The 55,820-nt window shown below is 72.4% G+C and carries 55 protein-coding genes (2 of these 55 cut by a window edge); 22 read left to right on the top strand and 33 right to left on the bottom strand.

Annotated elements, in window-relative coordinates:
* Window positions 1-507, top strand: partial view of a hypothetical protein gene (locus KDN32_RS15620; RefSeq protein WP_211733145.1) — the 3' portion only. The gene continues 435 nt to the left of window position 1, outside the view; 507 of the gene's 942 nt are visible here — the last part of the coding sequence; the start codon falls outside the window, past its left edge; the stop codon is at window positions 505-507.
* A gap of 239 nt (window positions 508-746) precedes the next feature.
* Here the strand turns inward: KDN32_RS15620 and KDN32_RS15615 are convergent, their stop codons facing one another.
* The 5 genes from KDN32_RS15615 to KDN32_RS15595 all read right to left on the bottom strand — a co-directional run bounded on the left by KDN32_RS15615 (window position 747) and on the right by KDN32_RS15595 (window position 5,947).
* A complete protein-coding gene (locus KDN32_RS15615) occupies window positions 747-1,490 on the bottom strand; it encodes a succinate dehydrogenase/fumarate reductase iron-sulfur subunit (protein WP_211733144.1) in 744 nt (247 codons plus the stop codon).
* 2 nt (window positions 1,491-1,492) lie between these two features.
* On the bottom strand, window positions 1,493-3,490 hold the full coding sequence (locus KDN32_RS15610; protein ID WP_211733220.1) for a fumarate reductase/succinate dehydrogenase flavoprotein subunit: 1,998 nt from the start codon (window positions 3,488-3,490) through the stop codon (window positions 1,493-1,495).
* A 31-nt stretch (window positions 3,491-3,521) separates the two neighbouring features.
* Window positions 3,522-4,250 (bottom strand): succinate dehydrogenase cytochrome b subunit, encoded by a 729-nt coding sequence (locus tag KDN32_RS15605; RefSeq protein WP_307854144.1) that lies wholly within the window; start codon window positions 4,248-4,250, stop codon window positions 3,522-3,524.
* A gap of 103 nt (window positions 4,251-4,353) precedes the next feature.
* Window positions 4,354-5,148, bottom strand: a complete 795-nt coding sequence (locus tag KDN32_RS15600; RefSeq protein ID WP_211733143.1) for a DUF4328 domain-containing protein — start codon at window positions 5,146-5,148, stop codon at window positions 4,354-4,356.
* A gap of 1 nt (window position 5,149) precedes the next feature.
* Window positions 5,150-5,947: a DUF4328 domain-containing protein gene (locus KDN32_RS15595; RefSeq protein WP_211733142.1), complete on the bottom strand. Its 798-nt coding sequence runs from the start codon at window positions 5,945-5,947 to the stop codon at window positions 5,150-5,152.
* Between the two features lie 94 nt (window positions 5,948-6,041).
* On the opposite strand from KDN32_RS15595, the gene KDN32_RS15590 reads away from it, so the two are divergent.
* The 8 genes from KDN32_RS15590 to KDN32_RS15555 all read left to right on the top strand — a co-directional run bounded on the left by KDN32_RS15590 (window position 6,042) and on the right by KDN32_RS15555 (window position 15,047).
* Window positions 6,042-7,856 (top strand): methylmalonyl-CoA mutase family protein, encoded by a 1,815-nt coding sequence (locus KDN32_RS15590; RefSeq protein WP_211733141.1) that lies wholly within the window; start codon window positions 6,042-6,044, stop codon window positions 7,854-7,856.
* Window positions 7,853-10,042 (top strand): methylmalonyl-CoA mutase, encoded by a 2,190-nt coding sequence (gene scpA / locus KDN32_RS15585; protein WP_211733140.1) that lies wholly within the window; start codon window positions 7,853-7,855, stop codon window positions 10,040-10,042. The genes KDN32_RS15590 and scpA overlap by 4 nt, the downstream gene beginning before the upstream one ends.
* Complete coding sequence (meaB, locus tag KDN32_RS15580; protein WP_211733139.1) at window positions 10,042-11,046, top strand: methylmalonyl Co-A mutase-associated GTPase MeaB; 1,005 nt, start codon at window positions 10,042-10,044, stop codon at window positions 11,044-11,046. The genes scpA and meaB overlap by 1 nt, the downstream gene beginning before the upstream one ends.
* Window positions 11,047-11,127: 81 nt before the next feature.
* Window positions 11,128-11,475 carry a hypothetical protein gene (locus KDN32_RS15575; protein WP_211733138.1) on the top strand — a complete coding sequence of 116 codons (348 nt, stop codon included), beginning with the start codon at window positions 11,128-11,130 and terminating at the stop codon, window positions 11,473-11,475.
* Window positions 11,472-12,305, top strand: a complete 834-nt coding sequence (locus tag KDN32_RS15570) for a hypothetical protein (protein WP_211733137.1) — start codon at window positions 11,472-11,474, stop codon at window positions 12,303-12,305. The genes KDN32_RS15575 and KDN32_RS15570 overlap by 4 nt, the downstream gene beginning before the upstream one ends.
* 12 nt (window positions 12,306-12,317) lie before the next feature.
* On the top strand, window positions 12,318-12,821 hold the full coding sequence (locus KDN32_RS15565) for a hypothetical protein (RefSeq protein ID WP_211733136.1): 504 nt from the start codon (window positions 12,318-12,320) through the stop codon (window positions 12,819-12,821).
* The gene (locus KDN32_RS15560; protein WP_211733135.1) at window positions 12,821-13,822 is read left to right on the top strand and encodes a hypothetical protein; all 1,002 of its coding nucleotides are present in this window, start codon (window positions 12,821-12,823) and stop codon (window positions 13,820-13,822) included. The genes KDN32_RS15565 and KDN32_RS15560 overlap by 1 nt, the downstream gene beginning before the upstream one ends.
* Window positions 13,823-13,856: 34 nt before the next feature.
* Window positions 13,857-15,047 carry an amidohydrolase gene (locus KDN32_RS15555; RefSeq protein ID WP_211733134.1) on the top strand — a complete coding sequence of 397 codons (1,191 nt, stop codon included), beginning with the start codon at window positions 13,857-13,859 and terminating at the stop codon, window positions 15,045-15,047.
* Here KDN32_RS15555 and KDN32_RS15550 read toward each other — a convergent pair.
* The 5 genes from KDN32_RS15550 to KDN32_RS15530 form a co-directional block, all read right to left on the bottom strand.
* Window positions 15,033-16,169, bottom strand: coding sequence for a sensor histidine kinase (locus tag KDN32_RS15550; protein ID WP_211733133.1), 1,137 nt, complete (start codon window positions 16,167-16,169; stop codon window positions 15,033-15,035). The two genes, KDN32_RS15555 and KDN32_RS15550, sit on opposite strands and share 15 nt — an antisense overlap.
* Before the next feature lie 65 nt (window positions 16,170-16,234).
* A complete protein-coding gene (locus KDN32_RS15545; RefSeq protein WP_307854143.1) occupies window positions 16,235-17,539 on the bottom strand; it encodes an ABC transporter permease in 1,305 nt (434 codons plus the stop codon).
* A complete protein-coding gene (locus KDN32_RS15540) occupies window positions 17,536-18,807 on the bottom strand; it encodes an ABC transporter permease (protein ID WP_307854142.1) in 1,272 nt (423 codons plus the stop codon). Before KDN32_RS15540 ends, KDN32_RS15545 begins: the two co-directional genes overlap by 4 nt.
* Entirely contained in the window at window positions 18,804-20,327 is a 1,524-nt protein-coding gene (locus tag KDN32_RS15535) for an ABC transporter ATP-binding protein (RefSeq protein ID WP_211733132.1), read from the bottom strand. The genes KDN32_RS15540 and KDN32_RS15535 overlap by 4 nt, the downstream gene beginning before the upstream one ends.
* Before the next feature lie 241 nt (window positions 20,328-20,568).
* Entirely contained in the window at window positions 20,569-21,681 is a 1,113-nt protein-coding gene (locus tag KDN32_RS15530) for a BMP family lipoprotein (protein WP_307854141.1), read from the bottom strand.
* A 185-nt stretch (window positions 21,682-21,866) separates the two neighbouring features.
* Between KDN32_RS15530 and KDN32_RS15525 the strand changes: the two genes are divergently transcribed.
* Both KDN32_RS15525 and KDN32_RS15520 read left to right on the top strand, forming a co-directional pair.
* Window positions 21,867-22,319: a cytidine deaminase gene (locus KDN32_RS15525; RefSeq protein ID WP_307854140.1), complete on the top strand. Its 453-nt coding sequence runs from the start codon at window positions 21,867-21,869 to the stop codon at window positions 22,317-22,319.
* A complete protein-coding gene (locus tag KDN32_RS15520) occupies window positions 22,320-23,603 on the top strand; it encodes a thymidine phosphorylase (RefSeq protein WP_211733130.1) in 1,284 nt (427 codons plus the stop codon). It begins immediately after the preceding gene.
* A 211-nt stretch (window positions 23,604-23,814) separates the two neighbouring features.
* On the opposite strand, the gene KDN32_RS15515 is transcribed toward KDN32_RS15520, so the two are convergent.
* Window positions 23,815-24,267, bottom strand: a complete 453-nt coding sequence (locus KDN32_RS15515) for a MaoC family dehydratase (RefSeq protein ID WP_211733129.1) — start codon at window positions 24,265-24,267, stop codon at window positions 23,815-23,817.
* A 50-nt stretch (window positions 24,268-24,317) separates the two neighbouring features.
* Here KDN32_RS15515 and KDN32_RS15510 point away from each other — a divergent pair, with 50 nt between their 5' ends.
* Window positions 24,318-25,394 (top strand): adenosine deaminase, encoded by a 1,077-nt coding sequence (locus KDN32_RS15510; RefSeq protein WP_211733128.1) that lies wholly within the window; start codon window positions 24,318-24,320, stop codon window positions 25,392-25,394.
* Here the strand turns inward: KDN32_RS15510 and KDN32_RS15505 are convergent.
* Entirely contained in the window at window positions 25,381-26,001 is a 621-nt protein-coding gene (locus tag KDN32_RS15505) for a nucleoside/nucleotide kinase family protein (protein WP_211733127.1), read from the bottom strand. The two genes, KDN32_RS15510 and KDN32_RS15505, sit on opposite strands and share 14 nt — an antisense overlap.
* 95 nt (window positions 26,002-26,096) lie before the next feature.
* Between KDN32_RS15505 and KDN32_RS15500 the strand changes: the two genes are divergently transcribed.
* Complete coding sequence (locus KDN32_RS15500; RefSeq protein ID WP_211733126.1) at window positions 26,097-27,773, top strand: substrate-binding domain-containing protein; 1,677 nt, start codon at window positions 26,097-26,099, stop codon at window positions 27,771-27,773.
* Window positions 27,774-28,092: 319 nt separating this feature from the next.
* On the opposite strand, the gene KDN32_RS15495 is transcribed toward KDN32_RS15500, so the two are convergent.
* Genes KDN32_RS15495 through deoC form a run of 3 tightly spaced genes read right to left on the bottom strand, consistent with a single transcriptional unit; the run spans window position 28,093 to window position 31,375 of the window.
* Window positions 28,093-28,953 carry an aldehyde dehydrogenase family protein gene (locus KDN32_RS15495; protein WP_211733125.1) on the bottom strand — a complete coding sequence of 287 codons (861 nt, stop codon included), beginning with the start codon at window positions 28,951-28,953 and terminating at the stop codon, window positions 28,093-28,095.
* Window positions 28,950-30,392, bottom strand: a complete 1,443-nt coding sequence (locus KDN32_RS15490; RefSeq protein ID WP_211733124.1) for an aldehyde dehydrogenase family protein — start codon at window positions 30,390-30,392, stop codon at window positions 28,950-28,952. The genes KDN32_RS15495 and KDN32_RS15490 overlap by 4 nt, the downstream gene beginning before the upstream one ends.
* 5 nt (window positions 30,393-30,397) lie before the next feature.
* Window positions 30,398-31,375, bottom strand: a complete 978-nt coding sequence (deoC, locus tag KDN32_RS15485; RefSeq protein ID WP_211733123.1) for a deoxyribose-phosphate aldolase — start codon at window positions 31,373-31,375, stop codon at window positions 30,398-30,400.
* Window positions 31,376-31,453: 78 nt separating this feature from the next.
* Here deoC and KDN32_RS15480 point away from each other — a divergent pair, with 78 nt between their 5' ends.
* Complete coding sequence (locus KDN32_RS15480; protein WP_211733122.1) at window positions 31,454-32,077, top strand: hypothetical protein; 624 nt, start codon at window positions 31,454-31,456, stop codon at window positions 32,075-32,077.
* A 4-nt stretch (window positions 32,078-32,081) separates the two neighbouring features.
* On the opposite strand, the gene yidC is transcribed toward KDN32_RS15480, so the two are convergent.
* The 5 genes from yidC to KDN32_RS15455 form a co-directional block, all read right to left on the bottom strand.
* Window positions 32,082-32,885: a membrane protein insertase YidC gene (yidC, locus tag KDN32_RS15475; RefSeq protein WP_211733121.1), complete on the bottom strand. Its 804-nt coding sequence runs from the start codon at window positions 32,883-32,885 to the stop codon at window positions 32,082-32,084.
* A gap of 55 nt (window positions 32,886-32,940) precedes the next feature.
* Complete coding sequence (locus KDN32_RS15470; RefSeq protein WP_211733120.1) at window positions 32,941-33,228, bottom strand: hypothetical protein; 288 nt, start codon at window positions 33,226-33,228, stop codon at window positions 32,941-32,943.
* Between the two features lie 29 nt (window positions 33,229-33,257).
* Complete coding sequence (locus KDN32_RS15465; protein ID WP_211733119.1) at window positions 33,258-35,210, bottom strand: CASTOR/POLLUX-related putative ion channel; 1,953 nt, start codon at window positions 35,208-35,210, stop codon at window positions 33,258-33,260.
* A gap of 65 nt (window positions 35,211-35,275) precedes the next feature.
* The gene (locus KDN32_RS15460) at window positions 35,276-36,430 is read right to left on the bottom strand and encodes a right-handed parallel beta-helix repeat-containing protein (RefSeq protein ID WP_211733118.1); all 1,155 of its coding nucleotides are present in this window, start codon (window positions 36,428-36,430) and stop codon (window positions 35,276-35,278) included.
* Window position 36,431: 1 nt separating this feature from the next.
* On the bottom strand, window positions 36,432-38,084 hold the full coding sequence (locus KDN32_RS15455) for a phospho-sugar mutase (RefSeq protein ID WP_211733117.1): 1,653 nt from the start codon (window positions 38,082-38,084) through the stop codon (window positions 36,432-36,434).
* A gap of 51 nt (window positions 38,085-38,135) precedes the next feature.
* Here KDN32_RS15455 and KDN32_RS15450 point away from each other — a divergent pair, with 51 nt between their 5' ends.
* Window positions 38,136-38,507: a VOC family protein gene (locus tag KDN32_RS15450; RefSeq protein ID WP_211733116.1), complete on the top strand. Its 372-nt coding sequence runs from the start codon at window positions 38,136-38,138 to the stop codon at window positions 38,505-38,507.
* Here the strand turns inward: KDN32_RS15450 and KDN32_RS15445 are convergent.
* Together KDN32_RS15445 and KDN32_RS15440 are read right to left on the bottom strand one after the other, a co-directional pair.
* A complete protein-coding gene (locus KDN32_RS15445) occupies window positions 38,489-38,722 on the bottom strand; it encodes an ANTAR domain-containing protein (protein ID WP_211733115.1) in 234 nt (77 codons plus the stop codon). The two genes, KDN32_RS15450 and KDN32_RS15445, sit on opposite strands and share 19 nt — an antisense overlap.
* The gene (locus KDN32_RS15440) at window positions 38,719-39,207 is read right to left on the bottom strand and encodes a sigma factor (RefSeq protein ID WP_211733114.1); all 489 of its coding nucleotides are present in this window, start codon (window positions 39,205-39,207) and stop codon (window positions 38,719-38,721) included. The genes KDN32_RS15445 and KDN32_RS15440 overlap by 4 nt, the downstream gene beginning before the upstream one ends.
* Window positions 39,208-39,294: 87 nt before the next feature.
* Here KDN32_RS15440 and KDN32_RS15435 point away from each other — a divergent pair, with 87 nt between their 5' ends.
* Both KDN32_RS15435 and KDN32_RS15430 read left to right on the top strand, forming a co-directional pair.
* Window positions 39,295-39,738: a MarR family winged helix-turn-helix transcriptional regulator gene (locus tag KDN32_RS15435; protein ID WP_211733113.1), complete on the top strand. Its 444-nt coding sequence runs from the start codon at window positions 39,295-39,297 to the stop codon at window positions 39,736-39,738.
* Window positions 39,735-40,379 carry an MOSC domain-containing protein gene (locus KDN32_RS15430; RefSeq protein WP_211733112.1) on the top strand — a complete coding sequence of 215 codons (645 nt, stop codon included), beginning with the start codon at window positions 39,735-39,737 and terminating at the stop codon, window positions 40,377-40,379. The genes KDN32_RS15435 and KDN32_RS15430 overlap by 4 nt, the downstream gene beginning before the upstream one ends.
* 48 nt (window positions 40,380-40,427) lie before the next feature.
* On the opposite strand, the gene tpx is transcribed toward KDN32_RS15430, so the two are convergent.
* Complete coding sequence (gene tpx, locus KDN32_RS15425; RefSeq protein ID WP_211733111.1) at window positions 40,428-40,925, bottom strand: thiol peroxidase; 498 nt, start codon at window positions 40,923-40,925, stop codon at window positions 40,428-40,430.
* Between the two features lie 56 nt (window positions 40,926-40,981).
* Between tpx and KDN32_RS15420 the strand changes: the two genes are divergently transcribed.
* A complete protein-coding gene (locus KDN32_RS15420; protein WP_307854137.1) occupies window positions 40,982-42,301 on the top strand; it encodes a DUF2252 domain-containing protein in 1,320 nt (439 codons plus the stop codon).
* A 21-nt stretch (window positions 42,302-42,322) separates the two neighbouring features.
* On the opposite strand, the gene KDN32_RS15415 is transcribed toward KDN32_RS15420, so the two are convergent.
* Genes KDN32_RS15415 through KDN32_RS15395 form a run of 5 tightly spaced genes read right to left on the bottom strand, consistent with a single transcriptional unit; the run spans window position 42,323 to window position 45,872 of the window.
* Complete coding sequence (locus KDN32_RS15415; protein ID WP_211733110.1) at window positions 42,323-43,315, bottom strand: aldo/keto reductase; 993 nt, start codon at window positions 43,313-43,315, stop codon at window positions 42,323-42,325.
* 51 nt (window positions 43,316-43,366) lie between these two features.
* A complete protein-coding gene (locus tag KDN32_RS15410) occupies window positions 43,367-43,741 on the bottom strand; it encodes a MerR family transcriptional regulator (protein ID WP_211733109.1) in 375 nt (124 codons plus the stop codon).
* Between the two features lie 43 nt (window positions 43,742-43,784).
* Entirely contained in the window at window positions 43,785-44,594 is an 810-nt protein-coding gene (locus tag KDN32_RS15405) for an NAD-dependent epimerase/dehydratase family protein (RefSeq protein WP_211733108.1), read from the bottom strand.
* Window position 44,595: 1 nt separating this feature from the next.
* On the bottom strand, window positions 44,596-45,396 hold the full coding sequence (locus KDN32_RS15400; protein WP_211733107.1) for a purine-nucleoside phosphorylase: 801 nt from the start codon (window positions 45,394-45,396) through the stop codon (window positions 44,596-44,598).
* A gap of 23 nt (window positions 45,397-45,419) precedes the next feature.
* The gene (locus KDN32_RS15395; protein WP_211733106.1) at window positions 45,420-45,872 is read right to left on the bottom strand and encodes a gamma-glutamylcyclotransferase family protein; all 453 of its coding nucleotides are present in this window, start codon (window positions 45,870-45,872) and stop codon (window positions 45,420-45,422) included.
* Window positions 45,873-45,940: 68 nt separating this feature from the next.
* On the opposite strand from KDN32_RS15395, the gene lpdA reads away from it, so the two are divergent.
* On the top strand, window positions 45,941-47,341 hold the full coding sequence (gene lpdA, locus KDN32_RS15390) for a dihydrolipoyl dehydrogenase (protein WP_211733105.1): 1,401 nt from the start codon (window positions 45,941-45,943) through the stop codon (window positions 47,339-47,341).
* Between the two features lie 109 nt (window positions 47,342-47,450).
* Window positions 47,451-48,842, top strand: a complete 1,392-nt coding sequence (locus KDN32_RS15385; RefSeq protein ID WP_211733104.1) for an NAD(P)H-quinone dehydrogenase — start codon at window positions 47,451-47,453, stop codon at window positions 48,840-48,842.
* On the opposite strand, the gene KDN32_RS23395 is transcribed toward KDN32_RS15385, so the two are convergent.
* From KDN32_RS23395 to KDN32_RS15370, 3 genes are read right to left on the bottom strand one after another with little or no spacing between them, the layout of a single operon-like run.
* Window positions 48,778-49,674 (bottom strand): DNA-formamidopyrimidine glycosylase family protein, encoded by an 897-nt coding sequence (locus tag KDN32_RS23395; RefSeq protein ID WP_211733103.1) that lies wholly within the window; start codon window positions 49,672-49,674, stop codon window positions 48,778-48,780. The two genes, KDN32_RS15385 and KDN32_RS23395, sit on opposite strands and share 65 nt — an antisense overlap.
* Before the next feature lie 24 nt (window positions 49,675-49,698).
* Window positions 49,699-50,352: a hypothetical protein gene (locus KDN32_RS15375; RefSeq protein WP_211733102.1), complete on the bottom strand. Its 654-nt coding sequence runs from the start codon at window positions 50,350-50,352 to the stop codon at window positions 49,699-49,701.
* A gap of 25 nt (window positions 50,353-50,377) precedes the next feature.
* On the bottom strand, window positions 50,378-51,166 hold the full coding sequence (locus KDN32_RS15370) for a hypothetical protein (protein ID WP_211733101.1): 789 nt from the start codon (window positions 51,164-51,166) through the stop codon (window positions 50,378-50,380).
* Window positions 51,167-51,233: 67 nt separating this feature from the next.
* Here KDN32_RS15370 and KDN32_RS15365 point away from each other — a divergent pair, with 67 nt between their 5' ends.
* Complete coding sequence (locus KDN32_RS15365) at window positions 51,234-52,460, top strand: SpoIID/LytB domain-containing protein (RefSeq protein ID WP_211733100.1); 1,227 nt, start codon at window positions 51,234-51,236, stop codon at window positions 52,458-52,460.
* Window positions 52,457-53,404 (top strand): SGNH/GDSL hydrolase family protein, encoded by a 948-nt coding sequence (locus tag KDN32_RS15360; protein WP_211733099.1) that lies wholly within the window; start codon window positions 52,457-52,459, stop codon window positions 53,402-53,404. The genes KDN32_RS15365 and KDN32_RS15360 overlap by 4 nt, the downstream gene beginning before the upstream one ends.
* Here KDN32_RS15360 and KDN32_RS15355 read toward each other — a convergent pair.
* On the bottom strand, window positions 53,385-54,374 hold the full coding sequence (locus KDN32_RS15355; RefSeq protein ID WP_307854135.1) for an RNA polymerase subunit sigma-70: 990 nt from the start codon (window positions 54,372-54,374) through the stop codon (window positions 53,385-53,387). The two genes, KDN32_RS15360 and KDN32_RS15355, sit on opposite strands and share 20 nt — an antisense overlap.
* A gap of 90 nt (window positions 54,375-54,464) precedes the next feature.
* Window positions 54,465-55,820: the 3' end of a pyruvate carboxylase gene (locus tag KDN32_RS15350; RefSeq protein ID WP_211733098.1), read on the bottom strand. The gene runs 2,028 nt beyond the window's last position; the window shows 1,356 of its 3,384 coding nt (coding positions 2,029-3,384); its start codon lies beyond the right edge, outside the window; its stop codon occupies window positions 54,465-54,467.

Here is a 55,820-nt window from a genome sequence, read left to right as displayed (position 1 = left end):
CACCACCTCGACGGCGTGCTCCTCGCGCAGCTGCTGGACGCGGAGCCCTGGCGCGCCGGCGCCCGCGAGGCGTCGTACGTCTGTCCGTTCCTGGACGACAGGTGTCGCTCCATCCCGGAGGCCGAGCTGCTGGCGTACGTCACCTTCTCCGGCATCGCGATCCCGGAGGTCAACCAGGAGGTCGAGCTCGCCGACGGCACGGTGCTGACCCCCGACCTGTGGTTCGCGGCCCAGGAGCTCGCGGTCGAGTACGAGGGCGGTCACCACCAGGACGACCGGCCGCAGTACCTCGCCGACATCGACCGCTACGCCGCCTACCGCCGCAGCTCGACGGCGTACGAGCAGGTGACCAAGGAGCTGATGCGCTCGCCGAAGGCCACCGTCCGACGCATCCACGCGGCCCTGGTGGCCGGCGGCTACGACGGGCCGCCGCCCGACTTCGACGGCGCGTGGCTGGACCTGTTCCGCCCCCTCCCGGAGCTGGTCCGCCGATCGCGCGCTGCCTGAACTGAGCGGTGGGCCAGCCACATTCCGGGCGGCGGAAAGGTGGGTGCTGCACCGCCCATCCGCGTGTCGCGAGCGGCACGCCGGCCAGCGGTGGCTGACCCACGTTCGAGCGCGCGCAAATGTGGGTGGGACACCGCTCGGCGGGAGGCGCTCAGGGCGGGCGGACGGGGACGGAGCACCCGGAGACGCGACGAGGGCCGGGGGAGACCCCCCCGGCCCTCGTCAGGCAGTACGCGCGCTCAGTGACCGTGGCGGATCGCGGTGCGCAGGTCCTTGTTGAGCTGGGAGATCACGTCGAGCGGGATCTCCTTGGGGCACGAGGCGGTGCAGGCGCCGATGTTGGTGCAGCCGCCGAAGCCCTCGGCGTCGTGCTGGGCGACCATGTTGACCACGCGGGAGTCGCGCTCGGGCTGGCCCTGGGGGAGCAGGCCGAGGTGGGTGATCTTGGCGCCCATGAACAGCGACGCGGAGCCGTTGGGGCACGCCGCGACGCAGGCACCGCAGCCGATGCAGGTGGCGACGTTGAACGCCCGGTCCGCGTCGTCCTTGGGCACCGGCACCGAGTGCGCCTCGGGGGCCGCGCCGGTGTTGACCGAGACGTAGCCGCCCTGCTGGATGATCCGGTCGAAGGCGCTGCGGTCGACGACGAGGTCCTTGACCACCGGGAAGGCGTCCGAGCGCCACGGCTCGATGGTGATCGTGTCGCCGTCGGAGAACGAGCGCATGTGCAGCTGGCAGGTCGTGGTGACCTCGGGGCCGTGCGCCTCGCCGTTGATCATCAGCCCGCACGAGCCGCAGATGCCCTCGCGGCAGTCGTGCTCGAAGGCGACCGGCTCCTCACCCTGCTCGTTGAGCTGCTCGTTGAGCACGTCGAGCATCTCGAGGAACGACATGTCGGGCGACACGTCGGCGAGCTGGTAGGTGTGGATCGCGCCGGCGGTCACGGCGTCCGGCTGGCGCCAGATCTTCAGGGTCAGGTTCATGCTCACTTGTAGCTCCGCTGCTTCATCTCGATGGCGGTGTAGACGAGGTCTTCCTTGTGCAGGATCGGCGCGGCGTCGGCGCCGGCCCACTCCCACGCGGCGACGTAGGCGTACTGGTCGTCGTGGCGCAGCGCCTCGCCGTCCTCGGTCTGCGACTCGGCCCGGAAGTGGCCGCCGCAGGACTCGCGCCGGTTGAGCGCGTCGATGCACATCAGCTCGCCGAGCTCGATGAAGTCGGCCACCCGGCCGGCCTTCTCGAGCGACTGGTTCATGGTCTCGGCGGCGCCGAGGACCTTGACGTTGCGGTAGAAGTCGTCCTTGAGCGTGCGGATCAGGTCGATCGCCTTCTTCAGGCCGTCCTCCGAGCGCTCCATGCCGCAGTACTCCCACATGATGTTGCCGAGCTCGCGGTGGTACGAGTCGACGCTGCGGGTGCCGTTGACCGACAGGAAGTGGTCGATGCGCGAGCGCACGGACTCGCGGGCCTCGACGACCGCCGGGTGGTCCTCGGCGATCGGCTCGAACGGGCCGTCGGCGAGGTAGTCGCGGATCGTGTGGGGCAGGACGAAGTAGCCGTCGGCCAGGCCCTGCATCAGGGCCGAGGCGCCGAGGCGGTTCGCGCCGTGGTCGGAGAAGTTGGCCTCGCCGGTGACGAAGAGCCCCGGGATGGTCGACTGCAGGTCGTAGTCGACCCACAGGCCGCCCATGACGTAGTGGACCGCGGGGTAGATGCGCATCGGCACCGAGTACGGGTCCTCGCCGGTGATCCGGGCGTACATGTCGAAGAGGTTGCCGTACTTCGCGGCAACCGCGTCCTTGCCCAGGCGCTCCGTGGCCTCGGCGAAGTCGAGGTAGACGCCGCGGCGCACGCCCTCGACCTCGGGGCCGACGCCGCGACCCTCGTCGCAGACGTTCTTCGCCGCACGCGACGCGATGTCGCGGGGGACCAGGTTGCCGAAGGAGGGGTAGATCCGCTCCAGGTAGTAGTCGCGGTCCTCCTCGGGGATCTCGCGCGGGTCCTTCTCGCAGTCGGCCTGGTTCTTCGGGACCCAGATCCGGCCGTCGTTGCGCAGCGACTCCGACATCAGCGTCAGCTTGGACTGGTGCGAGCCGGAGACCGGGATGCAGGTCGGGTGGATCTGCGTGTAGCAGGGGTTGGCCATGTAGGCGCCCTTGCGGTGCGCGCGCCACGCGGCGGTGACGTTGGAGCCCATCGCGTTGGTCGACAGGTAGAACACGTTGCCGTAGCCGCCGGAGGCGAGCACCACGACGTCGGCGAGGTGGGTCTCGATCTCGCCGGTGACCATGTCGCGGGCGATGATGCCGCGCGCCTTGCCGTCGGCCACGATCAGCTCGAGCATCTCGTGGCGCGAGTACATCGAGACGGTGCCGGCGGCGATCTGGCGCTCGAGGGCCTGGTACGCGCCGATCAGCAGCTGCTGGCCGGTCTGGCCGCGGGCGTAGAAGGTGCGGGAGACCTGCACGCCGCCGAAGGAGCGGTTGTCGAGCAGGCCGCCGTACTCACGCGCGAACGGGACGCCCTGGGCCACGCACTGGTCGATGATGCTGGCGCTGACCTCGGCGAGGCGGTAGACGTTCGACTCGCGCGAGCGGTAGTCGCCGCCCTTGACGGTGTCGTAGAAGAGGCGGTGGACGGAGTCGCCGTCCTCCTTGTAGTTCTTGGCCGCGTTGATGCCGCCCTGCGCGGCGATCGAGTGCGCCCGGCGCGGGGAGTCCTGGTAGCAGAAGGACTTCACGTTGTAGCCGGCCTCGCCCATGGTGGCGGCGGCGGAGGCGCCGGCCAGGCCGGTGCCGACGATGATCACGTCGAGCTTGCGGCGGTTGGCCGGGTTGACGAGGCGGGCCTCGAACTGCCGCGTCGACCAGCGCTCGGAGATCGGGCCGGTGGGCGCCTTGGTGTCGACCAGCGGCTCGCCCGGGGTGTAGTAGCCGGCGGCGTCGTCGAAGGACTCGCTGGACGGTCCGGTGGTGACCTTCATGTCGGTGTCGTTGCTCACGAGCACGGACCCCTTACTTGGTGATGATGCCCGTGAGGACACCGAGCGGGACGAGGGAGAAGCCGATCGAGATGACCAGCGCGACGACGAGGCCGGTGGCCTTGGCGCGCTGGCGCTTGGCGGCGTTGCCGGTCCAGCCGAGCGTCTGCGCGGCGCTCCAGACCCCGTGGTGCAGGTGCAGGCCGAGCGCGACCATCGCGACGAGGTAGATCAGCGTCAGCCACCACACGTCGAAGGTGTCGACGAGCAGGTTGTACGGGTCGTTCGTGGCGCCGCCCTGCACGTTGATCTTGCCGATCGTGAAGTTGAGCAGGTGCCAGACGAGGAAGACCAGGATGGTCACGCCACCCCAGCGCATCATCAGGCTCGAGCGGCTGGCGCCCGGGTTCTTCTTCACGACGTACTTCGTCGACCGGGCCGCGGCGGCACGACGCCACAGCGCGACGGCGCAGAAGACGTGCACGACCAACGACGCGATCAGCCCGACGCGCAGGATCCACAGCAGGCCGCCGTGGGGGAGCATCGGCTCGCCGATCTCGCGCAGGTGCTCGGCGTAGGTGTTGAACGCGTCGTGCCCGGCGAACGCCTTGAGGTTGCCGTACATGTGCGCGAGCACGAAGCCGATGAACACGACTCCGCTCACCGCCATCCCGAGCTTCAGGGCGATGGTGGTGCGGGTCGCCCGCGCACCCTTCACGAGGGTCGGGCCCGGCGTGCGGGGGCCGCTGGTCTGAATTGCCACAAGGGCACGGTATCGCGGGACCCGGACAGCCGACGCGCCGAGGCAGTGTGAGGTTTTCGTGGGCGCGTCGGGTGTGACGCACGCCACTGGACTGGCGGCGGTTTCAGCGGTCGGCGCGCGGCTCGGGTGGAGGAGCCAGGACCAGCCGGGTGACGTCGCGCACCACCGCGATCGCAAGGACCGCGGCGAGCACCTGCAGCGCGGCCGCCCACTGGTGCGTGCCGGCCACCGCGACCAGGACGGAGGAGTAGCCGACGACCGGGTCGCCGGGCGCGGGCACGGTGAACGTGCCGCGCACCTGGCTGACCGTGCCGAGGACGTAGGTCCCGCAGAAGGCCAGCCACCAGCAGACCTGCAGCGCTCCCGCGCGTGCGTCGGGGTCGCCGGTGGCGCCGCGCCTCACGTCGCAGACGACCTGGAAGGGACGCCAGTAGTTGAGCACCGGCACGAACCACCCGCCCACCGCCCAGCCCGACCCGTGGCGGAGCAGGGAGCGGTCCATGCGCGAGCTGCGGTGGGCGGTGTGCAGCCAGGTGATCACCAGGACGCCGGCGACGAGCGTCGCCGGCAGCGCCGCGGTGCTGAGCCAGAGCACGCCGCCGAGCGCGTCGCGCTCGGCGACCGTCACGGGCACCCCGCGACGGGCCACCTCGTCGGCGAGCGCGAGGACCCGGCGATCGACGTAGAGGTTGAGCAGCCCGGTGAGCGCTGCCACGCCGAGCGCCACCTGGGCCGCCACCGACAGCCCGCCCCACCAGCGCGGCAGCGGGGGAGCGACGACGGCCGGGCGGGCCGGATGGGTGTGCGCGGTCCAGCCGGTGCCGTCCCACCACCGCAGGAGGCGTACGTCGTGCGGGTCGGCGTACCAGCCGGGGACGGGCGCGGGTGCGGCGTCCACCTCAGGCCGCCCGGGCCGGGACGAGGGCCGGCGGGCTGGTGCGCACCCACGCGGTGAGCTGGCGGACCATGACGATCGCGAGGACCGCGGTCACCACCGAGAGCACCTCGGCCACCGTCTCGACGGCCATGGCGGTCTCGAGCCGGTCGGCGTAGAGCGCGAGGTCGCTGTCGGGCACCTCGCCGGCGGAGTCGTAGAAGGCCCCGGTCGCCCGCCACCCGACCTGCAGGGCGAGGAAGCAGAGCCACCAGGCCCACTGCAGCCCGGCGGACGGCGGCCGGCCCTCACCGCGCGCGCCGTCGCGGAGGTCGGAGACGACCTGGAACGGGAACCAGAGGTTGACGAACGGCACGAACCAGCCGCCGATCGCCCAGCCCGACCTGCGGCGGTTGTACGCCGGGTCGGTCCGGTCGCTGGTGTGTGCCTGGTAGAGCCAGGCGATGAAGAGGACGCCGCACACGACCGTGACGACGACCTCGGCGATCGAGGCGGTCATCAGGCGGTCGGCGCGGGTGGCCTCGGCCTCCGGGACGCTGGTCGGGTCGTCGGCGAGGCGCCGCCACACGTCGAGCACGATCCGGTCGCTGACGACCACGAAGACCGAGAGCAGCACGGTGAGCGCGAGGCTCGCCTGCACCGCCAGGGCCAGGCGCGGCCAGCCGTCACCGAGTCGTGGCCGGGGCGACCAGCCGGACGGCACCGCGGCGTGCGTGTGCGCGGTCCAGGCGCTCCCGTCCCACCAGCGCAGCCTCGATCCGTCCTGCGGGTCGGCGTACCAACCCTCCCCCTGGGCAGTCATGGCGCGATCATGTCGGAGAAGCGGCGCGTCCGTGAGACTTATGCCATAGGTCCGGGCAGTGCCCGCCGCGTGACGAGCGTCCTATCCTGCGCTCATGACAGACCTCGATCGCGGCCTGGACGGCGGGCTCGACGAGCCCGAGGAGCTGCAGCCCGCGGAGGGCTCGCTCCGGCTCGTCGGCGACGGCGACACCTACGACGTCCACGCGTGGGAGGCCGCGACCGCGGCGGTGCTGCGCAAGGCCCGCCACCTCGGCGAGGACGCGCCCGACTCCGACGTCTGGACCGCCCTGACCCGCACCACGCTCGACGGCATCGACGTCGCGCCGATCGGGCAGCCGTCCGACCTCGAGGGCCGGACCACGTCGGGCCGTCCGACCCGCGCCGGCGCCTGGGACGTCCGCACGCAGGTGGAGGTCGTCGACGACCGCGCCGCCAACGAGGCCGTGCTGCAGGACCTCGAGAACGGCGCGACCTCCGTGCTGCTCCACCTCGACGAGGAGCGGGAGCACGACTGGGCGACGATCCTCGACGGGGTGCTGCTCGACCTCGCCCCGGTCGTCCTCGACCGTGCCTCGACCGAGCAGGTCGAGGCGTTCGCCACCTTCCTCGAGGGGATCGAGGGTGCGCTGCACCCGGCGACCAACCTCTCGCTCGACCCGCAGACCGTCGAGATGCTGCCGCACCGCACGGGGACGTCGGCCCGCGACCAGCTGGTCCCGCTCGCGCGGCGCGCCTTCCAGCTCGGCGTGCGGGCCCTCGTCGTGGACGGCACGGCCCTGCACGACGAGGGCGCCAGCGACGCCCAGGAGCTCGGCTGGGTGGTCGGCACCGGCGTCGCCTACCTCCGCCTCCTCGACGAGGCCGGCTTCCCGCTCGAGCAGGCGGCCCGCACCGTCGAGCTCCGGATCGCCGCCACCGACGAGCAGTTCGCGACCATCGCCAAGCTGCGCGCGGTCCGGCGGCTGTGGGCGCGCGTGCTCGAGGCCAGCGGCGTCGAGGGGGTCGAGGCGGCGCTGCACGCGGTCACCAGCCGTCCGATGACCAGCCGTCGCGACCCGTGGGTCAACATGCTGCGCGGCACGGTCGCTGCCTTCGCCGCCGGCGTCGGCGGCGCGGACGCGGTCACGGTCGTCCCCTTCGACGAGCCGCTCGGGGCTCCCGACGCCTTCGGTCGCCGGATCGCCCGCAACACCTCCTCGCTGCTGATCGAGGAGTCGCACGTCGCTGCGGTCACGGACCCGGCCGGCGGGTCGTACGCCGTGGAGCGGCTCACCGACGACCTCGCGGTCGCCGGGTGGGCCGAGCTCGGCCGCATCGAGGGCGACGGTGGTGCGCTGGCGGACGACGCGCGCTCCGCGGTCCGCGAGCGGGTCCGCGCGGTCGCCGAGCAGCGCGACGCGCAGGTCGCCGACCGCTCCCGCCCCCTCACCGGCGTCTCGGAGTTCCCGAACCTCGCCGAGGTGCTGCCCGAGCGCGAGCCCCTGCCGCACCGGCACGTGCGCCACCACGGCTGGGCCTACGAGGACCTGCGCGCCGCGCCGATGGACGAGCCGGTCTTCCTGGCCACCATGGGGCCGGTCGCGGCCCACACCGCCCGCGCCACCTTCGCCACGAACCTGCTCGCCGCGGGCGGCATCGCCGTCGAGACGGCCGGGGCGACTGCGTCGGTCGACGACGTGCTGGCCGCCCACGCCGGACAGCGGGTCGTCGTGCTCACCGGCACCGACGCCGCCTACGCCGAGTGGGGCGCCGACCTGGTGGCCGGCCTTCGCTCCGCCGGGGCGACGTACGTCGTCCTGGCCGGCAAGCCGGGGGAGCGGACCGTGACCGAGGTCGACGACTCGTGCGCCCTGGGGGTCGACGCGCTCGGCTTCCTCGGCCGGATCCGAGAGGAGCTCTCGAAGTGAGCATCCCGAAGAACTTCGCCGACGTCCCCCTGGCCGGGGGTCTCGTGACAGGACTTCGTCCTTCCTCGACCAACGGTGCACAGCCGTGGGCCAGCCCCGAGGGGATCGACGTCCTCCCGGTCTACGGCCCCGAGCACCTCGAGGGCCTCGACGGCCTCGACACCTGGCCGGGCATCGCGCCGTTCCTCCGTGGCCCGTACCCCACGATGTACACCACCCAGCCGTGGACGATCCGGCAGTACGCCGGCTTCTCCACCGCCGAGGAGTCCAACGCCTTCTACCGCCGCAACCTCGCCGCCGGTCAGAAGGGCCTGAGCGTCGCGTTCGACCTCGCCACCCACCGCGGCTACGACTCCGACCACCCGCGGGTGCGCGGCGACGTCGGCATGGCCGGCGTGGCGATCGACTCGATCTACGACACCCGCACCCTGTTCGACGGCATCCCGCTCGACGAGATGTCGGTGTCGATGACGATGAACGGCGCGGTGCTGCCGGTGCTCGCGCTCTACATCGCGGCGGCCGAGGAGCAGGGGGTGAAGCCGGAGCAGCTGGCAGGAACCATCCAGAACGACATCCTCAAGGAGTTCATGGTCCGCAACACCTACATCTACCCGCCGGCCCCGAGCATGCGGATCATCAGCGACATCTTCGCCTACACCAGCGCGAAGATGCCCCGGTTCAACTCGATCTCGATCTCCGGCTACCACATCCAGGAGGCCGGGGCGACGGCCGACCTCGAGCTGGCCTACACGCTCGCCGACGGCGTGGAGTACATCCGCGCCGGGCTCGGCACCGGCATGACCATCGACCAGTTCGCGCCGCGCCTGTCGTTCTTCTGGGCGATCGGCATGAACTTCTTCATGGAGGTCGCGAAGATGCGCGCGGCCCGCGCGCTGTGGGCGCGGCTCGTCGACGACTTCGACCCGCAGAACCCCAAGTCGCGCTCGCTGCGCACCCACAGCCAGACCTCGGGCTGGTCGCTGACCGCGCAGGACGTCTTCAACAACGTCGGTCGCACCTGCATCGAGGCGATGGCCGCGACGCAGGGCCACACGCAGTCGCTGCACACCAACGCCCTCGACGAGGCGATCGCGCTGCCGACCGACTTCTCCGCCCGCATCGCGCGCAACACCCAGCTGCTCCTCCAGCAGGAGTCCGCGACCACCCAGGTCGTCGACCCGTGGGCGGGCTCCTACTACGTCGAGAAGCTCACCCACGACCTCGCGGAGCGGGCGTGGGCCCACATCCAGGAGGCCGAGCGCGCCGGCGGCATGGCGAAGGCGATCGAGCAGGGCATCCCGAAGATGCGCATCGAGGAGGCCGCGGCCCGCACCCAGGCCCGCATCGACGCCGGCCACCAGAAGGTGATCGGCGTCAACACCTACCGCCTCGCCGCCGAGGACAAGCTCGACGTGCTGCGCGTCGACAACGACGACGTCTACCGCCAGCAGGTCGCCAAGCTCGAGCGGCTGCGCGCCGAGCGCGACGCCGACGACGTGCGCCGGGCGCTGGACGCGCTGACCGCCTCCGCCGAGCGCGGCCCGGCCGGCGACGGGTCGCTGGACGGCAACCTGCTCGCGCTCGCCGTCGACGCGGCCCGCGCCAAGGCGACGGTCGGCGAGATCTCCGACGCGCTGGAGAAGGTCTACGGCCGCCACCAGGCGGTGATCCGTACGATCAGCGGCGTGTACCGCGACGAGGCAGGCACCGCCCCGGGCGGCAAGGTCGCCGAGGTCATCGCGGCGACCGAGGCATTCGAGGCCGAGGAGGGCCGCCGCCCGCGCATCCTCGTCGCCAAGATGGGCCAGGACGGCCACGACCGCGGCCAGAAGGTCGTCGTCACCGCGTTCGCCGACCTCGGCTTCGACGTCGACGTGGGGCCGCTGTTCTCCACGCCGGAGGAGGTCGCCCAGCAGGCGGTCGACGCCGACGTGCACATCGTCGGGGTCTCCTCGCTCGCGGCCGGGCACCTCACGCTGCTGCCGGCGCTGAAGCAGGCGCTCGCCGAGCAGGGCCGTCCCGACATCATGATCGTCATCGGCGGCGTCATCCCGCCCGACGACGTCGAGACGCTCCGGGAGATGGGCGCCGCGGCGGTCTTCCTCCCCGGCACCGTCATCGCCGAGTCGGCCCTCGACCTGATCGCCCGGCTGCGCGAGCAGCACGGTCACGAGCCCGGAGCCTGATGCCCCGGCCGATCGACGTCGACGCCCTCGTCGCGGGCGTGCGCGCCGGGCAGCGGGCCGCGGTGTCGCGCGCGATCACCGTGGTGGAGTCCTCGCGCGCCGAGCACCGCCTCGCGGCCCGGGAGCTGCTGACCGCGCTGGCCGAGGTCGAGCGGCCGCCGGCCGTGCGGGTCGGCATCTCCGGCGTGCCGGGGGTCGGCAAGTCCACCTTCATCGAGAGCCTCGGGACGCGTCTCACCGCGGCCGGCCACCGGGTCGGCGTGCTCGCGGTCGACCCGTCGTCGGTGCGCACCGGCGGCTCGGTGCTCGGCGACAAGACCCGCATGTCGGCGCTGTCGGTCGACCCTCGCGCGTTCATCCGGCCCTCGCCCTCGGCGGGCACCCTCGGCGGCGTCGCCCGCGCCACCACCCAGGCGATGCTCGTGCTCGAGGCGGCCGGCCACGACGTGGTGCTGGTCGAGACGGTCGGCGTGGGCCAGTCGGAGGTCACCGTCTCGCGGATGGTCGACACGTTCTTGTTCCTCACCCTCGCGCGCACCGGTGACCAGCTGCAGGGCATCAAGAAGGGCATCCTGGAGATCGTCGACGTGGTGGCGGTCAACAAGGCGGACGCCCAGGGCGGCACGGACCACGCGGCCGACGCGCGGGTCGCCGCACGCGAGCTCGCCGGCGCGCTGCGCCTGGTCCGCGGCCACGCCGAGTGGGCACCGCCCGTGGTGACCTGCTCGGGACTCACCGGCGACGGCGTCGACGACGTGTGGGACCGCATCGGCCAGCACCGCGACCACCTCGGCACCGACGGGCTGGCCCACAAGCGCGCCGAGCAGCAGCTGGAGTTCACCTGGGCGCTGGTGCGTGACGAGCTCGACCAGCGGCTGCGCTCGTCGGCCGGGGTCGCCGCGGTGCGCGACGACGTACGTCGTGCCGTGCTCGCGGGGGAGCTCCCGGCACCGCTCGCCGCGGACCGGCTGCTCGCCGCCTACGACGGCGACCGACCCGTTTGAGGATCGGCTCAGTGGGAACGATCACCTCGTGACGGGGCGCGGACGCGTCCCGACGTCCGATTCCGAGCTGATGGAGGACCGATGACGGGGCCACGTGGGGACGAGGTCGGCGCCAACCTCGCCGACCTCTACAAGAAGGGCCGCGACGTGATGCCGCCGATCGCCGCCGACGTCGACGCCGCACGCGACCGGGCGTGGATGATCCCGGTCAGCGACGAGCTCCGGCGCGACAGCAGGCTCGGGCTCGGGGCGACCGGTCCGGCCGACGCGTTCCACACGATGGAGGCGGCGCTCAGCCGCCGGATGAGCGCGGTCGTCGAGCAGCTCGAGGCCATCGGCATCAACATCATGAAGACCGCGCAGGACATGGCGCGCGTCGACCAGGAGACCCGCGACGCGTTCGTCCGGGACGGGGGGTCCCTCACATGAGCCTCAGCTCCCGCGTCTCGCAGATCACCGCTGCGATGGAGGACTACTGCCCGGTCTGCGCGCGTCCCGCCATCCCGCGGGTCGAGGAGGCCTTCGAGCCCTGGCTGACGATCGCCAGCCCGAGCAACTTCGACCACGGCATGTCGGAGGCGCTCTTCGCGATGCAGAAGCTCTCCTCGGGCGAGGTTGCCAGCGACCCGATCGGCAACACGCCCGTCCAGCCCAACATCACCCTCCTCGACATCGCCTCCGTCGGTGGGGAGCTGACCGAGTGGCGCGGCGATGCGGCCGAGTCGTTCCGCGACCACATCGAGGTGCCCTTCCCGGGCGTCATGAAGAACTACTACAACGCCGTCTCGGTGCTGCGCGGTGCGCTCGACGCCGAGAAGGCGATCTGGACCGCCGTCGAGAACGACCTCGAGGACATCTCCAGCAAGGCGCTCTCCGCCGCCGAGGCGCTCGGTGACACCAACGGCTCACAGGCGTCGTTCGCGCTCACGGTCGTCGGTGCGGTCGTCGCGGTGGCGCTCGCCCCCGTCACCGCCGGCGCCAGCGTCGGAGCGGCGGTCGCCATCACGGCCGTGGCCGGTGGCTTCGCGGTCGCCGGGTCGGCCGCCTCCGTCGACTGGTCGGGCGACTCGCCCGAGGACATCGCGAGCGGCATCGAGTCGGGCCTCACCAAGCTCAACGAGGAGCTGACCACCGCCGAGACGAAGGTGCAGGAAGCCCTCCAGGGCATCACCGGCTGGCTCGACGGCGGCGGCCGCGGCTACGAGTTCCCGACCGTCGACCTCGGCACGGGCCCCGGTGGCCTGACCGGCCTCAAGTGAAGGGTGCAGCGCATGCCTGTCCTCAGTGAAGAGCTCCAGCGGCACCCGGTCGACGTCTCGACCCCCAACGGCCAGCTGTTCGCCCACCTGCGCTGGCCCGACCAGATCGAGATCACCATCGACCCCGGCTTCGCCGAGCGACGTGGTGACCAGGAGACCGCCGAGCAGCTCGGCCGGCTCGCGCGGCTGCTGTTCGCGGCCCGCGCCGCGACCTACGAGGGCGTCAAGAACCAGGTCCTCGAGCCCAACGGCCCGCGCATCGAGCGTCCGCGCGACATCGCCTACCGCGAGGCCTACGAGCAGCTCGCCGTCGAGGCGTCGAGCAACGACGGCAGCGTCAGCGTGACCTGCGTCGGGCTGCAGTTCTGGACGGTGACGGTGGCCTCCGGGTCCGCCGACCGGATCGGCAGCTCCGGCATCGCGCAGGCCGCGACCGAGGCCGCCAACAAGGTGGTCGCCGAGCTGCGCCAGGCCGTGCGCGACCTGCGGCACGAGACCTACAAGAGCCACGACTGATGACGACGGCCCGCCGCACCGCCTCGCTGACGCTCGCGTGCGCCGTCGTCCTGGTCGCCACGGCCTGCGGTGACGGCACCGGCGACCCCGGTGGCGGCGGGTCGTCAGAGGCGATGCCCGCTGTCGGCAGCGCCGACATCACCGGGACCGACACCTACGTCCAGCTGCCGCACGGCCGTGTCGAGGTCACCGTCTCCGACCCCGCGACGCTCGACCCGGACCTCGTCGAGGACGGGGCGGCCGACGGACTCGCCGACGACCAGCAGGTCGTGGGCGTCGACTGGGAGTTCGTGCCGTCGGAGGGCGTGCCGAGCGACGTGACCGGCTTCGTGATCGCCGACGACGTGCCGGCGGAGGTCACCCTCACGGTCGGGGACGACGAGCGGGTCCTGGGCGACGCCTACACCGTCGCCGGCAGCGAGACGACCACGACGTCCGTCTTCGTGCCGGTCGACGACGGCACCGACCTCGACGACGTCACGGTCGCGGTCGACTTCGACGGCGCCGACCTCGCCGTCGACGTCGGCACCGGGGAACGGACGCCGGCCGACGAGCTCTACGCCGACGTCGTCGACCCGGACGAGCTCGCGTGCGACCCGTCGCTCGAGCCGCGGACCGTCACGGGCCAGCTGGCCTGCACCGTCGTCACGCGCCCGCTGGCCTGGGTCACCGGCCTGGGGTGGGCAGGCGACGGTGAGGCGTGGTGGATCGTCGACTCCTACACGGGGGCGCGGGACCTGCGCGACGCCGCGGGCGGCCGGTACGTCGTCACGGCCATGGAGGACCGGAGCACCGTCGACGGGGCCGCTCCCGACGCGACCCTGCTCGAGGACTTCGTCGCCGCCGAGTCCGCGCTCCGCACCCAGCAGGTGTTCGCAGGTGAGGTGGGCACGCCACCGCTCGTGTCGGTCGCTCGCACGCTCACGTGGCGCGAGGAGGAGGCCGGTTCGCTGGGCGATGGCGACGAGCTCCGCCTGGTCGCCGATACCGGGTCCGGCTGAGAGTCGAGCGCGGGCGCACTACTCTGGGTAGGTCATGACCGACCTCCCCGCCACCTCCGTCATCGCCGAGACCGTCGACAAGTACGCCGACGACCTGCTCGCGATGCGCCGCGACCTGCACGCCCACCCCGAGCTCAGCTGGACCGAGTCGCGCACTTCCGACGTCGTCGAGGCCGCCCTCGAGGGCGGCGGCTGGACCGTCACCCGGCCGGAGGGCGGAGGAGTGCTCGCCGAGATCGGCAGCGGGGGTGCGCTGGTGGCGCTGCGCGCCGACCTCGACGCGCTGCCGGTCGACGACCTGACCTCCGACCCGTGGAAGAGCACCGTGCCGGGCGTGGCCCACGCGTGCGGCCACGACGTCCACACCACCGGCCTGGTCGGGGCCGGGCTCGCGCTGGCCGAGGTCGCCGCCCGCGGGCTGCTGCCCGGGCGGGTGCGGCTGGTCTTCCAGCCCGCCGAGGAGGTCATGCCCGGTGGCGCGCTGCACCTGATCAGCAGCGGTGCCCTCGAGGGCGTCGACCACATCTTCGGCCTGCACTGCGACCCCAGCCTCGACGTCGGTCGCGTCGGGCTGCGCGAGGGACCGCTCACCGGCGCCGCCGACGCCCTGACCGTCAAGCTCACCGGCAAGGGCGGGCACACCTCCCGCCCGCACCTGACCGAGGACCTCACCTTCGCGCTCGGCAAGGTGATCACCGAGCTCCCGGCCATCCTCAGCCGCCGCCTCGACCCGCGCGCGGGCGTCAGCGTGGTGTGGGGCGCGGTGCGCGCCGGCCAGGCCCACAACGTCATCCCGCACACCGGCGTCGTCGCCGGCACGGTGCGGATGCTCGACGCGGTGGCGTGGGCCGACGCGGAGCACCTCATCCGCCAGCTGATCACCACGATCATCGCGCCCTACGGCGTGGCCGCCGAGGTCACCTACCAGCGCGGCGTGCCGCCGGTGGTCAACCACCCGGTCTCGACCGCCGTGCTCGGCACCGCCGTCGAGGCGGTGCTCGGGCGCCACGGCCACGTGTCGACCGCCCAGAGCCTGGGCGGGGAGGACTTCGGCTGGTACCTCGACTCGATCCCCGGCGCGATGGCGCGCCTGGGCACCCGGACGCCCGGTGGCCCGACGTACGACCTCCACCAGGGCAACCTGCGCGTCGACGAGGCCGCCACCGGCATCGCGGCTCGCGTCCTCGCCGAGGCTGCGGTCACCGCCCTGTCAGCTGCCGGCTGAACACCTCCCCAGCGGCACCCCGAAGGTGAAGGTGCTGCCCTCGCCCACGGCGGAGCTCACCTGCAGGCACCCGTCCATCAGGTCGGCCAGGGCTCGGCAGATCGCCAGGCCGAGCCCGATCCCCGCGCCGGGCCGCGCGTCGCGTGCCGTCGAGCGCGCGAAGGGCTCGAACAGCGTGCGCAGGTGCTCCTCGTCGATCCCGCACCCGGTGTCGGAGACGATGAACTCCACCCAGACGTCGGCCGCGTGCGCGTCGCCCGGGTCGAGGGCGTGCGGGCGGGTCCGGACCCGGAGGTCGACCCGGCCGGCGCGGGTGAAGGTGAGGGCGTTGCGCACCAGGTTGGCCACGACCTGGCGCAGCCGGCGCGCGTCGCCCGAGGCCGTGGCGGGCACGGCGTCGTCGACGGTCAACGACAGCTCGAGCCCGCGCTCGTCGGCGAGCGGGACCGCCCACGAGGCGACCGCGTCGACGACCGAGCGGGGGGCGAACGGACGTACGTCGAGCACCGTCTGGTGGGTCTCGAGGCCCGAGAACTCGAGCAGCTCGTCCACCAGGTGCATCAGTTGGTGCCCGGCGCGCTGCACCATGTCGACGTAGTGCCCCGAGCTCGCGGGGGAGTCGGCGTGGACCAGCAGGTCGGTGGCGCCCACGAGGGCGGCGAGCGGGGTGCGCAGCTCGTGGCTCACGCTCGCCAGGAACAGCGTCTTGGCGGCGTTGGCCTCCTCGAGCTCGCGCACCACCTGCTTCTCGCGGGTGACGTCCTCGGTCACGCCGTGCACGCCGACCACCTCGCCGTCGACGGCCACCGGGATCCCGGTGCAGCGGATGTCCACGACCTTCCCGTCGACGCGCACCACCCGGGCCTCGACGACGATCGGCTCGCCGGAGAGCACGTGCGCGAACGCGCCGAGCATCAGCTCGTGGTCGCCGGGGTGGATGGTCTGGAGGAAGTGCGTGCGGCGCATCTCGTCCAGGCTCATCCCGGTCATGGCCCGGGCGTGCGCGTTGGCCTCGGTGTAGCGGCCCTCCCGGTCGACCGAGAACACGGCGTGCGGGTGGTGCGCCACCATCGAGGCGTAGAGCTCCCCGTCCGCCGAAGTCGGGTGCCGTTGGGCCGTCATGCGTTCCTCCGTCGTGTGTCGCCGAGCCGACCGGCCCAGTCAACCACGACGGAGGAACGATGCTGCTACTGCGACTTGTAGGGCACCCCGTCGGCTGCGGGCGGCCGCGAGCGGCCCACCAGGCCGGCCACCGCGAAGATGGTGACGAGGTAGGGGAGCATCAGCATGAACTGGCTCGGGATGTCGGAGCCGATCGCCGACAGCACGCCCTGCAGGTTGGACGCGAAGCCGAACAGCAGCGCCGCGAGGGTGGCCCGGATCGGGTCCCACTTGCCGAAGATCACGGCGGCGAGCGCGATGTAGCCGGCGCCGCCGGTCATCTCACGGTTGAAGCCGGCGACCGAGACGAGGCTGAAGTACGCGCCGCCCAGGCCCGCGATCGCGCCAGCGAGCAGGATCGTGCGGTAGCGGGTGCGGTTGACCTTGATGCCGACGGTGTCGGCGGCCTTCGGGTGCTCGCCGACCGCCCGGACGCGCAGGCCCCAGCGGGTGCGGTAGAGCGCGAAGGCGACCAGGGCGACCACGACGTAGAGCACGTAGACCAGTGCCGTCTGGCGGAACAGGATCGGGCCGATGAGCGGGATGTCGCCCAGCACGGGCAGCGGCACCGCGCGGAACCGCTCGGGGGAGTTGAGCGAGTCGGCGTTGGGCGTCAGCACCTGGCGGAACAGGAAGTTCGTGATGCCGACGACCAGCACGTTGAGCACCACGCCGACGATGACCTGGTCGACGAAGTAGGTGATCGCGAAGAGGCCGAGGACCAGCGCGATCAGGGCCCCGGCGACCATCGCTGCCACCAGGCCGGCCCACAGCGAGCCGGTGAGGGAGGCGGTGACCGCCGCCGCGAAGGCGCCGAAGAGCAGCTGTCCGTCGATGGCGATGTTGACCACGCCGGCGCGCTCACCGAGCACGCCGCCGAGCGCGCCGAAGACGAGCGGGATGGCCAGCGAGATGGCGCCGCCGAGCAGGCTCACGACCAGGATCCGGCTGCCGGCGGCCTCGTAGGCGAGGAAACCGACCATCCAGGCGATCGCGAAGGAGATCGGCAGCCACAGGGGCTGGCGGGCGTGGGCCAGCATCCGGCGCACCGCCTCGGCGGTGAGCGCCAGGCAGGCCACGATCATCACCCAGGCGGTCACCACGGCCGGCACGACGATGTTGGGCAGCTCGACGAAGTCGCTGTCGGTCGCCAGCCGGAACGTCGTGTCGCCCGAGCGGGAGGTCAGCAGGACCCGGAGCGCGAGGAGCACGGTGATCGCGCCCAGCACGATCGGCAGCTTGCGGGTGCCGGTGGCGCGGGTGGGCGTGACGGCGGGGTCGGGGGCGAGGCCGCCGCTCTCGGGCGTCGGCTGCTCGGTCACGGTGCTCACTTGGCCTCCTGGGCGGGGAGCCGGAAGATGGCGCGCACCAGGGGCGGCGCGGCGAGGAAGAGGACGATCAGCGACTGGACGACCAGGACCAGGTCGACCGAGATGTTCTCGGAGGCCTGCATCGTGAAGCCGCCCGCTTTGAACGCGCCGAACAGGATGCCCGCGGCGAGGATGCCGAGGGGGCGCGAGCGACCGAGGAGCGCCACGGTGATGGCGTCGAAGCCGATGCCCGCGTCGATGTCGGTCGAGACACCGCTGGTGACGGTGCCGAGCACCTGGTTGACGCCCGCGAGCCCGAGGAGCCCACCGGCGATCAGCATCACCACGACGTAGGTGCGCCCGACGTTGATGCCCGACGCGCGCGCGGCGTTGGGGTTCTCGCCGACGGCGCGGATGCGGTAGCCGAGGGTCGAGCGGGTCAGCAGCCACCACACGACGAGCACGGCGACGAGTGCGAGCACGAAGCCGAGGTGCAGGTTGAACCGGTCGCCCAGCACCTTGGGCAGGATCGCGGTCTCCTTCATCGGCGGAGACTTCGGGTTGACCGACCCCGGGGTGGCGAGCAGCCAGTCCTTGGTCAGCGCCCAGAAGAGCAGGTAGTAGCCGACGTAGTTGAGCATGATCGTGACGATCACCTCGTGCGCGCCGGTGCGGGCCTTCAGCAGACCGGCCAGACCGCCCCACAGGCCACCGACCACCATGCCGGCGAGGATCGCGAGCGGCAGGTGGATGATCATCGGCAGGTCGACCTGGAAGCCGACCCACGCGGCGGCGCCGCCACCGAGCAGCATCTGGCCGCGGCCACCGATGTTGAAGAGCGAGGCGCGGAAGGCGATGCCGACACCGAGGCCACCGAGGATCAGCGGGCCGGCGAACTTCAGCGTCTCCGTGAGGGGACGCCACTGCTGGGCCGGGTCGTCGACGAGGTTGTTGAACACCGCGCCGCGGAACATCGCGCTGTAGGCGCCGGAGACGGCGTCCCAGACGGCGCTGAAGAAGTCGCTCGGACGGGCGGTGACGTAGCCGATCGTCTCGCGGACCGTCGGGTCGGTGCTGGCGATCATCACCGACCCGACGAGGAAGGCGAGGAAGACCGCGAGGACGCCCGAGAGGGCGTCGCCGGCGGCGATCTCGCGCAGCACGCTGCCCGAGCGCTCGCGCGGGGCGGCGCTGGCGTCCTCGGCCGCGTCGACCTGCTCGACCTGCTCGACCTGCTCGGTCTTGTCGGTCTGGTCGGGCTCGGGCTGGGGCTTGTCGGTGTCGGTCACGCGACCACGTCCTTCAGGTCCTTCGGGCGTTCGCCGGTCATCATCAGGCCGAGGGTCTCGCGGGGGGTGTCGGCCGGGACGATGCCCACGACCTGCCCGCGGTAGAGCACCATGATGCGGTCGGCCAGGGCGACCACCTCGTCGAGCTCGGTGGAGACCACCAGCACCGGGATGCCGCTGTCGCGGGTCGCGACGACCTGCTTGTGGATGAACTCGATCGAGCCGACGTCGACGCCGCGGGTCGGCTGGGCCGCGACCAGCAGGCGCAGGTCGCGGGATAGCTCGCGGGCGACGACGACCTTCTGCTGGTTGCCGCCGGAGAGGTTGGCGGCCAGCGAGTCGATGTCGCGCGCGCGGACGTCGTACTCCTTGAGCTTCTTCTCCGCGAACTCGCGCAGCGCGGCGATGCGCAGGGCGCCGTTGCGGACGAAGGGAGACTTGAAGCTCCGGTTGAGCATGAGGTTCTCGGCGATGGTGAAGTTCGGCACCAGACCGTCGACCTGGCGGTCCTCGGGGATGAACCCGACGCCGGCGTCGAGGATCTTGCGCGTGCTGCGCCCGACGAGCTCGTGCCCGTCGAGGGTGATCGAGCCGGAGACGTCGTCCTGGAGGCCGAGCAGCGCCTCGGTCAGCTCGGTCTGGCCGTTGCCCTGGACGCCCGCGACCGCGAGCACCTCGCCGGCGCGGATGGTGAAGCTGAGGCCGTCGACCTGGACGTGGCCGGCGGGGTCGACGACGCGGAGGTCCTTGACCACCAGCGCGTCGGCGCCGAGCTTCGGCTCGTCCTTGTGGACCACCAGCTCGACCGGCCGGCCGACCATCATCGAGGCGAGCTCGGCGTTGCTGGCCTTGGGGTCGGCCTCGCCGACCACCTTGCCGTGGCGGATGACGGTGATCCGGTCGGCGACCTCGCGGACCTCGCGCAGCTTGTGGGTGATGAAGACGATCGCCTTCCCGGCCTCCCGGAGCTGGCGCATGATGTCCATCAGCTCGTCGGTCTCCTGGGGCGTCAGCACGGCCGTGGGCTCGTCGAAGACGAGCAGCTCGGCGTCGCGCGACAGCGCCTTGATGATCTCGACGCGCTGCTGCACGCCGACCGGGAGGTCCTCGACGAGGGCGTCGGGGGAGACGTGGAAGCCGAAGCGCTCGGAGATCTCGGTGACGCGGGCGCGGGCGGCGTCGATGTCGAGGGTGCCGGCGAAGCCGGTCGACTCGTTGCCCAGCATCACGTTCTCGGCCACGGTGAAGACCGGGATGAGCATGAAGTGCTGGTGGACCATGCCGATGCCGGCGGCCATCGCGTCACCGGGGCCGGTGAAGTGCTGCACCTCGCCGTCGAGCTCGATCTCGCCCTCGTCGGCCTTGTAGAGGCCGTAGAGCACGTTCATCAGCGTCGACTTGCCGGCGCCGTTCTCGCCGAGCAGGCAGTGGATCTCGCCCGGCTCGACGGTGAGGGAGATCGAGTCGTTGGCCACCACGCTGCCGAAGCGTTTGGTGATGCCTCGCAGGACGAGTCTCATGGCATCGCATCCTAGGGGTCGGAACGTCCCGGACATGATCGCCGGGGTCTGGTACGGGGGAGGGGCCACGGGGCTGCCGAGGGCCCACGAGCGCGCGGAGAAGGGTAACCGCCGCGCACCCTGCGGCTCGTGCCACAGATGTGCCAAAGGTGGACGCCGTTCTCTGGCAGGTCCGTGACATGCACGAGGGAGGCCGACGAGCGCGTCGGCCTCCCCCGTGGTGGAGCAGGTGTGCGGGTGATCAGCCCAGGTAGGAGTTCACCTTGATCGAGCCGTCGATGATGCCGGCCTTGATGTCGTCGAGCTCGCCCTGCAGGTCGGGGCTGACCTTGTCCTCGAAGTTGTGGAACGGGGCGATGCCCACGCCGTCGTTCTCGAGGGTGCCGATGTAGGGCGTGAAGTCGACGTTGTCGTTGCCGGCGTCCATGATCGCCTCGTAGGTCGAGACCTTCATGTTCTTCAGCACCGAGGTGAAGATGACGTCCTGCGTGCTCGGGTCGGTCTCGAACACGTCGGCGTCGGCGCCGAGCATGACGACGTCCTTGCCGGTGTCCTCGATCGCGGTGACGGCGCCCTGGTAGATCGGGCCGCCGACCGGCAGGATCACGTCGGCGTCCTGGTCGATGAGCTGCTTGGCCGTGCTGGTCGCGGCCTCGTTGGCCTCGAAGCCACCGGTGAAGGAACCGTTCTTGCCGTCCCAGCCGACGACCTCGATGTCCTTGCCCTTCTCCTTGGCGTAGTACTCCGCACCCTGCTTGAAGCCGTCCATGAAGATGGTGACGGTCGGGAACGGCATGCCGCCGTAGGTGCCCACGACGCCGGTCTTGCTGTAGTCGGCGGCCGCGTAGCCGGCGAGGAACGCCGCCTGGGCGGTGTCGTAGAGCAGGGGCTTGATGTTCTCGACGTCGGCCTTGCCGTCGAACGTGGCGCCGTCGTCGCCGCCGTCGGCGGAGTCGTCGATCAGGACGTACTCGATGTCGGGGTTGGCCTTGGCCGACTCCTTGGTGGCCGCGGCGAGCGCGAAGCCGACCGTGACGATGGTGTCGCAGCCCTGGCCCACGAGGCTCTCGAGGTTGGGCGCGTAGTCGTTCTCGCTGTTGGACTCGACGCCCTTGAACTCGACACCGAGCTCGTCGGCGGCCTGCTTGACGCCCTCGTAGCTGAGCTGGTTGAACGACTTGTCGTCGAAGCCACCGGCGTCGGACACGATGCAGGGCAGGAAGTCGCTCGCCTGGGAGTCGCTGCCGCTGCCGGTGCCGCCGTCCTCCTCGGGAGCGTCACCGCACGCGGCCAGGCTCGCGGCTGCCATCAGCGCCACGAGGCCGCTCGAGAGGACCTTCCTCGACTTCTTCACAAATGCCTCCAGGTTCGTGCACCCCGGGGTGGGGTCAGCGTTCGGGCGTCATGATGCCGGTCGGGGAGGTGTGCGTCACGTGATCGAGGACTTCCGAAATCGGTTTGAGACCTAAAAGCCACCGGACATCTTTCGGCGGAACCTGCCGATGACCGTCGCTTCCTCGTATGCGCCAGACTGTGCGCGTGGATCAGGTGGACTGGGACGGGCTGCGGGCAGCGGCGACCGACGTGATGCGCCGCGCCTACGCGCCGTACTCGCAGTACCTCGTGGGGGCTGCGGCCCGCGTCGACGACGGCCGCACCGTCGTGGGATGCAACGTGGAGAACGCGGCGTACGGTGTCGTGCTGTGCGCGGAGTGCGGGCTGGTGTCCCAGCTCCACGCCACCGGGGGCGGCCGGCTCACCCACTTCGTGTGCGTGAACCGCGACGGCGAGGTGATCATGCCGTGCGGCCGGTGCCGCCAGCTGCTGTTCGAGCACGGCGGCCGGGACCTCCTGGTCTGGACCGTGTCGGGCATCAGGCCCATGTCCGAGGTGCTGCCCGACGCCTTCGGACCCGACGACCTCGCCCACACCACGGGCACGACGACCGACGCGACAGACGCGACAGACGCGACAGAAGAAGGAAGCAGCTAAGTGGCCGCACACGACGCCGTCGAGGTGATCCTCGCCAAGCGTGACAAGCAGGAGCTCTCCGACAGCCAGATCGACTGGGTGATCGACGCCTACACCCGCGGCGAGGTCGCCGACGAGCAGATGTCGTCGCTCGCGATGGCGATCCTGCTCAACGGCATGAACCGGACCGAGATCGCCCGCTGGACCGCGGCCATGATCGCGTCCGGCGAGCGGATGGACTTCTCCTCCCTCTCGCGCCCGACGGCGGACAAGCACTCCACCGGCGGCGTCGGCGACAAGATCACGCTCCCGCTCGCCCCGCTCGTCGCGGCGTGCGGCGTGGCGGTCCCGCAGCTGTCGGGTCGCGGCCTCGGCCACACCGGCGGCACCCTCGACAAGCTCGAGTCGATCCCCGGCTGGCGCGCCGGCCTCAGCAACGAGGAGATGTTCTCGATCCTCGAGGACGTCGGCGCGGTGATCTGCGCGGCCGGCGACGGCCTGGCCCCCGCGGACAAGAAGCTCTACGCCCTGCGCGACGTCACCGGCACGGTCGAGGCGATCCCGCTGATCGCGAGCTCGATCATGAGCAAGAAGATCGCGGAGGGCACCGGGGCGCTGGTGCTGGACGTCAAGGTCGGCAGCGGCGCGTTCATGAAGGAGCTCGAATCCGCCCGCGAGCTGGCCGAGACGATGGTCGCGCTCGGCACCGACGCCGGGGTGCACACCGTCGCGCTGCTCACCGACATGGCCACCCCGCTGGGCCGCACGGCCGGCAACGCGGTCGAGGTCGCCGAGTCGGTCGAGGTGCTCGCCGGCGGCGGTCCGTCCGACGTCGTCGACCTGACCCTCGCCCTCGCCCGCGAGATGCTCGCTGGAGCCGGACGCGGCGACGTCGACCCGGCCGACAAGCTGGCCGACGGCTCGGCGATGGACGCGTGGAAGGCGATGATCCGGGCGCAGGGCGGCGACCCCGACGCTCCGCTGCCGCAGGCGAAGGAGACCCACGTGGTGCACGCACCGGCCTCCGGCACCCTCACCCGTCTCGACGCGATGGCGGTCGGGATGGCCGCCTGGCGCCTCGGCGCCGGTCGCGCCCGCAAGGAGGACCCCGTGCAGGCGGGCGCTGGCGTGGTCTGGCACGCCCGCCCGGGCGACACGGTCACCCAGGGCGACCCGCTGTTCACCCTCCACACCGACGAGCCGGACCGCTTCGGCCGCGCGCTGGCCTCGCTCGAGGGCGGCTACGACATCGAGGACGGCGCGTCCTTCACGCCCGGCCCGATCGTCCTCGACCGGATCGGCTGACACCCCGCCGCGCTCGCCTCGACCTCCGGGCGGTGTCCCACCCACGTTCTGCGATGCGGAAGTGTGGGTGGCTCACCGCTCGCGGGTGGGGCGTGGGACGGCGCGCCGGGTGTCGGTGTCCCACCCACGTTCTGCGGCGCGGAAATGTGGGTGGCTCACCGCTCGCGGGCGGGGAAGACGGCGGGGCGCCGCTCGCGGTGGGCGTATGCGCTCAGGCCAGCAGCAGCACCACGTGCTGGGCCACGCAGGCCGGCTTGTCCTGACCCTCGATCTCCACGGTGTGCTCGACGACGAGCTGCTTGCCCGCCGGCAGGTCGCGGACCTCGCCGAAGCGCACGTGCGAGCGCAGCCGGCTGTCGACGGGGACGGGGGCGGGGAACCGCACCTTCTCCATCCCGTAGTTCAGCCGCGCCCCCGGCGTCTCGAGCCGGAACACCTGCGAGGCGAAGTGGGGCAGCAGGCTGAGGGTGAGGAAGCCGTGCGCGATCGTGGTGCCGAACGGCCCCGCGGCGGCGGCCCCGGCGTCGACGTGGATCCACTGGTGGTCCAGGGTCGCGTCGGCGAACGCGTCGATGCGGGACTGGTCGACCGTGAGCCACTCGCTGGTGCCGATCTCCGACCCGGAGGCGGCGGCGACGTCGTCGAGCGTGGTGAAGGTGCGCATGGGCACGAACATAGTGCGCGCCCGGCGACGGGCACTGGTTGGATGTGCGGATGAGCACTCCCACGCGCGACCAGGTGCTGGCCGCCCCCAAGGTCCTCCTGCACGACCACCTCGACGGCGGCCTGCGTCCGCAGACCATCGTCGAGCTCGCCGCCGAGATCGGCCACGAGCTGCCCGCGCCGGACGCCGAGTCGCTGGGCCGCTGGTTCACCGAGTCCGCCGACTCGGGCTCCCTGGTGCGCTACCTCGAGACCTTCGACCACACGGTCGCGGTGATGCAGCACGGTCCCGCGATCGCGCGGGTGGCGCGTGAGTGCGTCGAGGACCTCGCCGCCGACGGCGTGGTCTACGCCGAGGTGCGCTACGCCCCCGAGCAGCACGTCTCGGCCGGGATGACCCTCGACGAGGTCGTCGCCGCCGTCCAGGAGGGCTTCGACGCGGGCATGGCGGCGGCCGGCGGCCGGATCGTCGTGCGCCAGCTGCTCACCGCGATGCGCCACCAGGCCCGCTCGATGGAGATCGCCGAGCTGGCGATCGCCTGGCGCGACCGCGGCGTCGCCGGCTTCGACATCGCCGGGGCGGAGGCGGGCTTCCCGCCCACCCGCCACCTCGACGCCTTCGAGTACCTCCAGCGCGAGAACGCCCACTTCACCATCCACGCCGGCGAGGCCTTCGGTCTGCCGTCGATCTGGGAGGCGATCCAGTGGTGCGGCGCCGACCGGCTCGGCCACGGCGTACGGATCATCGACGACATCACCGTCGGCGACGACGGCTCGGTCGAGCTCGGACGGCTGGCCGCGTACGTGCGCGACAAGCGGATCCCGCTGGAGATGTGCCCCAGCTCCAACATCCAGACCGGCGCGGCCGAGTCGTTCGACCAGCACCCGATCGGCCTGCTCACCGACCTGCGGTTCCGGGTCACCGTCAACACCGACAACCGGCTGATGAGCGGCACGTCGATGACGCGGGAGATGTTCGGCCTGGTCGAGGCGTTCGACTACACGCTCGACGACCTGCGCTGGTTCACCATCAACGCGATGAAGTCGGCGTTCCTGCCCTTCGACGAGCGGCTCGCGATCATCGAGGACGTCATCAAGCCCGGCTACGCCGCGCTCAGCGCCGGGTAGTCCGCCCGGCGCCGGCGCCGGCGGTCAGCTCGGCGTAGGCCTGGTCGCCGGTGGCGCGGCGGCAGCCGGCCCGCAGCGCGTGCCCGACGACGCGCTGCTGGTCGCGCATCAGTGCGAGCCCCCGGCGTACGAGCACGAGCGGAGGCTTCCGGTGCTCGCGCAGGTCACGGGTGAGACGGCGCCAGAAGGTCACCAGCGGGTGCTGGGTGATGCAGTAGGCCGCCGCCAGCATGCCCTCCTCGCGGCACGCCGCCACGACGTCGGGGGCGAAGATCCCCTCCGCGACGAACCGGGTCGCCCCGGCCAGGTCGACGGTGCGCGACCCGCAGCGGCCGTTCTGCGCGATCTCGTAGACGGGGACCTCGCTGCGCCCGGTGGTGCAGAGCTCGCGCAGCGACGCCAGTGCGTCCTCGCGGTGCCACGACGCCGGGTCGTCCCAGTCGACGAGCCCGGCGTTGGCGCCGTGCTCGATGCGGGGGAGCGTCGGGTCGTCGCCGTCCTTGTAGAAGTCGTCGAGCCGGAGGACCGGCAGGCCCAGCCGCTCGGCGAGCCGGGACTTCCCGGCGCCGCTCGGCCCGGCCAGGACGATCACCTGGGCTGTGCTCATCGTCTCGTCACTCATTTCCTCGTTCGGCCACGGGGGCGGTGGCCGAGGACTAGTCTCGCCCAGACCCCGGATCGATGTTCTTGTGGGAGGACCTCATGAGTCTGGACGACTCGACGCCTGCGCCCGAAGGCGCGGACACCCCCGGCGGTCGGCACCGGCCTGCCGGTCCCGGCGGCCGTACGCTGCTGCTGGGCGGTCTCGCCCTGCTGCTGGTCGTCGGCGCCGCCGGATTCTTCGCCCTGAGCGGCGACAAGGACGCCGAGGCCTCCGCCTGCGTGTCGGAGAAGGTCACCCTGACGACCGCTCCCGTGATGGAGGACCTGGTCAAGCAGGCAGTGAAGTCGGTCAACGCCGACGAGCCGTGCATCGACGTCGTGGTCTCCGCCGGCACCGTGAAGGACGTCGTCGCGCTGCTGGCCGACCCCAACGCCGAGCTCCCCGAGATCTGGATCCCGGACAGCCCGACCTGGAAGGGCCAGCTGACCTCCGCCGGCTGGACCGGCACCCCGGTCGCCGAGGTGCTCGCCCAGACGCCGGTCGGCCTGGTCGGCGGTCCCGCCGCCAAGGCGCCGGCCTCCTGGGCCGCCGTGCTCGACGGCGGGGCGCTCGACATGTCCGACCCGAGCGCCCAGGGCGCGTCCGCGCTCGCCCTCCTCGCGCCCTACGCCGAGATGAAGGCCACCGGCGAGACGGCCCAGACGATCGAGGAGAAGACGGTCCCGGTCGCCCAGACGTTCGGCGAGCGTGCCGTCGAGGGTGCCTCCACCGAGGCCGACCTCTCCACCATCACCGCCTCCAGCACCCAGCTCGTCCCGGCGACCGAGCAGGCCTACCTCGCGGCGCGCCGCAGCAACGACCAGCTCACCCTCGTCGCGCCCCGGACCGGCGTGCCGATGCTGCAGTACCCGCTCGTCGACGTGAACCGCGGCAACCTCGACGTGATGTCCTCCGGGGGCGACCTGTCGGCCCGCGTGGCCCGTGCCATCGGCCGCTGGTTCACCTCCGGCGCCGGCGTCGACGCGATCGCCGCCGCCGAGCTGCGCGGCCCCGACGGCGCGACGCTGCCCAACGGCATCGGCCTCGGCGACTCGCGCGTGCTGCCCAAGGTGGCGCAGCAGACCACCGACGACACCCTGCGCCAGTGGCGCGTGCTCTCGGTGCCGTCCAGCATCCTCGCCGTGGTCGACCTGTCCGGGTCGATGAAGACCGCGATCGGCGACACGACCCGCATCCAGCTCGCCGTCCAGGCCTCGCAGGTGGCGCTCGACGCGTTCCCGGCCCAGGCCCGGATCGGCATCTGGGGCTTCTCCAAGAACCGTGGCGAGAACGGGGTCTCCTACCAGGAGTACGCCACGCTCGACCGGCTCGACGCCTCCGCGGGCGCCGACGGCACCCACGGCGACGTGGTGCGCAAGGAGGCCGACGCGCTCGTCGGCCGCGTGCGCGGCGCGACCGGCCTGATGGACACCACCCTCGCGGCCTACAAGTACGCGCAGGAGAAGTGGGATCCGGCGTGGTTCAACTCCGTGGTGATCTTCACCGACGGCGCCAGCGACGACTCCAGCTCGTTGTCGCTCGAGTCGCTGGTCAACCAGCTCAAGTCGGTCCGCGACCCGGCCAAGCCGGTGAAGGTGATCATCATCGGCATCTCGCAGGACTCCGACACCGGTGAGCTCGACCAGATCGCCGCGGCGACCGGCGGCCAGAACTACCTGGTGAACAACCCCAACGAGATCCTCGGGGTGCTCGCCCAGGCGCTGCTCAACCGCTGACCCAGCCCGCTCGAAGGCCCCCGGAGACCGCTCCGGGGGCCTTCGGCGTGCTCGGGGCCTGCATGAAATAGGCAGTTCGGCGGTCCTCGGTCGGGGTCCACGCTCGGTGGGCGCCCGGTTCCGTCGAACTGCCTATTTTCGTCGGCTCCGGGACGTGGGACGCGCCGGATGCCGACACCATGAAGGCAGTCCGTCGGTGCGGCGTCCTCCACGCTCAGCGCGGGCCGGACGGCTGCGAGCTGCCTGCATGGTGCGACGCCACACGCCGAAGGCCCCCGGAGATCGCTCCGGGGGCCAACAGGTCAGGTGGTGCTGGGTCTCAGACGCCGATCGGGTGCCAGACCGTCTTGGTCTCCTGGAACCGCGTCATCCGGTCGAGGCCGGGCTCGGCGAGCCAGTCGGTGTCGGGCTCGGGGCGGCGCACGCGCTTGAGGTTGTCGGCCGCGGCCACCTCGAGCTCGGTGGCCAGCGCCTCGTCCTCGACCCCGGTGAGGTCGATGCCGTTGACGTCCATGTGCGAGGCCAGCCACGGGGCGATCTCGGCCTGCGAGCCGGTGAGGACGTTGACGACGCCGCCGGGGAGGTCGCTGGTGGCCATCACCTCGCCGAGCGTGATCGCGGTGAGCGGGTTCTGCTCGCTGGCGATCACGACGACGGTGTTGCCGGTGACGATGAGCGGGGCGACGACGCTGACCAGGCCGAGGAGCGCGCCGCGAGGCGCGACCACGGCGACGACGCCGCTGGGCTCGGGCGTGGACAGGTTGAAGTACGGCCCGGCGACCGGGTTGGCGTTGCCGACGACCTGGGTCAGCTTGTCGGCCCAGCCGGCGTACCAGACGAGGCGGTCGATCGCGGCGTCGACGTAGGTGCGGGCCTTCGCGGCGGTGATGCCCTCGGAGGCGCGCAGCTCGGCCTCGAACTGCTCGCGGCGGCCCTCCATGACCTCGGCGATGCGGTAGACGACCTGGGCGCGGTTGTAGGCCGTCTTGCCGGACCAGCCGCCGAAGGCGGCGCGGGCGGCGACGACCGCGTCGCGGGCGTCCTTGCGGGAGGCCTGGGCGGCGTTGGCCATCAGGCGGCCCTTGGCGTCGTTCACGATGTAGGACCGTCCGGACTCGGAGCGGGGGAACTGCCCGCCGATGTAGAGCTTGTACGTCTTGCGCACGTCGATGCGGCTCACGCGTCCGCTCCCTTCAGGTAGGCCTCGAGACCGTGGCGGCCACCCTCGCGGCCGTAGCCGGACTCCTTGTAGCCGCCGAACGGCGAGGTCGGGTCGAACTTGTTGAACGTGTTGGCCCACACCACGCCGGCGCGCAGCTTGTTGGCCATCGACAGGATCCGCGAGCCCTTGTCGGTCCACACGCCGGCCGAGAGGCCGAACGGGGTGTTGTTGGCCTTCTCGACCGCCTCGGAGGGGGTGCGGAAGGTCAGCACCGACAGGACCGGGCCGAAGATCTCCTCGCGGGCGATCCGGTGGGCCTGCGAGACGCCGGTGAAGACGGTCGGGGCGAACCAGTAGCCGTTGGCGGGCAGGTCGCACGGGGCGGACCAGCGCTCGGCGCCCTCGGCCTCGCCGATCTCCGACAGCTCGCGGATCTTGGCGAGCTGCTCGGCGGAGTTGATCGCGCCGACGTCGGTGTTCTTGTCGAGCGGGTCGCCCACGCGCAGCGTGGACATCCGGCGCTTGAGGCGGGCCATCACCTCGTCGGCGACGGACTCCTGCACGAGCAGGCGCGAGCCGGCGCAGCAGACGTGGCCCTGGTTGAAGAAGATGCCGTTGACGATGCCCTCGACGGCCTGGTCGATCGGGGCGTCGTCGAAGACGATGTTGGCGGCCTTGCCGCCGAGCTCGAGGGTCACCTTCTTGTCGGTGCCGGCCACGGCGCGGGCGATGGCCTTGCCGACCTCGGTGGAGCCGGTGAAGGCGACCTTGTCGACGTCGGGGTGGGCCACGATCGCGCGACCGGTGTCACCGGCGCCGGTGACGATGTTGACGACGCCCGGGGGGAGGTCGGCCTGCTGGCAGATCTCGGCGAAGAGCAGCGCGGTCAGCGGGGTGGTCTCGGCCGGCTTGAGCACGACGGTGTTGCCGCACGCCAGCGCCGGGGCGATCTTCCACGCGAGCATGAGCAGCGGGAAGTTCCACGGGATGACTTGGCCGGCCACGCCGAGCGGGGTGGAGCCGTAGCCGGAGTACTCCAGCTTGTCGGCCCAGCCGGCGTAGTAGAAGAAGTGGGCGGCGACGACCGGGATGTCGACGTCGCGCGACTCCTTGATCGGCTTGCCGTTGTCGATCGACTCCAGGACGGCGAGCTCGCGGCCGCGCTCCTGGATGATCCGGGCGATCCGGTAGAGGTACTTGGCGCGCTCGGCGCCCGACATCCGCGACCAGACGCGGGTGTACGCGCGACGCGCGGCCTTGACGGCCTCGTCGACGTCGGCGTCGGTGGCCTCGGCGACCTCGGCCAGGACCTCCTCGGTGGCGGGGTTGACGGTCTTGAACGACGTGCCGTGGCCGTCGACGAACTCGCCGTTGATGAACAGGCCGTAGGACGGCTTGATGTCGACGACCGCCCGCGACTCGGGGGCGGGGGCGTACTCGAAGATGTGGGTGCTCATCGGCCTCAGTCCAGCGTGAAGTAGTCGGGACCGGAGTAGCGACCGGTCGTCATCTTGGTGCGCTGCATCAGCAGGTCGTTGAGCAGCGTGGAGGCGCCGAAGCGGAACCAGTCGGGGTCCAGCCAGTCGGGACCGGCGATCTCGTTGACCATCACGAGGTACTTGATGGCGTCCTTGGTGGACTTGATGCCACCGGCCGGCTTCACGCCGACCATCTGCCCGGTCTGCTCGCGGAAGTCGCGGACCGCCTCGAGCATGATCAGCGTGACCGGGAGGGTCGCCGCGGGCTGCACCTTGCCGGTGGAGGTCTTGATGAAGTGGCCGCCGGCCATCATCGCCAGCCAGCTCGCGCGGCGGACGTTGTCGTAGGTCTGGAGCTCGCCGGTCTCGAAGATCACCTTGAGGTGGGCGTCCCCACACGCCTCCTTGACCTGGGCGATCTCCTCGAAGACCTCGAGGTAGCGGCCGGACAGGAACGCGCCACGGTCGATGACCATGTCGATCTCGTCGGCGCCGGCCTCGACCGCGTCGCGGGTGTCGGCGAGCTTGATGTCCATCGCCGCGCGGCCGCTGGGGAACGCGGTGGCGACGGCCGCGACGTGGACGCCGCTGTCGCCGAGCGTCTGCCTGGCGGTCGCGACCATGTCGGGGTAGACGCAGACCGCGGCGGTGGCCGGGCAGGTCGGGTCGGCCGGGTCGGGACGCATCGCCTTGGACGCGAGCGCGCGGACCTTGCCGTGCGTGTCCTGGCCCTCGAGCGTGGTCAGGTCGACCATGCGGATGGCCAGGTCGATGGCGTAGGCCTTCGCCGTGGTCTTGATGGAGCGGGTGGCCAGACCGGCGGCGCGGGCCTCGCACCCGACCTGGTCGACCCCCGGGAGGCCGTGGAGGAAGCGGCGGAGCGAGGAGTCGGACCGCACGATGTCGTCGAAGGCACCGTGGGCCGAGGGGGCGCTCGCCGTTGAGCTGGGAGTGGGTGTCACCGACCCAGCATAGAGTTGGCCGGGAACGGCCCGACAATCCGCGGAGGGCCAAGGTCTGCCCAAATCGGAGGCTCTCGCATGGCACGCCTGCAGCACGACCAGGACCCGGTCGTGGAACGGTTCCACGCCACCAGCGGCCGGGTGACCGGCTGGATGGCGCTGGTCCTGGCCGCGGTCGTCGTGGTGGCCGGGCTGGCCTACGTCGACGACGGCTTCCCGGCGTGGGTGATCGGCCTCGCGCTGCTGATGGGGGTGCTCGCGTGGGCCGCGATGCTCCGTCCGGCGCTCTGGGCGACCGACGAGCACCTCGTGATGCGCAACCTCGCCGAGACCGTCCACATCCGCCTCGCCGCGGTCGAGGAGATGGCCGTGCGCCAGGTCCTCGCGGTCCGCGCCGACGACCGACGCTGGGTCTCGACCGTCGTCGGTCGCTCGTGGCGCAAGGCCCTGACCTCGCGCCACCGCCCGGGCGGCCTCGCCGACGACGCGGCGCTCGCGCCGACCGAGGGCATGCACTACGCCGACTTCGTGGAGAACCGCCTGCACGACCTGGTCGACAAGGCCCGCACGCGCGAGGGCGTGCGCCGGGGGTCGCCGGAGCAGCTCGCGCTGCCCGACGCCGTGCGCCGCGAGCCGGCGCGGCTCCCGATCGCGCTGATCGGCGTCGCGCTGGTGGTGCTCGTGGTCACATTCGTCGTCTGAGCCCTCACCCCGCCCGGAGCGCGGCGCGGCGCGCGGCCTCCGACCCGGGGGTGGCGAACCAGCGGGCGATCACGGCCGACTGGCCCAGCGTCCAGGTCGAGCTCATCACCCAGTAGGCCAGCAGCGCGACCGGCACCACGCCGGCCGACAGCAGGATCCCGAGCGCCGAGAGCGTGGGCATCAGCCGCTGTGCGGTGGCCATCGCCTCCGGCATCCCGTCGGTGACGGTGTTGGGCAGCACGAAGAAGTGCTGGGTGACGAAGGACAGGGCGGCTGCGGTGGCCGCCAGGGTGACGACGACCGCCAGGTGGGCGGCGCCGGAGCCGAGGTAGCCGTGGGTGGCGAGCGAGACGCCGAGCACCGACGCGGTGCCCAGCGACGACACCAGCGAGGGCGTCATCGCGCCGACCGCGGAGCCGGACGCCACGTCGGACAGCAGGTGGTAGAGGCCGATCCAGACGGGCAGCTGGACGAGCAGCGGCAGGCAGCCGAGCCGGCTCACGCCGTGCTCGGCCGACAGCGCGCGCCGCTCCTCGATCATCGCGCGGACGCTGTCCGCGTCGGTCCTGCCGCGGTAGCGCTCGGCGAGCTCGCGGAGGTGGGGCCGGGCGCGGGCACCGGCGTGGGCCTGGCGTACGCCGTGGACGACGAACGGCAGCATCGCGGCGCGGACGAGGACGACGACCGCGCCGACGCAGGCCAGCCAGGTCGCGGCGGACGCGGGGTCCGCGCCGAGGGAGGTGAGGGCGTCGTGGGCGGTCGCAAGGACCGCGGCGAGGGCGTGCTTGAACGGTTCGAGCAGGGACATGCGGGCTCCTGGAGGGAGAGGGACGGGGTCTGCGGACGTCGCCGGGGGCGACGGGTCAGACCAGTCCGGGAGCGCGCGGTCGCAGCGGGTGGTGCACCACGTCGGTGGTGCGACCGGCCAGCACGAGCGGCACCGCGGCGGCGCGGCGTTGCGGGAGGAGCGCACGGACGCCGGCGGGCGGCACGGCGTGCAGGGCCGCGCGACCCATCGGCGCGGCGGCCACGAGGACCGCGAGCAGCACGAGCGCCTGGGCGGCGAGCTCGGGCATCGCGGGGGTGAGGGACGCGCCGACCGCGACCGACAGCACCAGCGCCGTCGCCAGGTCGAGCCAGGTCCTCACCACGTCGCGATCCTAGCCGGTGCCCGCCACGGTCAGTCGTGGGCGAGGACGACGACGCGGTCGCCCGCCCCGGTGGTCAGCGTCGTGGACTTGGCGGGGTTGACCCGGACGCCGAACTCGGCGCCGGCCTCCGACAGCGAGTCGGACTTCCAGCCGATCGCGACCTCGCCGCGGCGCGCGGCGCCCTCGACGACGGTGGCCCACGAGACCTCGACGCCGGGACGGACGTACCACTCGGCCGGACGCAGGTAGATCTCCGCGCCGTCGGCGCCGAGGAGCTCGGCGAAGACCGCCTCGAGGCGGGCGTCCTCCGAGAGCTGGGTGACGATCAGGCTGACGAACTCGCCGCTGACCACGACGTCGTCGATGTCGGCGACCTGGGCGAGCACCCGGTTGCGGTCGTCCATCATCTCGCTCACGACCGCGGTCTCGCCGTCGAGCCGGGCCAGGATGTCGCGCACGTGCAGGAGCGTGACGAGCGTCCGCGCGTCGGCTGCCTGTGCCGGGAGGTCGTCGGAGTAGCAGAGCACGATGACCTGGTCGAGGCCGGCGACGACGTGCTGGTCGAGGGTGGCGCGGTCGGTGGTGGCGCCGTGCACCACCTCGACCGCGAGGTGCTCCAGCGCCGGGATGGTGGGCTCGCCGTGGGAGGTCAGCACGGTGATCGTCGAGCCCGGGTCGGCGTACCGGTCGAGCTCGCGGAGCATCAGCGGTGCCCGCTCGTTCCAGCCGATCATCACCGCGCGCCCGGGGTGGCGCTCCACCTCCGTGGTCGCCCCGAGGTGGGCCTCGACGGGCTGGGCCAGGGCGGTGCCCGAGGCGTCGAGCACGGAGTCGTCCTCGGCGACGAGGACGAGGGTGTGCCCGGCGAGCACCGTGTCGGGGGGCGGGCACAGGCGGCTGCCCCCGGGGTCGACGAGGCCGATGAGGGAGGCGCTCTCGAAGCGGTGCTGGGCCTGCGCGAAGGTCAGACCGTCGAGGCCGTGGTCGGCGAGGAAGTAGATCTCGTCGCCGTCGTAGTCGAAGAGCTCGACGTAGACCGCGGACGCCCCCGACTGGCGCGAGGTCTGCACGACCAGCTTGGCCACCGTCTCGCGGATGTCGAGCAGGGTGGTGCGGGCGGCGCCGACCAGCCGTGCCGCCTCGAGGTTGGTGGGGTTGCGGATCTCGGCGACGATGCGCGGTCCGTCGCTGCCCTCGTGGGTGAGCGCGAGCAGCGTCTTGATCACCTCGGCGTCGGGGTCCTCCGAGCCCGACGGCGCGAGCAGGATGACCGACCGGGCCGAGCGGTGGCCGGAGACCGCGAGGTCGTCGACGTCCATCGGCGAGCCGCTGCGGCACACGATCCGGGTGCCCCTGGTGTCGGGGACCTTGGCACGGATCTCCTCCTCCATCTCGACCTTGTCGCGGTCAGCGAGCACCACGACGACCGGGCGCCTGCGGCTCTCGTTGGCGATGGAGAGCTCGCGGAGGATCGTGAAGATCGACTCCGACCAGCCGAGGATGACGGTGTGGTCGCGCTCGAGGACCAGGGAGCGGCCGCGCTGGAGCTCGGCGATCCGGGCGTCGATGCCGGCGGCGATGACGCCGATCAGGGCGCTCACGATGAACAGGCCGCCGACGGTGAGCACGAGCATGGTGAGGACGTAGCGCCACGGGCTGCCGGCGTCGCCGGCGACGGTGCCCGGGTCGAGGGCGTGCAGGAGGGCGTTGAAGACCTCGTCGCCGAGGCTCCCGCCGGCGTCGCCGCGCAGCCCGAGGCCGATGGTCAGCAGGGCGAAGGCGACGATCAGCACCACGGTGAGGGCGGTGAGCCACGCGATGAGGGCGGGCGTCCCGCGCGACATCGAGTTGTCGAAGAGGTAGCGCGCGCGGTCGCGCCAGCTCGGCGCCGGGACGGCCCGGCGGCTCGTGGTGCTGGAGGCGGCGCGCTCGGCCATGGCTCGGGTGGTGCGCGTGCGGAGCTGCCGACCGGTCTGACCCATGGCCCACATGGTGGGGCAGCGGTGGGTCCCGCGCAGGTCGAATCCGCGAAGTGTGGCCGATCCGTCTAGCGCAGCTCGTGGGCCCCGAGGTCGGGGCGCCCGACCACGGGTCGGCGCGCCGACCGGGCGGGGTGGACGTACTCCAGGCGCGGGCGCCAGCGGCGCGGCAGCCGGACCCCGCGGTCGACGGCGGGGGAGGAGGCGACCAGCCGGAAGTCACCGGCGGCGGCGTCGACGAACGAGCCGGTGCCGACCCGGCGGTTGGCCCGCGCGGACGCGCCCTCGCCGACGGCCAGGTCGCCGGGCCCGACGAGCAGGTTGTTGCGCAGCACCGCCCGGGTACCGGTGGCCAGCGACAGGAACGTGCCGCTGGTGCGGCGGTTGACGAAGGTGTTGTGGACGACGACCAGCCGGTGCGAGGGGTTGGTCAGCCCCTCGGCGCCGTAGGAGACGAGCGTCGCGTTCTCCGAGCGGGGACCCTGCACCACCACGTTGCCGGCGACGAGCGCGCGGCCGCCGTTGGGCAGGTCGATCGAGTAGCTCGCGGTGGCGTCGGCGTCGTCGAACAGGTTGCCGACGAGCGTGGTGCGGGCGGCGCGCGACTTGAGCTCGTGTCCGACGTCGGCGCCCCACAGCCAGCTGCCGGTGACGGTCAGCGAGCGGACCGCCCCGACGTAGAGGTTGTGGGTGTAGCCGTCGCCCCCGCCGTTGCGGAAGAAGCGCGAGCGGCGGATCACGATGTCGCTCTCGGGGTCGGCGCCGGTGAGGATGCCGTCCTGGTTGTGGTGGAACCAGCTGCGGGTGACCGTGAGGTCGGTGCCCTCCTGGCGGATCCCGGCGCCGTTCTGGTCCGGCACGGCCGCGCCGCTCATCTCGATCCGGTCGACGCGGGCGCGGTCGCCGGCGATGACCCAGATCGCCTTGCCCTGGGCGTCGTTGCCGTCGGCGCGCAGGTGGGCGCGTCCGCCGACGCCGCGCAGGGTGAGGTCGTCCTGGGTCCACGTCGCGACGTCGCCGGAGTAGGTGCCGGCGTCGATCAGCACGGTGTCGCCGTCGCCGGCCACCGCCGCCGCGGCGCTCGGGGTGGCGAGGTCACGGCCGGGTCCGACGTACCAGGTGCGAGGGGCGCGCTCGGCCGTGGCGGCCGGAGCGGGCGTCACGGCGAGCGCGCCGAGGGCCAGCGCGAGCGCGAGGGGCTTCGAGGCTCGCTGCGCTCGCACCTCAACCACCGAAGGCCGAGGTCCGCAGGTCGGCCTTGATCGCGTCGAGGCGGCCCGCGGCCGAGATCCGGGCGGCGTCGACGCCACCCTCGGCGCCGGCCTCGACCGGGACGACCACCTCGAGGTAGCACTTCACCTTCGGCTCGGTGCCGCTCGGGCGCACGATGACGCGGGCGCCCTCGGCGAGGGAGTAGCGCAGGCCGTCGGTGGGCGGGAGCAGGTCGGTGCCCTGCGACAGGTCCTCGGCGAGCTCGACCGCGAGGCCGCCGAGCTCCTGCGGCGGGGCGGAGCGCAGGCGGTCCATGGTGGCGGGGATGTCGGCGAGGTCCTCGAAGCGCACCGAGAGCTGGTCGGTGGCGTGCAGGCCGTGCTCGCGCGCGATGTCGTCGAGGAGGTCGACCAGGGTCCGCCCGTCGGCCTTGGCCTGCGCGGCGAGCTCGCACACCAGCAGCAGCGCCGAGACGCCGTCCTTGTCCTTGACGTGCTCGGGGTCGCAGCAGTAGCCGAGGGCCTCCTCGTAGCCGAAGGCGAGGCCCTCGACGCGGCCGATCCACTTGAACCCGGTGAGGGTCTCCTCGTGCGGCTGCCCGGCGGCAGCGGCCATCTTGCCGAGCAGGCTGGAGGACACGATCGAGTTGGCGTAGGTGCCGGTGCGTCCGCGCGCCAGCAGGTGGTGGGCCAGCAGGGCGCCCACCTCGTCGCCGCGCAGCATCCGCCAGCCGTGGGCGTCGGGCACGGCGACGGCGCAGCGGTCGGCGTCGGGGTCGTTGGCCACGACGATGTCGGCCCGCTTCGTCGCGGCGAGCGCGAGGGCGAGGTCCATCGCACCCGGCTCCTCCGGGTTGGGGAAGGAGACGGTGGAGAACTCGGGGTCCGGGTGCTCCTGCTCCTCGACCACGTGGGGCGCGTCGAAGCCGGCGGTCTCGAGCACCTGGGCGACGGTCGTGCCGCCCACGCCGTGGAGCGGGGTGTAGACGACGGACAGGTCGCGCGGGCCGTCCTCGGCCAGCTCCGCGACCGTGTCGAGGTAGCGGTCGACGATCTCCTCGCTGACCAGCGACCCGGCGTCGCCGCGCGGCAGGTCCGCGAGGGCGCCCACGGCGGCGATCCGCTCGGCGATGCCGCTGTCGGCCGGCGGCACGATCTGGCTGCCGTCGCCGAGGTAGACCTTGTAGCCGTTGTCCTGCGGCGGGTTGTGGCTGGCGGTGACCATCACGCCGGCGACGCAGCCGAGCTCGCGGATCGCGAAGGCCAGGAGGGGCGTGGGGAGCGTGCGGGGCATGACGAGCGCCCTGAACCCGGCCCCGGTCATGATCTCGGCGGTGTCGCGGGCGAAGACGTCGGAGTTGTGCCGGGCGTCGAAGCCGATCACGACGGAGCCGCCGGCATGACCGGTGTCGCGGAGGTAGGACGCGAGACCCGCGGCGGCCCGGGTGACCACGACCCGGTTCATCCGGTTGGGTCCGGCGCCGAGGGCACCGCGCAGGCCGGCCGTGCCGAACTCCAGGGTGCCGGCGAACCGATCGGCCAGGTCGGTGTCCTCGCCGCGCTCGGCGGCAGCGAGGAGCGCCTCGAGCTCGGCGCGGGTCTGGTCGTCGGGGTCCTCGGCGGCCCACGCGCGGGCCTGGTCGATCAGCTCGGTCGGTGCGGTCATGAGCGCACGCTATCGGCAGGCGGTGTCGGTGGGCGCTGTCAGGATCTGACCATGATCGATCACCTGGGCATCAACTGCACCGACCTCGCGCGTGCGGCTGCGTTCTACGACCGGGTCCTGGGCGTGCTGGGCCACCGGCGCGTGATGGACGTCGAGGTCGCCATCGGCTACGGCACCGACGAGCCCGACTTCTGGATCAGCACCTTCGACGGCGTCGGCCCCAACCGCGAGGTGCACGTCGCGTTCCGCGCCCCCGACGCCGCGACGGTGCGCGCCTGGCACGCCGAGGCGGTGGCCGCGGGCGCCGAGTCGCTGCACGAGCCCCGCCTGTGGCCGGAGTACCACCCGGGCTACTACGGCGCCTTCGTCCGCGACACCGAGGGCAACAACATCGAGGCGGTCTGTCACACCGGCGACTCCTGATCGGGACACGACGCGGGCAGCTCGCGCGTCCGCACGATGTCCGCGGCGACCAGGACGAGCTTGCGGTTGAGGTTGTTGGAGGTGCGCCGCAGGTATCCCATGGCCTGGTCGGCGTCGATGCCGAGCCGCTCCATCAGCATCCCCTGGGCCCGGCCGATCACCAGTCGACCCTCCAGTGCGGCGCGCAGCTGGTCGACCTCCGTGTCCTCGCTCATCGGCCACCGGCCGGTGTCAGCGCGCGCAGTGCACCGGTCAGCAGGGCCGTGGCCGGCTGGTCGGAGCGCAGCTCGGCCTCGATCGAGCGGTGGTCGAGCCCGTCGCACCACGCCAGTCGCACGGCGCCGGCCTGGTCGAGCGTCAGACCGGCCGCCAGCAGGAGCGGGTCGGGTGCGTGGACGGGCGCCGGCCGGTCCTGCTCCACAGCCATCCGGCGTCGCTCGGGCACGGCGGTCCTCCGGGCGACCCCCAGCACCCATGCCGCGGCGCCCGAGGTCGCAGGGTCGTAGGTCGCTGCCAGGCGCCACACCTCGAGGAAGGCGTCGCGGGAGATCCGTTCCGCCGTGCCCGTGTCCCGCACCAGGCACGACACCACGCCGAACACGCGCGGGGCGAGCCGGTCGTAGAGCTCGGCGAACGCGGCGGTGTCCGCGGTGCCGGACCTGACGAGCAGCTCGTCGTCGGGTGTTGCTCGTCCAGCCACAGATGCCCTCCCAGACGTCCGCCGCGGCGATACCTTGTGCACACACCACTTGTGCACAAGGTATCTCAGTACGGCAGAATGCCCTGCATGGGGACGACCAGGGCTGTGCCGCTCGACGACCAGCTCTGCTTCGACCTCTACGCCGCGTCCCGCGCGGTGACGGCGGCCTACCGGCCGGTGCTCACCGACCTGGGCATCACCTATCCCCAGTACCTCGTGCTGATCGTGCTGTGGGAGCACGACGAGCGCACCGTGCGCGACATCGCCACGCAGCTCCGGCTCGACCACGGGACGTTGACGCCGCTGCTCAAGCGGATGGAGGCGGGGGGTCTCGTCGAGCGGCGCCGGGACGACGCGGACGAGCGACTCGTGGTCGTGTCGCTGGCGAGGCGGGGTGAGGCGCTGCGTCGGCACGCCGAGGACATCCACTGCGGCATGGTCGAGCAGCTCGGGCTGACCAGCGAGGAGTTCGAGGACCTGCAGGCGACCCTGCGCATCCTCACCGCGCGGGTCTCCGCGCCGGCGTCGTGAGCGCCACCGTCCTGTCCGTCAACGCCGGGAGGCTGGCCCCGGTCGCCGGGATGCGCCGGCCCAGCGGGATCCACAAGCACCCCGTCGACCGGATCACCGTGCGCGACCCCGGACCGAAGCACGGAGGTCTGGGCAGCGGGGTGGTCGACGACGAGATCGGCAGCCGCAAGCACCACGGCGGTGAGACGCAGGCGGTCTACGCCGTCGCGCGCGAGGAGCTCGACCGGTGGGGGCGCGAGCTCGACCGCGAGCTGGCCGACGGCATGTTCGGGGAGAACCTCACGACCAGTGGCCTCGACGTCGACGCCGCCGAGATCGGCGAGCAGTGGCGGGTGGGCGCGGTGCTGCTCGAGGTGTGCGGGCCGCGGGTGCCGTGCGCGACGTTCGCCGCGCACATGGGCGAGCCGCGGTGGGTGCGGCGCTTCACCGAGCACGGCCGCACCGGGGCCTACCTCGCCGTCCGCGAGGCAGGGGTGGTCGAGCGCGACGACCCGATCGAGGTGGTGCACCGCCCGGGCCACGGGCTCACCGTCCCGATGTTCTTCCGTGCCTGCATGGGCGACCGCGACCTCGCGCAGGTCCTGCTCGACGCGCGGGTGCTGCCGCAGGTCGAGCACGACTGGCTCGCCTCACGGGTGTGAGGCCGTCCCCGGCCGGAGCCGGGGACGGCCTCAGGTGGACCGGGTGGATCAGGACAGCGCGGCTACCGCGGCGTCGTAGTCGGGCTCCTGGCCGATCGCGTCGGTGAGCTGGGTGTGCAGCACGGTGCCGTCGGTGTCGAGGACGACGACCGCGCGTGCGAAGAGCTGGTCCCAGCCGCCGCCGTCGATCGCGACGCCGTAGTCGGTGCCGAAGGAGGAGCGGAACGCCGAGCCGACCAGGACGTCCTCGATGCCCTCGGCGCCGCAGAAGCGGGCCTGGGCGAAGGGCAGGTCGCGCGAGACGCAGACGACGGCCGTGTTGTCGAGGCCGGCGGCGAGCTCGTTGAACTTCTTCACGCTCGCCTGGCACACGCCGGTGTCGATGCTCGGGAAGATGTTGAGCACGACGCGCTTGCCGGCGACCGAGGAGTCGGTGAGCGGCTGGAACTTCGCGTCGACGAGCTCGAAGCCCGGCGCCTTGGCGCCGACCGCGGGCAGCTCGCCGACGGTGCTGACGGTGGTGTCACCCAGTTGTGTGGTTGCCATGGGGCCATCCTGCCGCAGCGCTGGGCGGGTCTTGCGGGGCGCCCTACAGTGCGGACGTGACCACTGCCAGCCGTGAGGACCGCACGTCCGTCATCGTCGAGGTGCTCCGCGACGCCTTCGCACCGCTGATGCGGGCCGACCCCGCGGCGTTCCGGGCGAAGTACCGCAAGATGGCGCGCGACCCCCACGCCTTCTACCGCGGCACCGCCTGCCTGTTCTACAACGACGTGACCTCGGAGACCGACGACTGGTCGCGCCACGGGTCGGAGCGGATCTGGATCCACGGCGACCTGCACGTGGAGAACTTCGGCACCTACCTCAACTCCGACGGCCGGCTGGTCTTCGACATCAACGACTTCGACGAGGCCTACCTCGGGCGCTTCACCTGGGACCTCCAGCGCTTCGCCGCGAGCCTGGCGCTGCTGGGCTGGCAGAAGGCGCTGCCCGAGGACGCGATCCGCAAGCTGATCGCCCACTACGCCCGGTCCTACCTCTCCCAGGTCAACCACTACGTGGACTCCGACACCGACGACGACTTCGAGCTCACCCTCGACACGGCCACCGGCCCGGTGCTGGTCGCGCTCGAGGAGGCGCGGTCGATGCGCCGCGCCGAGCTGCTCGACGGCATGACGGTGATGCAGAAGGGCGTGCGCCGGTTCGCCGAGGACGCGTCCGTCCGCCGCCTGGGCCGCGAGGAGCGCACGAAGGTCGTCGCCGCGTTCAAGGCCTACCTCGACACCATCCCGCAGTCCAAGCGCTTCGACCGCGCGCTGTTCTACGAGTTGCGCGACGTCGTGGGCAAGTCCGGGTTCGGCATCGGCAGCGCCGGCCTGCCCGCCTACAACGTGCTGGTCGAGGGCTACAGCCAGGCCCTGGACAACGACGTGGTGCTGAGCATGAAGCAGGCCAACGTCCCCGCCGTGAGCCGCTTCGTCGACACCGGCGAGGTGGAGTCGTACTTCGACCACGAGGGGCACCGCACCGTCGTGAGCCAGCGGGCCCTCCAGGTGCACACCGACCCGCTGCTGGGCCACACCAGCATCGACGGGGTCGGCTACGTCGTGGCCGAGGTGTCGCCCTACGAGGTCGACCTCGACTGGGACGAGATCAACGAGCCCGCCGACATGCGTGCGGTCGTCGAGCTGCTCGGCCGGGCGACGGCGAAGATCCACTGCGCCTCCGACGAGGACAGCCAGCAGGACCTCGTCGACTTCCAGGTCGAGGAGGCGATCGCACGGTCGCTCGAGGGACGCCGCAAGGACTACGTCGCCTGGTTGTGCGACTGGGGCATCGCGTACGCCGTGCGGGTCCGGGAGGACCACGCGCTCTTCGTCGACGCGTTCCGCGAGGGCCGGGTCGGGATCGCCGCGACCTGACCCCCGCGGACCCGTCGTGCGTCAGGCGTCGATGCTCGACATGTCGCCGTAGCGCTCGCCGGCGACGGCGCCGCGGGGGACCGCCTGCTCGAGCGAGGCGAGGTCGTCGGCGGTCAGCTCGACGTCGGCGGCCGCGACGTTCTCCTCGAGGTAGCGGACCCGCTTGGTGCCGGGGATCGGCGCGACGTCCTCGCCCTGCGCGAGCACCCACGCGAGCGCCAGCTGACCGGGGGTGCAGCCCTTGTCGGCCGCGATCGTGCGGACCTGCTCGACGAGCGCGAGGTTGGCGTCGAGGGCGTCGCCCACGAACCGCGGGAAGCGACCGGCGGCGCGGGAGTCGCCGGACTCGAGCGACTCGCGGGTCACGGCGCCGGTCAGGATGCCCCGACCGAGCGGGGAGTAGGGGACCAGGCCGATGCCGAGCTCGCGGACCGTGGGGAGCACCTCGTCCTCGAGGTCGCGGGTGAAGAGCGAGTACTCGCTCTGCAGCGCCGTGATCGGGTGCACGTCGTTCGCCCGGCGGATCGTGGCTGCCGACGCCTCGGAGAGGCCGAGGTGGCGGACCTTGCCGGCCTCGACCAGCTCCTTCATCGCCCCTACGGTCTCCTCGATCGGGACCGTCTTGTCGACGCGGTGCTGGTAGTAGAGGTCGATGTGGTCGACGCCGAGACGCTCGAGCGACGCGTCGCAGGCGGCGCGCACGTAGTCCGGGCTGCCGTTGATGCCGACCCACGAGCCGTCGGGGTTGCGCTCGTTGCCGAACTTGGTGGCGAGCTGGACCTCGTCGCGGCGGTCCTTGATCGCCCGGCCGACGAGTCGCTCGTTGGTGAAGGGGCCGTACATGTCGGCGGTGTCGAGGAACGTGACGCCGAGGTCGAGGGCCCGGTGGATGGTGTCGATGCCGGCCTGCTCGTCGGGGGTGCCGTAGAACTCCGACATGCCCATGCAGCCGAGGCCGAGGGCGCTGACGGTGAGCGGCGAGATGGTGCCGAGGGTGCGCGTGTGCGGGGTCATGCCTCCACTGTCGACCTTCGAGCGCGCTCCAGGTCAAGGCTCCTCACCCCGTCAGGCGGAGGGGCGCACCGCGTTCTCGTAGATGGCGATCTTGTGGTCGATCGCACGCAGGTGGGAGGTCACCTCGGCGAGCTGCTGCTCGACGGTCTCGCGGTGCGCGAGCAGCAGGGCCAGGCGCTCGTCCTCGTTGCCGGCGCCCTCGCGCACCAGCGCGGCGTAGCGCCGGACGTCGCGGATCGGCATGCCGGTCGAGCGCAGGCGGGTCACCATCTGGATCCAGCGCAGGTCCGCGTCGGTGTAGCGCCGGTGGCCCGAGGAGGCCCGCTCGACGGCGTGCAGCAGCAGTCCGTCGCGCTCGTAGTAGCGCAGGGTGTGGGCGGTGAGCCCGGTCTGCTCGGCGGCCTCGGCGATGCTCAGGCTGGTCACCGCACCAGTGTCCGACTTCGAGTGCGCTCCAGGTCAAGCGGTGTCAGTCGCCGAGGGCAGGTCGGTGGAACTGCGCGGTCGCGAACGGCCCGCCGACGAACTCGGCCTCGGCCGCGTCCTCCGGGCGCGCCTCGACCGTCGCGGCCCAGGCCTCGGCGTCGTCCTGCGGCTCGTAGCCCAGCCGGCGTCCGGGCTCGAGGTCCCACCACGCACGCGTGTTGGCGCTGATCCCGTGGAGGACGGCGTAGCCGGGTGCGGGCGCGGTCAGGGCCGCCAGCACCATCCGTACGGCGTCGCCGGGGGAGAGCCAGGTGGACAGCGCGCGCACCGTGCCGGGCTGCTCGAGGAACGAGCCGATCCGGCACGCCACCGCGTCGATGCCGTGGCGGTCCGCGAACAGCTGCAGCAGCGCCTCCGCGGCGACCTTGGCCACGCCGTAGTAGGTGTCGGGGCGGGGGAGGGCGTGCTCGGTCAGCTCGCCGGCGGCGCGCGGGGTGCGGCCGACGGCGTGGTTGGACGAGGCGTAGACGATCCGCGGCACCCGGTGGGCGAGCATCGCGTCGAGCAGCGCCGCGGTGGTGACCACGTGGGACGTCAGCTCGGTCGGCAGCGACGCCTCGTCGGGAAAGCCGGCGAGGTGGACCACGGCGTCGAGGCTGCCCCCGGCGGACAGGGCGGCGACGACGGCCTCGACCGCGTCGGCGTCGGCGCAGTCGGCCTCGTGCCAGGCGAAGGTGGTGCCGTCCGGAGCAGGGACCAGGTCGAGCCCGACGACCTCGTGCCCGGCCTCCACGAGGCCGGGGCACACGGTGCGGCCGAGGCTGCCGGCTGCGCCGGTGACCAGGACGCGCACGTCAGATCCGCGCGACGACCTGGCTGAGCAGGCCGCCCATCCGGCTCGCGGCGGCCTTGCCGGCCTCGAGGACCTCCTCGTGGTTGAGCGGCTCGCCGCTCAGGCCGGCGGCGAGGTTGGTGACCAGGCTGATGCCGAGGATCTCCATGCCGGCCTCGCGGGCCGCGATCGCCTCGAGGGTGGTGCTCATGCCCACCAGGTGCCCGCCGAGGATCCCGGCCATCCGGACCTCGGCCGGGGTCTCGTAGTGCGGGCCGGGGAACTGGACGTAGACGCCCTCGTCGAGCGAGGAGTCGACCTCCCGGCACATCGCGCGCAGGCGCGGGCTGTAGAGGTCGGTGAGGTCGACGAAGTTGGCGCCGACGATCGGGCTGGTGCCGGTGAGGTTGATGTGGTCGGAGATCAGCACCGGCTGGCCGGGCTGCCAGCCCTCCTTGAGCCCGCCGCACCCGTTGGTGAGCACGATCGCCGAGCAGCCCGCGGCCGCGGCGGTGCGGATCGGGTGGACGACCGCCGCGACGCCCTTGCCCTCGTAGAAGTGGGTGCGGGACAAGAAGACCAGCAGGTTCTTGTCACCGTTGCGGATCGAGCGGATCTTGCCGCTGTGTCCGGCGACGGCGGCCGCGCTGAAGCCGGGCAGGTCCGTGGTGTCGATCTCCGCGGTCGCCTCGCCCAGCGCGTCGACGGCAGGCAGCCAGCCGGAGCCCAGCACGAGGGCGATGTCGTGGCGCTCGACGCCGGTCAGCTCGGCGAGCTTCGCGGCGGCGTCGGAGGCGAGGTCGTACGGGCTCTGGTCGCTCATGGGCGGCACTCTAGGGCCACGGGTCAGAGGCCGGTCGATCGGCAGGCCCGACGCCGCAGCGCCGCGACGTAGTCCTCCGGCGCACCGGCGGCCTCGGCGGAGTCGGCGAGCACGCCGAGGTAGGACGCGGAGGGCAGGCCGCCCTCGTAGGCGTCGAGGACGTAGGCCCAGACCACGAGCGGGCCGGTCATCGTCTGCACCCGGACCTTGGTCTTGCGGTAGAGCCCCGTGTCGGCGGCCTCCCAGCCGTCGAGCGCCCGCTCGTCCTCCGGCGTGACGTCGTAGACGGCGACGAAGACCTGCTCGAACGGGTCCTGGACGATCGTGGAGAGCGCACCGTCCCAGCCGTGCTCCTCGCCGCCGAAGGTCAGCCGCCAGCCGGTCAGCCAGCCGGTCGAGTGGAGGATCGAGTGCGGGCAGCGCTCGCCCATCCGGGCGGGATCGAGGTTCGTCCCGTAGGCGGCGTAGAGCGTCACGGACAGAAGGCTACCGAGCCGTCGCCTCCCGGTGTGCTGCCGCGGCGGGGGACAACTAGGCTGGGGGCGTGACCGACACGCACTTCGACACCCTCGTCCTCGGCGCCGGCCCCGGTGGCTACGTCGCCGCTATCCGCGCAGCCCAGCTCGGCCAGAAGGTGGCCGTGGTGGAGGAGAAGTACTGGGGAGGTGTCTGCCTCAACGTCGGGTGCATCCCCTCCAAGGCGCTGCTGAAGAACGCCGAGCTGGCGCACACGCTCCAGCACGAGAAGGCGAAGTTCGGCATCGAGGGCGACGCCACCATGGCGTTCGGGCCGACCCACAAGCGCAGCCGCGACGTGAGCGCCGGCATCGTCAAGGGCGTCCACTTCCTGATGAAGAAGAACAAGATCACCGAGATCGACGGCTGGGGCACCCTCCAGGGCCGCAACGACATCGACGTGGCCAAGGACGGGCAGACCACCCGCTACACCTTCGACAACCTGATCATCGCCGCCGGCGCGAAGGTCCGCCTGGTGCCGGGCGTCGAGCTCAGCGACAACGTCGTCACCTACGAGGAGCAGATCCTCACCGACCAGCTCCCGGAGTCGATCATCATCGGTGGCTCCGGCGCGATCGGCGTCGAGTTCGCCTACGTGATGGCCAACTTCGGCGTCGACGTCACGATCGTGGAGTTCCTGGACCGGATGGTCCCCACCGAGGACGCCGACATCTCCAAGGAGCTCGCCAAGCACTACAAGAAGCTCGGCGTGAAGGTGCTGACCTCCACGGCCGTGAAGAACGTCGAGGACACCGGCTCGGGCGTCAAGGTCACCGTCGCGCCCGCCGCCGGGGGCGACGAGCAGGTCCTCGAGGCCGGCAAGTTCCTCGCCGCCTTCGGCTTCGCCCCGCGCGTGGAGGGCTACGGCCTGGAGAACGTCGGCGTCGAGCTCACCGAGCGCGGCGCGATCGCGATCGACGACTTCGGCCGCACCAACGTCCCGAACGTCTACGCGATCGGCGACTGCACCGGGAAGATGATGCTCGCCCACGTCGCCGAGGCGATGGGCATCGTGGCCGCCGAGACCATCAACGGCGCCGAGACCATGCCGGTCGAGTACGACTTCGTGCCGCGCGCGACCTACTGCATGCCGCAGATCGCATCCTTCGGCTACAGCGAGGCGCAGGCCAAGGAGAAGGGCTACGACGTCAAGACCGCGACGTTCCCCTTCACCGCCAACGGCAAGGCGATGGGCCTCGGCGAGGCGGTCGGCTTCGTGAAGGTCGTCGCCGACGCCGAGCACAACGAGATCATCGGCACCCACATGATCGGCCCCGACGTCACCGAGCTGCTGCCGGTGATGACGCTGGCCCAGAAGTGGGACCTCACCGCCGACGAGGTGGCTCGCAACGTCTTCGCGCACCCGACGCTGGGTGAGGCCGTCAAGGAGGCCGTCCACGGCATCGCCGGCCACATGATCAACCTTTGAGGACAGTCGGCACCGAGCTTGCGAGGTGACGGCGACGACCGAGAAGGTCGAGTGCCGCCGCGGCTGAGGAACGAAGCCGCGACGCGGTGTACCGAGACCTAGGAGAGCAATGCCTGACCACATCGTCATCGTCGGCGGCGGCCCCGGCGGCTACGAGGCCGCCCACGTCGCCGCCCAGCTCGGCGCGGAGGTCACCGTGGTCGACACCGACGGGGTCGGCGGCTCCGCGGTCCTCACCGACTGCGTGCCCAGCAAGACGCTGATCGCCACGTCGGAGCTGATGACCGACATGGCCGCGGCGCAGGAGCTGGGGGTCAACTTCCACGACCACCAGGGCGACGCCGCCACCTCGATCGCGGTCGACCTGGCCCGCGTCAACGCCCGCGTCAAGCAGCTCGCGGCCGACCAGTCCTCCGACATCGCCGCCCGCCTCGAGCGCGACGGCGTACGCGTGGTGACCGGCCGCGGCCGGCTCGGTCCGGACCTCACGGTCGTCGCCACGACCGCGGACGGCGAGGAGGTGCTGCAGGCCGACGCGATCATCGTCGCCACCGGTGCGGCGCCGCGCACGCTGCCGAGCGCGCAGCCCGACGGCGAGCGGATCCTCACCTGGGAACAGGTCTACGACCTGACCGAGGTGCCGGAGAAGCTGATCGTGGTCGGCTCCGGCGTCACCGGCGCCGAGTTCGCCAGCGCGTACCTCTCGCTCGGCATCGACGTCACGCTCGTCAGCAGCCGCGACCGGGTGCTGCCCGGCGAGGACGCCGACGCCTCCGCCGTGCTGGAGGAGGTGCTGACCCGGCGCGGGATGAACGTGCTCGGGAAGTCCCGCATGCAGTCGGTCACGCGCGAGGGCGACGAGGTCACGGTCACCCTCACCGACGGCCGCACGGTCACCGGCAGCCACTGCATCCTGGCGCTCGGGTCGATCCCGAACACCGCCGACCTCGGGCTCGAGGAGGCGGGGGTCGCCACCGACGAGGGTGGCTTCATCACCGTGGACCGGGTCTCGCGCACCACCGCCCGGGGCGTCTACGCCGCGGGCGACTGCACCGGCGTGCTGATGCTCGCGTCGGTGGCGGCGATGCAGGGCCGGATCGCGATGTGGCACTTCCTCGGCGACGCGGTCGCCCCGCTGGACCTCAAGAAGGTCTCGAGCAACGTCTTCACCTCGCCCGAGATCGCGACCGTCGGCTGGTCGCAGCAGGCGGTCGACGCCGGCGAGATCACCGCCGAGGTGGTCACCCTGCCGCTCGCGGGCAACGCGCGGGCCAAGATGCAGGGCGTGCGGGACGGCTTCGTGAAGCTCTTCTGCCGTCCCGGCACCGGCATCGTGGTGGGCGGCGTGGTCGTGGGGCCGCGGGCCTCCGAGCTGATCCACCCGGTCTCGATCGCGGTCGCGGAGTCGCTCACCGCCGACCAGCTGGCCCAGGCCTTCACCGTCTACCCCTCGATGAGCGGCTCGGTCGCCGAGGCCGCGCGGCGGCTGCACCGGGTCTGACCCCGACCCGGGCCTCGGGACCCGGGCCCGGCTGGCACGACGGGCACCACCACGTCCAGCGGTTGGCGGCGTCGCCGGCGACCTCCTCGGCAGTGCTCACCGGCCCGCCGCAGCGGCGGCAGCCGTGGCGCTGGCGTCCGACGACCCAGTGGTCGTCGCCCTTCACCGGCGAGCCGGTAGTGACCTGGTAGGCGCCCTCGACCGTCGCGGAGTGGCGCAGCATGGTCGCCGCCCGCCCGACCAGCCGCTCCACGTCGACGTCGCCCACGGGAGTCCACGGGCTGACGCCGGTGAGGAAGGCCAGCTCGTTGGCCCACAGGTTGCCCAGGCCCGCCATCCGGCGCTGGTCGAGAAGCGCGCTGACGAGCGGCGTCGCGGGGTCCGCGCCGACGCGCCGCACCGCCTCTGCGGCGTCCCAGTCCTCGCGCAGCGGGTCGGGCCCGAGGTGGCCGACGAGGTCGTGCTCGCGGTCGGTCGGGACCAGGTCGAGGTCGTGGAGCCGGACGCCGTGGACGGTGCGGTCGTCGTCGAGGGTCAGCACCAGCCGGACGTGGGGCTGGACCCGCCCGGGCAGGCGCTTGCCGGGCGAGAGCGTCGACCACGAGCCGTCCATCCGGAGGTGGCTGTGGAGGGTCGCGGCTGGTGAGCTGTCGGTGCCGGAGAACCGGGTCAGCAGGTGCTTGCCGTGGGTGTCGTGGCCCAGCACCGTGCGACCGGAGACGTCGCGCGTCGCCAGTCGGGGCGTGCGGAAGTCCGAGCGGACGACCGCGTGGCCGGCGAGCTGGCGGTCCAGCCGCCGGGCGAGCTTCCAGACGCTGTCTCCCTCGGGCACCCGGCCAGTGTCACAGGCTGGTGGTCAGGTCCCGAAGGACCCTCCGCCGGTGCTGCGGGCCGTGATCTCCACGGCGGCCTGGTCGACGACGCGGCGTGCTCCGTCGCCGTGCTGGCCGCGACCGACCGCGGTGAGCGCACGGTGGGACACCTCGGCGACGCCGCCCGACTCGTGCCACGGCACCCAGCGGTCGCCGACGCGCACCATCCGGACCTCGGGCTGCTCGTCGCCGGCGAGGCGGCGGGCGTCGGCTGCGCAGACGGCGATGCTGCGTTCGGTGCCGCCGGGCGGGGTCCAGGCGAGGTCCTGCATCGACGGGCCGTGGCGGGGGTCGAAGAAGCAGGGCTCGCGGCGCTCGGGGAGGGGGTCGCCGGCGAGCAGTGCGAGGACGGCGGCGCGGTGGTAGCGGGCGTCGGTGGTGAGCTGCTCGACGGCGGTGACGTCCTCGACGGTCGTGCTCGCGGCGAGGCCGGCCTTGGCCTGGTCGTAGTGCTCGAGGGCGCGGCGGTAGTGGTCGCGGGTGGCCGGGTCGAGGTCGTCGGCCAGGGTGTCGAGGTGGAGCTCGGCGAGCTGCTCGCCGAGGACGGTGACGTCCTCGTCCATGATCCTGCGCGCCACCCGCCAGCGGTCCTTCGCGGCCAGCTCTTCCTCGCGCCTGCGGCGTCGTCCCCCGAACATGGGCCGAGTCTGCCACGGACGCTGCTCAGTCGCCGCCTCCTCCACCGCCGCCGTCGCCCCCGCCCCCGCTGCCCAGGTCGAAGCCGCCGTCACCCCAACCGGAGTAGTCGTGGCCGCCGATCATCCCGCCCTCGGTCCAGGCGCCCGGATCGCTCCACCCGGCTGCCAGCGTGAGCTGCGTGCCGGACTGACCCGGGGGGCCGCCGCCGGCGTAGGCCATGGTCAGGCGCTCCGCCTCGAACCGGCCCTCGGCCACCAGCTCGGCATACCAGCCGGCGGCCCAGGCGGCGTAGTGCGGGCCCGAGGCGAACCACATCACCCGGCGGTCGCCGAGCCGGACCAGGCGGATCTCCGGCTGGGCGGCCGCGAGCAGCTTCTCGGAGTCGCGGAAGCACACTGGGACGGTCCGGGCCACTCCGCCCGGTGGCGCCCACTCGACGTCGCGGGACGCGGGACCGTGGGCCGGGTCGAAGAAGCACGGCGGCCGTCGAGCCGGGCGGGACTCGCCCGCCTGGGCGGCGAGCACGCAGGCCTGGTGGAACCGCCCGTCGGCCAGGGAGCGGGTCACTCCAGAGACGTCGGTGGCCGTCGACGCGCGTCCGAGCGCGGTCTTGGCGTCCTCGTAGGCGTCGAGTGCCCGCTGGTAGTCGGTCCGCATCTGGTCGTCGAGCTCCGTGCCGAGCGTGTCGAGGTGGAGGACGGTGAGCTCCTCCCCGAAGCGGGTCACGTCCTCGTCGGCGGCACGGCGCACCAGCCTGAAGGCGTCGAGGGCGGCCAGCTCTTCCTCACGCCTGCGGCGTCGTCCCCCGAACATGGGCCGAGTCTGCCACGCCGCCTGTACGCTCGGTGGTTCTGCTGTCGACTCCGGGGGAGAAGCCGTCATGACCCTCACCCGCACTGCCCTCGCGCTCGCCACGAGCGCCGCGCTCCTGTCCGCCCTCGCCTCCCCGGCCGCCGCGGGCGACCGGCAGCGCCGCGCGGTCGAGACGTGGACGACCCCCGGCAGCACCGCGATCACGATCACCGGGCACGGCTACGGCCACGGCCACGGTTTGTCCCAGTACGGCGCCCAGGGCGCCGCCCTGCAGGGCCTCACCTGGCAGCAGATCGTCGAGTTCTACTACCCCGGCACGACGTGGGGCGAGGTGCGCGGCAAGGTCCGGGTGCTGATCACCGCCGACACCGGGCGCGACGTGCAGGTCGTCGCGCGTCCCGGCATCAAGGTCGGCAGCCTCGCGCGCAACCGCACGTGGCGGCTCCCGTCGCTCCCGGCGCGCAAGTGGCGCCTGGTCGCGAAGGGCCAGGACACCCTCGTCCAGCGCACCACCGGCTCGCGCTGGCGGACCTGGAAGCGGGTGCCCGGCGAGGCCGAGTTCTCCTCGCGCAGCGGCCCGCTCACCCTCGTCACGCCGACCGGTCGCCACTCCTACCGCGGCACCCTCCAGTCGGTCTCGCCCCGCCAGGGCAAGCGGCAGACCGTCAACCGGGTCGGCATGGAGGCCTACCTTCGCGGGGTCGTCCCGCAGGAGGTCCCCGCCCTGTGGCAGCCCGCCGCGGTGAGCGCGCAGTCCGTGGCGGCGCGGACCTACGCCGCCTTCGAGCGCTCGCACCCGTCGGCCGGTCACTACGACCTGTGCGACACCTCCCAGTGCCAGGTCTACGGTGGCGTCGACGTCGAGCACCCGGCCGCCACCGACGCGATCCGCGCCACGGCGAAGCAGGGCCTGACCTACGACGGGCGCCCGGCCTTCACCCAGTTCTCGGCCAGCAACGGCGGATACTCGTCGGCCGGGTCGATGCCCTACCTGGTGGCGCAGGCCGACCCCTACGACGCCGTCGACAACCCGAAGTACTCCACCTGGACCACGACGGTCGACGACACGGTGGTCGAGCAGCAGTGGCCGGCGGTCGGCGACCTCACGGGCATCGAGGTCACCACCCGCGACGGCAACGGCGAGTGGGGCGGCCGCGTGGGCGACATGGCGTTCATCGGCACCGCCGGCACCGTCCGGGTCACCGGCGACGACGTGCGCTCGGCGCTCGGGCTCAGCTCGAGCTGGTTCACCTTCGCGGTGACGCCGCGGCAGAAGGGCCAGGCGCGCCAGTGAGGAGCACGCGTCGGCTCGCCGCGCTCCTCGCGGTCCTCGTCCTCGGCGCCAGCGGCTGCTCGGCGGGTGGGGCGGCGGGCGACGACGACCCGCTGCCCGACCCGGTGGTCGAGACCGAGGTCACCTCCGACGTGGACTACGTCGCTCTCGGCGACTCGTTCTCCGCGGGCCCCTTCATCGGGACGATGCGCACCGACCCGACGGGGTGCGCGCGCTCGCGCGACAACTACCCCGCCTTCCTGGCCGACTGGCTCGACGTGGCCACGTACACCGACGTCACCTGCTCCGCCGCCACCACCGCCGACCTCACCGGCACCATGACCATGTTCGACGGCAACACGACCGGCCCGCAGCTCGACGCGGTCACCCGCGAGACCGACCTCGTCACCCTCGGGATGGGCGGCAACGACTTCGGCATCTACGACGCCCTCATCGGCTGCCAGGAGGGTGCTGCCGCCGCCTGCCCGGTCGACCGGTTGCGCGCCGACACCGCGAAGGTGGCCGACAACGTCCAGCAGGCCGTGCGCCGGATCCGCCGCGCCGCGGCCCCGGATGCCACCGTCTACGTCGTCGGCTACCCCGACATCCTCCCGACCGAGGGCACGTGCCGGGCGGTCGGCGTCAGCGCCGACGTCCTCGGCCCGGTGACCGAGGTCGCCGGCCTGCTCAACGATGCCCTCGAGCAGGGAGCCCGCCGGGGCGGTGCGTCGTACGTCGACATGGAGGCGGTCTCCGAGGGCCACGACGTGTGCGCCAAGGGCCGGGCCTGGGTCAACGGCCCGCGGTTCCGCGCGGGGATCGCTGCGCCCTTCCACCCCAAGATCAACGGCATGCGGGCCGTCGCGACCGAGGTCTACCGCGCGATCACCGGCGAGGACCCCGAGGTCACGGAGTACGCCGAGCCCGACCCGGACGCCGTCGTCCTCAACCAGCCGGCGAGCTGACCAGCCGCTCGGGGAGCCCGAGGTGCGGGAACTGCTCCGCGCCGAAGGTGGTGACCTCGGTGACGGCCCCGCCGGAGACCCGCAGCACGTCGAGCGTCAGTGGCAGCCATGCGCCGACGTCGTCGTTGCGCAGGTAGAACGCGACGGCCGGCTGCCGGTTGACCGAGGTCGGCAGCGGCCGCAGTCCGGTGAGGAGCTCGTAGCCGTCGGCGACCCAGTCGGCGACGACCGCCTCGCGCCCGACGCGGACGCCCGGCGTCGGCGGCATCGAGCTGCGGACGTCGTCGCGCAGCATCGCCGCGAGGGCCCCGACGTCGGTGGCCACGCTCGCGTCGGTGAAGCGCCGGACCAGGTCGCGGGTCGCGTCGTCGGCGTCGTCGGTCCAGTCCTGCCGGTCGCGGGGGAGGTGCTCGCGCATCGCGGCGCGGGCGCGCTGCAGCGCGCTGTTGACCGACGCGACCGAGTCGCCGAGCAGGTCGGCGACCTCGCGTGCGGGCCAGCCGAGGACGTCGCGGAGCACCAGCGCGGCGCGCGCCCGCGGCGCGAGGTGCTGCAGCGCGACGAGGTAGGCCAGCTCGACGGTCTCCCGGGCGACGGCACGTGCCTCGGGACCGTCCGCGTCGCGCGCGGGCAGCTCGTCGAGCAGGTGGTCGGGGTAGGGCTGCAGCCACGGCACCTCGCCGCCGGTGGCGGGACCGGGACGGCGCGCGGCCAGCAGGTCGAGGCAGGCGTTGGTGGCGATCCGGTAGAGCCACGCGCGGAACGTGGAGCGTCCCGCGAAGGTCTCGCGCCGCCGCCACCCGCGCAGGAACGTCTCCTGCACGGCGTCCTCGGCGTCCTCGAACGAGCCGAGCATGCGGTAGCAGTGCACGTGCAGCTCGCGGCGGTGCCGCTGCGCGTGCGCGGTGAACGCCTCCTCGTCGATCTCCCTCAGGTCGTCCACGACCAGCTCCCGTTCCAGTGTCTCCACGGCTCTCGCCATCCTCTCGTGACGTCGGTGTCACGGGTATGACGGGGACGAGGGCGAGAACTCATCGCCGGGAGCCCCTCGGGAGCTGCGTCAGCCGATCACCAGGACCAGGTCGCCGCCCTCGGCGGCCTTGGTGGCGGAGATGACCACGCGCTGGACGGTGCCGGCGACCGGCGCGGTGATCGAGGCCTCCATCTTCATCGCCTCGATCGTCGCGACGGTCTGGCCGGCCTCGACGGCGTCGCCCTCGGCGACGGTGACCGTCACCGCGCCGTCGTAGGGAGCCGCGACCTGGCCGGCGCTGCCGTCGGCCTTCTCGGCGGACGCCACGTCGGCGGAGATGCTCCGGTCACGCACCTGCACCGGCCGCAGCTGGCCGTCGACGGTGGCCATCACGGTGCGCATGCCGCGCTCGTCGGCCTCGCTGATCGCCTCGAGGCCGAACAGCATCTCGCGGCCCTCCCGGACCCGGACGCGGTGCTCCTCGCCGCGGCGCAGGCCGTAGAGGTAGTCGGTCGTCGAGACGCCCGCGAGGTCGCCGTAGGTCTCCCGCGACTCGCGGAAGGCCGCCGTCGGTCCGGGGAAGAGCAGCTCGTTGAGCGTCGTGCGCCGGTCGGACGACAGGCTGGCACGCTGCTCGTCGGTGAGGGTCTCGGCGGGCTGCTTCCAGGTCCGGCCGGCGAGCGCCCTGCTCCGGAACGGCTCGGGCCATCCGCCGGGCGGGTCGCCGAGCTCGCCGCTGAGGAAGCCGACCACGGAGTCCGGGACGTCGTAGGACGCCGGGTCGGCCTCGAACTCGGCCGGGTCCGCGCCCGCGGCGACCAGCGCGAGGGCGAGGTCGCCGACGACCTTCGACGACGGGGTCACCTTGACCACGTTGCCGAGGATGTCGTTGGCGGCGGCGTACATGTCCTCGACCTGCTCGAACTTCTCGCCGAGGCCGAGCGCGATCGCCTGCTGGCGCAGGTTGGAGAGCTGGCCGCCGGGGATCTCGTGGCGGTAGACCCGACCGGTCGGGGCGGGCAGGCCGGACTCGAACGGCGCATAGACGCGGCGCACCGCCTCCCAGTAGGGCTCCATCGCGTTGACTGCCGCGAGCGAGAGGCCGGTCTCGCGCGGGGAGTGGTCGGTCGCGGAGACCAGGGCCGACAGCGCGGGCTGGGACGTGCCGCCGGCCATCGAGGCGGCAGCGCCGTCGACGGCGTCGACCCCGGCGTCGATCGCCGTGAGGAGGGTGGCGAGCTGGCCGCCCGGGGTGTCGTGGGTGTGGAGGTGGACCGGCAGGTCGAACCGCTCGCGCAGCGCCGTCACCAGCGTGCGGGCCGCGGGTGCCCGGAGCAGTCCGGCCATGTCCTTGATCGCCAGCACGTGGGCGCCGGCGTCGACGATCGACTCGGCGAGGCGGAGGTAGTAGTCGAGCGTGTAGAGCTTCTCGTCGGGCGAGGA

It is taken from the genome of Nocardioides palaemonis (assembly GCF_018275325.1).
GTDB lineage: Bacteria > Actinomycetota > Actinomycetes > Propionibacteriales > Nocardioidaceae > Nocardioides > Nocardioides palaemonis.
This window is presented reverse-complemented; position numbering and strand designations above follow the sequence as displayed.

What these genes read in the sequence shown, in the direction of transcription:
- KDN32_RS15610 (WP_211733220.1), bottom strand. Translation starts at nt 3,490, where the DNA reads ATGAAGGTCACCACCGGACCGTCCAGCGAGTCCTTCGACGACGCCGCC.
- KDN32_RS15535 (WP_211733132.1), bottom strand. Translation starts at nt 20,327, where the DNA reads ATGAGACTCGTCCTGCGAGGCATCACCAAACGCTTCGGCAGCGTGGTG.
- KDN32_RS15615 (WP_211733144.1), bottom strand. Translation starts at nt 1,490, where the DNA reads ATGAACCTGACCCTGAAGATCTGGCGCCAGCCGGACGCCGTGACCGCC.
- KDN32_RS15555 (WP_211733134.1), top strand. Translation starts at nt 13,857, where the DNA reads ATGACCGACCTCCCCGCCACCTCCGTCATCGCCGAGACCGTCGACAAG.
- KDN32_RS15370 (WP_211733101.1), bottom strand. Translation starts at nt 51,166, where the DNA reads ATGTTCGGGGGACGACGCCGCAGGCGTGAGGAAGAGCTGGCCGCCCTC.
- KDN32_RS15595 (WP_211733142.1), bottom strand. Translation starts at nt 5,947, where the DNA reads ATGACTGCCCAGGGGGAGGGTTGGTACGCCGACCCGCAGGACGGATCG.
- KDN32_RS15415 (WP_211733110.1), bottom strand. Translation starts at nt 43,315, where the DNA reads ATGACCCCGCACACGCGCACCCTCGGCACCATCTCGCCGCTCACCGTC.
- KDN32_RS15450 (WP_211733116.1), top strand. Translation starts at nt 38,136, where the DNA reads ATGATCGATCACCTGGGCATCAACTGCACCGACCTCGCGCGTGCGGCT.
- KDN32_RS15550 (WP_211733133.1), bottom strand. Translation starts at nt 16,169, where the DNA reads ATGACGGCCCAACGGCACCCGACTTCGGCGGACGGGGAGCTCTACGCC.
- KDN32_RS15575 (WP_211733138.1), top strand. Translation starts at nt 11,128, where the DNA reads ATGACGGGGCCACGTGGGGACGAGGTCGGCGCCAACCTCGCCGACCTC.
- KDN32_RS15385 (WP_211733104.1), top strand. Translation starts at nt 47,451, where the DNA reads ATGCCTGACCACATCGTCATCGTCGGCGGCGGCCCCGGCGGCTACGAG.
- KDN32_RS15490 (WP_211733124.1), bottom strand. Translation starts at nt 30,392, where the DNA reads ATGAGCACCCACATCTTCGAGTACGCCCCCGCCCCCGAGTCGCGGGCG.
- KDN32_RS15515 (WP_211733129.1), bottom strand. Translation starts at nt 24,267, where the DNA reads ATGCGCACCTTCACCACGCTCGACGACGTCGCCGCCGCCTCCGGGTCG.
- KDN32_RS15505 (WP_211733127.1), bottom strand. Translation starts at nt 26,001, where the DNA reads ATGAGCACAGCCCAGGTGATCGTCCTGGCCGGGCCGAGCGGCGCCGGG.
- yidC (WP_211733121.1), bottom strand. Translation starts at nt 32,885, where the DNA reads ATGTCCCTGCTCGAACCGTTCAAGCACGCCCTCGCCGCGGTCCTTGCG.
- KDN32_RS15500 (WP_211733126.1), top strand. Translation starts at nt 26,097, where the DNA reads ATGAGTCTGGACGACTCGACGCCTGCGCCCGAAGGCGCGGACACCCCC.
- tpx (WP_211733111.1), bottom strand. Translation starts at nt 40,925, where the DNA reads ATGGCAACCACACAACTGGGTGACACCACCGTCAGCACCGTCGGCGAG.
- KDN32_RS15465 (WP_211733119.1), bottom strand. Translation starts at nt 35,210, where the DNA reads ATGGGTCAGACCGGTCGGCAGCTCCGCACGCGCACCACCCGAGCCATG.
- KDN32_RS15445 (WP_211733115.1), bottom strand. Translation starts at nt 38,722, where the DNA reads ATGAGCGAGGACACGGAGGTCGACCAGCTGCGCGCCGCACTGGAGGGT.
- KDN32_RS15365 (WP_211733100.1), top strand. Translation starts at nt 51,234, where the DNA reads ATGACCCTCACCCGCACTGCCCTCGCGCTCGCCACGAGCGCCGCGCTC.
- KDN32_RS15570 (WP_211733137.1), top strand. Translation starts at nt 11,472, where the DNA reads ATGAGCCTCAGCTCCCGCGTCTCGCAGATCACCGCTGCGATGGAGGAC.
- KDN32_RS15400 (WP_211733107.1), bottom strand. Translation starts at nt 45,396, where the DNA reads ATGAGCGACCAGAGCCCGTACGACCTCGCCTCCGACGCCGCCGCGAAG.
- KDN32_RS15510 (WP_211733128.1), top strand. Translation starts at nt 24,318, where the DNA reads ATGAGCACTCCCACGCGCGACCAGGTGCTGGCCGCCCCCAAGGTCCTC.
- KDN32_RS15480 (WP_211733122.1), top strand. Translation starts at nt 31,454, where the DNA reads ATGGCACGCCTGCAGCACGACCAGGACCCGGTCGTGGAACGGTTCCAC.
- KDN32_RS15565 (WP_211733136.1), top strand. Translation starts at nt 12,318, where the DNA reads ATGCCTGTCCTCAGTGAAGAGCTCCAGCGGCACCCGGTCGACGTCTCG.
- KDN32_RS15435 (WP_211733113.1), top strand. Translation starts at nt 39,295, where the DNA reads ATGGGGACGACCAGGGCTGTGCCGCTCGACGACCAGCTCTGCTTCGAC.
- KDN32_RS15590 (WP_211733141.1), top strand. Translation starts at nt 6,042, where the DNA reads ATGACAGACCTCGATCGCGGCCTGGACGGCGGGCTCGACGAGCCCGAG.
- KDN32_RS15560 (WP_211733135.1), top strand. Translation starts at nt 12,821, where the DNA reads ATGACGACGGCCCGCCGCACCGCCTCGCTGACGCTCGCGTGCGCCGTC.
- KDN32_RS15375 (WP_211733102.1), bottom strand. Translation starts at nt 50,352, where the DNA reads ATGTTCGGGGGACGACGCCGCAGGCGCGAGGAAGAGCTGGCCGCGAAG.
- KDN32_RS15455 (WP_211733117.1), bottom strand. Translation starts at nt 38,084, where the DNA reads ATGACCGCACCGACCGAGCTGATCGACCAGGCCCGCGCGTGGGCCGCC.
- meaB (WP_211733139.1), top strand. Translation starts at nt 10,042, where the DNA reads ATGCCCCGGCCGATCGACGTCGACGCCCTCGTCGCGGGCGTGCGCGCC.